46 protein-coding genes and 1 pseudogene (1 of these 47 running past the window's edge) are annotated in these 57,671 nt (G+C 48.9%); 30 read left to right on the top strand and 17 right to left on the bottom strand.

The annotated features are described in order from the left end of the window. The 8 genes from ACYVHX_RS26680 to ACYVHX_RS26645 form a co-directional block, all read right to left on the bottom strand. Nucleotides 1-870: the 5' portion of a DUF6807 domain-containing protein gene (locus tag ACYVHX_RS26680; protein ID WP_460674763.1), read on the bottom strand. It extends 147 nt beyond the left edge of the window; only the first 870 of its 1,017 coding nucleotides appear in the window; it begins with the start codon at nucleotides 868-870; the stop codon falls past the left edge of the window. 118 nt (nucleotides 871-988) lie between these two features. Beyond that, on the bottom strand, nucleotides 989-2,335 hold the full coding sequence (locus ACYVHX_RS26675; RefSeq protein ID WP_460674762.1) for a Gfo/Idh/MocA family protein: 1,347 nt from the start codon (nucleotides 2,333-2,335) through the stop codon (nucleotides 989-991). A 248-nt stretch (nucleotides 2,336-2,583) separates the two neighbouring features. After that, nucleotides 2,584-3,327, bottom strand: a complete 744-nt coding sequence (locus ACYVHX_RS26670; RefSeq protein WP_460674761.1) for a 3-keto-disaccharide hydrolase — start codon at nucleotides 3,325-3,327, stop codon at nucleotides 2,584-2,586. 103 nt (nucleotides 3,328-3,430) lie between these two features. Continuing rightward, nucleotides 3,431-4,354: a sugar phosphate isomerase/epimerase family protein gene (locus ACYVHX_RS26665; protein ID WP_460674760.1), complete on the bottom strand. Its 924-nt coding sequence runs from the start codon at nucleotides 4,352-4,354 to the stop codon at nucleotides 3,431-3,433. A gap of 166 nt (nucleotides 4,355-4,520) precedes the next feature. After that, nucleotides 4,521-6,296 (bottom strand): RagB/SusD family nutrient uptake outer membrane protein, encoded by a 1,776-nt coding sequence (locus ACYVHX_RS26660; protein ID WP_460674759.1) that lies wholly within the window; start codon nucleotides 6,294-6,296, stop codon nucleotides 4,521-4,523. Nucleotides 6,297-6,329: 33 nt separating this feature from the next. After that, nucleotides 6,330-9,422: a SusC/RagA family TonB-linked outer membrane protein gene (locus tag ACYVHX_RS26655; protein ID WP_460674758.1), complete on the bottom strand. Its 3,093-nt coding sequence runs from the start codon at nucleotides 9,420-9,422 to the stop codon at nucleotides 6,330-6,332. 63 nt (nucleotides 9,423-9,485) lie between these two features. Further along, the gene (locus ACYVHX_RS26650) at nucleotides 9,486-10,313 is read right to left on the bottom strand and encodes a FecR family protein (protein ID WP_460674757.1); all 828 of its coding nucleotides are present in this window, start codon (nucleotides 10,311-10,313) and stop codon (nucleotides 9,486-9,488) included. Between the two features lie 233 nt (nucleotides 10,314-10,546). After that, nucleotides 10,547-11,404, bottom strand: a complete 858-nt coding sequence (locus ACYVHX_RS26645; RefSeq protein WP_460674756.1) for a CAP domain-containing protein — start codon at nucleotides 11,402-11,404, stop codon at nucleotides 10,547-10,549. 264 nt (nucleotides 11,405-11,668) lie between these two features. Between ACYVHX_RS26645 and ACYVHX_RS26640 the strand changes: the two genes are divergently transcribed. Next, on the top strand, nucleotides 11,669-13,366 hold the full coding sequence (locus tag ACYVHX_RS26640) for an AMP-binding protein (RefSeq protein ID WP_460674755.1): 1,698 nt from the start codon (nucleotides 11,669-11,671) through the stop codon (nucleotides 13,364-13,366). 192 nt (nucleotides 13,367-13,558) lie between these two features. Here ACYVHX_RS26640 and ACYVHX_RS26635 read toward each other — a convergent pair whose 3' ends face one another. Both ACYVHX_RS26635 and ACYVHX_RS26630 read right to left on the bottom strand, forming a co-directional pair. Next, the gene (locus ACYVHX_RS26635; RefSeq protein WP_460674754.1) at nucleotides 13,559-13,966 is read right to left on the bottom strand and encodes a hypothetical protein; all 408 of its coding nucleotides are present in this window, start codon (nucleotides 13,964-13,966) and stop codon (nucleotides 13,559-13,561) included. Nucleotides 13,967-14,405: 439 nt separating this feature from the next. After that, on the bottom strand, nucleotides 14,406-15,317 hold the full coding sequence (locus ACYVHX_RS26630) for a nucleotidyltransferase family protein (RefSeq protein WP_460674753.1): 912 nt from the start codon (nucleotides 15,315-15,317) through the stop codon (nucleotides 14,406-14,408). 235 nt (nucleotides 15,318-15,552) lie between these two features. On the opposite strand from ACYVHX_RS26630, the gene ACYVHX_RS26625 reads away from it, so the two are divergent. The 5 genes from ACYVHX_RS26625 to fahA all read left to right on the top strand — a co-directional run bounded on the left by ACYVHX_RS26625 (nucleotide 15,553) and on the right by fahA (nucleotide 20,532). Further along, nucleotides 15,553-16,743 carry a homogentisate 1,2-dioxygenase gene (locus ACYVHX_RS26625; protein ID WP_460674752.1) on the top strand — a complete coding sequence of 397 codons (1,191 nt, stop codon included), beginning with the start codon at nucleotides 15,553-15,555 and terminating at the stop codon, nucleotides 16,741-16,743. Nucleotides 16,744-16,799: 56 nt separating this feature from the next. Continuing rightward, a complete protein-coding gene (hppD, locus tag ACYVHX_RS26620) occupies nucleotides 16,800-17,933 on the top strand; it encodes a 4-hydroxyphenylpyruvate dioxygenase (protein WP_460674751.1) in 1,134 nt (377 codons plus the stop codon). Nucleotides 17,934-18,025: 92 nt separating this feature from the next. Further along, nucleotides 18,026-18,751 carry a phenylalanine 4-monooxygenase gene (gene phhA, locus ACYVHX_RS26615; protein ID WP_460674750.1) on the top strand — a complete coding sequence of 242 codons (726 nt, stop codon included), beginning with the start codon at nucleotides 18,026-18,028 and terminating at the stop codon, nucleotides 18,749-18,751. Between the two features lie 82 nt (nucleotides 18,752-18,833). Continuing rightward, on the top strand, nucleotides 18,834-19,271 hold the full coding sequence (locus tag ACYVHX_RS26610; RefSeq protein ID WP_460674749.1) for a MarR family winged helix-turn-helix transcriptional regulator: 438 nt from the start codon (nucleotides 18,834-18,836) through the stop codon (nucleotides 19,269-19,271). A gap of 79 nt (nucleotides 19,272-19,350) precedes the next feature. Next, nucleotides 19,351-20,532, top strand: coding sequence for a fumarylacetoacetase (gene fahA / locus ACYVHX_RS26605; protein ID WP_460674748.1), 1,182 nt, complete (start codon nucleotides 19,351-19,353; stop codon nucleotides 20,530-20,532). Between the two features lie 53 nt (nucleotides 20,533-20,585). Here the strand turns inward: fahA and ACYVHX_RS26600 are convergent, their stop codons facing one another. Continuing rightward, complete coding sequence (locus tag ACYVHX_RS26600; RefSeq protein WP_460674747.1) at nucleotides 20,586-21,137, bottom strand: outer membrane protein; 552 nt, start codon at nucleotides 21,135-21,137, stop codon at nucleotides 20,586-20,588. A gap of 303 nt (nucleotides 21,138-21,440) precedes the next feature. Between ACYVHX_RS26600 and ACYVHX_RS26595 the strand changes: the two genes are divergently transcribed. Next, nucleotides 21,441-21,803 (top strand): DUF1801 domain-containing protein, encoded by a 363-nt coding sequence (locus ACYVHX_RS26595; protein WP_460674746.1) that lies wholly within the window; start codon nucleotides 21,441-21,443, stop codon nucleotides 21,801-21,803. Between the two features lie 92 nt (nucleotides 21,804-21,895). Here the strand turns inward: ACYVHX_RS26595 and ACYVHX_RS26590 are convergent, their stop codons facing one another. Both ACYVHX_RS26590 and ggt read right to left on the bottom strand, forming a co-directional pair. Further along, the gene (locus ACYVHX_RS26590; RefSeq protein WP_460674745.1) at nucleotides 21,896-22,507 is read right to left on the bottom strand and encodes a DUF6624 domain-containing protein; all 612 of its coding nucleotides are present in this window, start codon (nucleotides 22,505-22,507) and stop codon (nucleotides 21,896-21,898) included. Nucleotides 22,508-22,675: 168 nt separating this feature from the next. Continuing rightward, nucleotides 22,676-24,475, bottom strand: a complete 1,800-nt coding sequence (gene ggt, locus ACYVHX_RS26585) for a gamma-glutamyltransferase (protein WP_460674744.1) — start codon at nucleotides 24,473-24,475, stop codon at nucleotides 22,676-22,678. Between the two features lie 131 nt (nucleotides 24,476-24,606). Here ggt and ACYVHX_RS26580 point away from each other — a divergent pair, with 131 nt between their 5' ends. The 14 genes from ACYVHX_RS26580 to ACYVHX_RS26515 all read left to right on the top strand — a co-directional run bounded on the left by ACYVHX_RS26580 (nucleotide 24,607) and on the right by ACYVHX_RS26515 (nucleotide 38,073). Next, nucleotides 24,607-25,851, top strand: coding sequence for an ABC transporter permease (locus ACYVHX_RS26580; protein WP_460674743.1), 1,245 nt, complete (start codon nucleotides 24,607-24,609; stop codon nucleotides 25,849-25,851). A 68-nt stretch (nucleotides 25,852-25,919) separates the two neighbouring features. Further along, the gene (locus ACYVHX_RS26575; protein WP_460674742.1) at nucleotides 25,920-26,402 is read left to right on the top strand and encodes a hypothetical protein; all 483 of its coding nucleotides are present in this window, start codon (nucleotides 25,920-25,922) and stop codon (nucleotides 26,400-26,402) included. Nucleotides 26,403-26,417: 15 nt separating this feature from the next. Then, nucleotides 26,418-27,419 carry an oxygenase MpaB family protein gene (locus ACYVHX_RS26570; protein WP_460674741.1) on the top strand — a complete coding sequence of 334 codons (1,002 nt, stop codon included), beginning with the start codon at nucleotides 26,418-26,420 and terminating at the stop codon, nucleotides 27,417-27,419. An 86-nt stretch (nucleotides 27,420-27,505) separates the two neighbouring features. Beyond that, nucleotides 27,506-28,882: a tRNA uridine-5-carboxymethylaminomethyl(34) synthesis GTPase MnmE gene (mnmE, locus tag ACYVHX_RS26565; RefSeq protein WP_460674740.1), complete on the top strand. Its 1,377-nt coding sequence runs from the start codon at nucleotides 27,506-27,508 to the stop codon at nucleotides 28,880-28,882. A 240-nt stretch (nucleotides 28,883-29,122) separates the two neighbouring features. Next, nucleotides 29,123-29,683 carry a helix-turn-helix domain-containing protein gene (locus ACYVHX_RS26560; RefSeq protein ID WP_460674739.1) on the top strand — a complete coding sequence of 187 codons (561 nt, stop codon included), beginning with the start codon at nucleotides 29,123-29,125 and terminating at the stop codon, nucleotides 29,681-29,683. Then, nucleotides 29,680-30,795: a tyrosine-type recombinase/integrase gene (locus ACYVHX_RS26555; RefSeq protein WP_460674738.1), complete on the top strand. Its 1,116-nt coding sequence runs from the start codon at nucleotides 29,680-29,682 to the stop codon at nucleotides 30,793-30,795. Before ACYVHX_RS26560 ends, ACYVHX_RS26555 begins: the two co-directional genes overlap by 4 nt. A gap of 12 nt (nucleotides 30,796-30,807) precedes the next feature. After that, the gene (locus ACYVHX_RS26550; RefSeq protein ID WP_460674737.1) at nucleotides 30,808-31,782 is read left to right on the top strand and encodes a hypothetical protein; all 975 of its coding nucleotides are present in this window, start codon (nucleotides 30,808-30,810) and stop codon (nucleotides 31,780-31,782) included. Nucleotides 31,783-31,893: 111 nt separating this feature from the next. Further along, the gene (locus ACYVHX_RS26545) at nucleotides 31,894-32,247 is read left to right on the top strand and encodes a helix-turn-helix domain-containing protein (RefSeq protein WP_460674736.1); all 354 of its coding nucleotides are present in this window, start codon (nucleotides 31,894-31,896) and stop codon (nucleotides 32,245-32,247) included. 87 nt (nucleotides 32,248-32,334) lie between these two features. After that, nucleotides 32,335-32,952 carry a nucleotide-binding protein gene (locus ACYVHX_RS26540; protein ID WP_460674735.1) on the top strand — a complete coding sequence of 206 codons (618 nt, stop codon included), beginning with the start codon at nucleotides 32,335-32,337 and terminating at the stop codon, nucleotides 32,950-32,952. Beyond that, a complete protein-coding gene (locus ACYVHX_RS26535; protein WP_460674734.1) occupies nucleotides 32,949-33,278 on the top strand; it encodes a hypothetical protein in 330 nt (109 codons plus the stop codon). Before ACYVHX_RS26540 ends, ACYVHX_RS26535 begins: the two co-directional genes overlap by 4 nt. Before the next feature lie 88 nt (nucleotides 33,279-33,366). Further along, a complete protein-coding gene (locus tag ACYVHX_RS26530) occupies nucleotides 33,367-33,657 on the top strand; it encodes a hypothetical protein (RefSeq protein ID WP_460674733.1) in 291 nt (96 codons plus the stop codon). A gap of 25 nt (nucleotides 33,658-33,682) precedes the next feature. Next, nucleotides 33,683-33,949: a hypothetical protein gene (locus ACYVHX_RS26525; RefSeq protein WP_460674732.1), complete on the top strand. Its 267-nt coding sequence runs from the start codon at nucleotides 33,683-33,685 to the stop codon at nucleotides 33,947-33,949. A gap of 15 nt (nucleotides 33,950-33,964) precedes the next feature. Further along, nucleotides 33,965-36,460 carry a DnaB-like helicase C-terminal domain-containing protein gene (locus tag ACYVHX_RS26520; protein WP_460674731.1) on the top strand — a complete coding sequence of 832 codons (2,496 nt, stop codon included), beginning with the start codon at nucleotides 33,965-33,967 and terminating at the stop codon, nucleotides 36,458-36,460. A 14-nt stretch (nucleotides 36,461-36,474) separates the two neighbouring features. After that, entirely contained in the window at nucleotides 36,475-38,073 is a 1,599-nt protein-coding gene (locus ACYVHX_RS26515) for a hypothetical protein (RefSeq protein ID WP_460674730.1), read from the top strand. Between the two features lie 256 nt (nucleotides 38,074-38,329). Here ACYVHX_RS26515 and ACYVHX_RS26510 read toward each other — a convergent pair. Beyond that, nucleotides 38,330-39,566 (bottom strand): annotated as a pseudogene (locus tag ACYVHX_RS26510) (IS256 family transposase). 131 nt (nucleotides 39,567-39,697) lie between these two features. On the opposite strand from ACYVHX_RS26510, the gene ACYVHX_RS26505 reads away from it, so the two are divergent. The 9 genes from ACYVHX_RS26505 (at nucleotide 39,698) to ACYVHX_RS26465 (ending at nucleotide 51,374) form a co-directional block, all read left to right on the top strand. Further along, nucleotides 39,698-40,015 carry a hypothetical protein gene (locus tag ACYVHX_RS26505; RefSeq protein ID WP_460674729.1) on the top strand — a complete coding sequence of 106 codons (318 nt, stop codon included), beginning with the start codon at nucleotides 39,698-39,700 and terminating at the stop codon, nucleotides 40,013-40,015. A gap of 846 nt (nucleotides 40,016-40,861) precedes the next feature. Then, a complete protein-coding gene (locus ACYVHX_RS26500) occupies nucleotides 40,862-40,987 on the top strand; it encodes a hypothetical protein (protein ID WP_460674728.1) in 126 nt (41 codons plus the stop codon). 77 nt (nucleotides 40,988-41,064) lie between these two features. Beyond that, nucleotides 41,065-41,325, top strand: a complete 261-nt coding sequence (locus tag ACYVHX_RS26495; protein WP_460674727.1) for a YpsA SLOG family protein — start codon at nucleotides 41,065-41,067, stop codon at nucleotides 41,323-41,325. Between the two features lie 431 nt (nucleotides 41,326-41,756). Further along, on the top strand, nucleotides 41,757-42,224 hold the full coding sequence (locus ACYVHX_RS26490; RefSeq protein ID WP_460674726.1) for a hypothetical protein: 468 nt from the start codon (nucleotides 41,757-41,759) through the stop codon (nucleotides 42,222-42,224). 134 nt (nucleotides 42,225-42,358) lie between these two features. Next, the gene (locus ACYVHX_RS26485) at nucleotides 42,359-42,826 is read left to right on the top strand and encodes a hypothetical protein (RefSeq protein WP_460674725.1); all 468 of its coding nucleotides are present in this window, start codon (nucleotides 42,359-42,361) and stop codon (nucleotides 42,824-42,826) included. Nucleotides 42,827-43,899: 1,073 nt separating this feature from the next. Then, on the top strand, nucleotides 43,900-44,217 hold the full coding sequence (locus ACYVHX_RS26480) for a hypothetical protein (protein ID WP_460674724.1): 318 nt from the start codon (nucleotides 43,900-43,902) through the stop codon (nucleotides 44,215-44,217). A gap of 1,087 nt (nucleotides 44,218-45,304) precedes the next feature. Continuing rightward, complete coding sequence (locus ACYVHX_RS26475) at nucleotides 45,305-46,402, top strand: DNA methyltransferase (protein WP_460674723.1); 1,098 nt, start codon at nucleotides 45,305-45,307, stop codon at nucleotides 46,400-46,402. Nucleotides 46,403-46,420: 18 nt separating this feature from the next. Beyond that, nucleotides 46,421-50,659, top strand: a complete 4,239-nt coding sequence (locus ACYVHX_RS26470) for a DEAD/DEAH box helicase (RefSeq protein ID WP_460674722.1) — start codon at nucleotides 46,421-46,423, stop codon at nucleotides 50,657-50,659. A gap of 76 nt (nucleotides 50,660-50,735) precedes the next feature. Then, nucleotides 50,736-51,374, top strand: a complete 639-nt coding sequence (locus ACYVHX_RS26465; protein WP_460674721.1) for a uracil-DNA glycosylase family protein — start codon at nucleotides 50,736-50,738, stop codon at nucleotides 51,372-51,374. Nucleotides 51,375-51,465: 91 nt separating this feature from the next. Here ACYVHX_RS26465 and ACYVHX_RS26460 read toward each other — a convergent pair whose 3' ends face one another. The 3 genes from ACYVHX_RS26460 to ACYVHX_RS26450 are packed head-to-tail and all read right to left on the bottom strand — an operon-like array spanning nucleotide 51,466 to nucleotide 57,356. Then, the gene (locus ACYVHX_RS26460; RefSeq protein WP_460674720.1) at nucleotides 51,466-53,169 is read right to left on the bottom strand and encodes a GmrSD restriction endonuclease domain-containing protein; all 1,704 of its coding nucleotides are present in this window, start codon (nucleotides 53,167-53,169) and stop codon (nucleotides 51,466-51,468) included. Between the two features lie 36 nt (nucleotides 53,170-53,205). After that, nucleotides 53,206-55,512: a DEAD/DEAH box helicase gene (locus tag ACYVHX_RS26455; protein ID WP_460674719.1), complete on the bottom strand. Its 2,307-nt coding sequence runs from the start codon at nucleotides 55,510-55,512 to the stop codon at nucleotides 53,206-53,208. Then, the gene (locus ACYVHX_RS26450; RefSeq protein WP_460674718.1) at nucleotides 55,509-57,356 is read right to left on the bottom strand and encodes a site-specific DNA-methyltransferase; all 1,848 of its coding nucleotides are present in this window, start codon (nucleotides 57,354-57,356) and stop codon (nucleotides 55,509-55,511) included. The genes ACYVHX_RS26455 and ACYVHX_RS26450 overlap by 4 nt, the downstream gene beginning before the upstream one ends. Between the last annotated feature and the right edge of the window lie 315 nt (nucleotides 57,357-57,671).

Below are 57,671 nucleotides of genomic sequence, written 5' to 3'. Positions count from 1 at the left end.
ATTAGCCGCGTACAAACCGTACCCGCGCGAGTGCCAGTAGGTCGGATAACCCACATTTTTGGGGTTGTCCAGAATGGCCACCGAAACGTTTTCGCCGTTGATAACACCGGTCAGGTTCATCCATTTGGCGCGGGTTCCCCAGACTTTCTCGCCTTCCACCCCTTCGCTGCTCTTGTACTTCCCGGTTACGCCGGAATTGTCCATCTGGGCTACTTTAGTCGCTACTCCGCTGGCGTCCGTGAACATTTCCGGTTTGTTGGACGGGTGTTCCAGTTGGCGTGCCAGCCGAATTGCCACCATGCCTTCCTTATTGTCTTTAAACGTAACGTCTTTGCCTACTGCTTTCAGGGTTGTCGTCCGGTCGATGGTGCGTTCTTTGGGCGTTCCGCTGAACACGAAGGTGGTGGTTTCCTGCAACATCGGTTTTCCGTCTTTGTCGAGCCAGTCGGCCGTCACCACCAGTTCGCCCTTGTCTCCTCCGCTCTTCAATGATTTGACGGCGGTGTGAACAATGGTGCCAAACGGACCGCCGTGTCCTTTCACATCGTTGGAATTATTCCAGAAATCATGGCCGTTCACATCCCCGTAATTGAGCCACATCCCCACGTGGTGCGGGTGATCGACACGCTCACCGGGCCGCGGATCCATCGGCCAGCCCCGGGTGATGAAATTGCCGCCCGCCGTCCGGATCGGATACAGCACCGGTTTTTTCAACACATCCGGACCCGGATAAATATAGGCCGTAAACGGTTTGCCATCGATGGTCACCTCCACGCGCTTCTGCGCTTCGTTGTTCGTCAATTGAACGCGTTGCTTCTGCGCCATCACCGAAGAAGCCAGCAGGCACAAGCAGAGAGTTAGTTTTTTCATATGTCAGGTAGGTATATAGGGAACGCGGATTAAACGCATGAACCCGATTAAAACTGGTAACTCTGTTTAAAATCGGTTCAATCCGCTAATCCGCGTTCCTGTCAACATGCAATCAACATTAGACTTTCACCATTTTACCGCCGGCCAGGATTTCCTGTTTGCCGTTATCGTAGGTAACCCGCTCACCGGTCTGGTAGGCAATGGTTGACATGATGCTGGCCACCGAGTGGTTGTAACCCGCTCTGGCGGGTGCGTTGGGCTCTTTCCGGCTGCGAACGCACTCCATCCAGTTGCGCATGTGCCGCGATGTCATCGGGTCCGCACCGGTATTGGCCGACGTTATCTGCTTCTCGCCGGTAGTTGCCAGCGACTGCTCGGCCAGCAGATTGGGTTTCATGCCCATTTCAGCCGCAGCTCTGGCTTCCAAACCGCCTTCATGCGAGATCTTGTTGGTATCCAGGTTAATCATACCCCCGTTCGAGTAGTACAACTCCTTGGTTCCGCCCGCTTCGTTGGTCATCCGCGAGCTATACAGCACCTGGAATCCTTTGCTCTTGTCGTCGTCCGGGCCGTAATCAAAAACCGCCGTGAATGTATCCGGGTTAACCCGGCCGTCTTTCCAAACGTAAATGCCGCCGTTAGCCACGACACTGCGTGGGTGTTCGTAGCCGCTGAACCAGTGCACGGTATCAATCTGGTGGGACATCCACTGACCCGGGATTCCGGAAGAATAGGGATAGAACAGACGGAATTCCAGATACTTACGCGGATCCCATTCCACCATCGGGCGGTTCATCAAATACCGTTTCCAGTCGGTTTCCTCTTTCTTGATTTCGGAAACCAGTTTAGCCCGGCGCCAGCGTCCCGGCTGGTTGACGTTCCAGGTCATTTCAACCATGGCAATGTCCCCGAATTTTCCGGATTTGATGTATTCATTGGCGGCCCAGTAGTTCGGAGTGCTCCGGCGCTGGGACCCGACCTGTACGATTTTTTTCGTTTTCTCAACGGCTTTCAGGGCCTTACGGGCATCTTCCAGCGATTCAGCAAACGGTTTTTCCACGTACACATCCCGACCTGCCTCCACCGCTTCGGCACAATGCAGCGCGTGCTGGAAATCGGCCGTACTGATGATGACGGCGTCGACGTCCTTGCGGTCGTACAGTTCGTCGTTGTTGCGGCATTTAACAAAGTTGTCGCTGATCCAGCCATTTTTTTTCAGGTGCGCTTCGGCTTCATCGCGCCGACGGCTCCAGATGTCGGAGACGGCCACAAACTCAAAATTGAGTTCTTTCGAGTGGGTAGCAAAACTGGGGGCCAGGGCTCCCCGGAAACGATCCGAAAAACCGACAATACCGACCCGAACGCGGTCGGCAGAACCCAGGATGCGGGCGTAGCTGGCGGCCGAAAAGCTCATTCCCAGCCCGGCCAGGGCAGATTTCTTTATAAAGTCGCGACGATTTTCCATGCGGTATGTCGTTTAGTGGTTATATTAAAATGTCAGATTGTTGCCAAGAGACTATTAATGAAAGACTTATTTGGGGAAAGTCTACTGATTTACGGTTTACGATTGTCGGTTTACGGTTTTCAGTGTTTATCATTCGCTAGTCATTAGTCAATATTCGGTATTTATAAATTCAATATATCGAATAATGACTGTCGAATAACGAATCGCGAAGGCAAAAACCGTAAACCGAATACCAAAAACCGTATCCCTTACAAAGGCCGGATTTTCATATTCCGGAAGGAAACCTTATCGCCGTGGTCCTGCAACAGAACGTGGCCTTTGGGCGCTTCACCAAACCGACCGTGGGCGTTATACGAAGCCGATTTGTATTTGCTTTGGGCCACCAGATTCCGGAATGCCTCACTGCCGCGTTCGTACTCAACCACTTTTTTGCCGTTCAGCCAATGCTCGACGTGGCTGCCTTTGGACACGATCCGGGCCTGATTCCATTCGCCGATTGGGTTGACTTTTTTGTCTTTCGCCGGAATCAGGTCGTAGAGCGAGCCCGCCGTCCGGTTTCCATCCCGGCCCATTTTGGCATCCGGGTGCTTGTCATCGTCCAGCACCTGATACTCCAGGCCGTAAGCCGATCCCGACGGCTTGGGCTGGTGCTCGACCACAAAATATTTCAGCCCGCTATTGGCGCCCTCGGTCAGCCGGAACTCGAACATCAGGTCAAAATCGCCGTACTCGCCATCGGTGACAATATCGCCGTAATTCGTTGATTCCGAGCCATCCGATTTTGTGATGCTCAGCGTTCCGTCTTCGATCAGCCAGCCTTTCTCGGGAAACTTGTCTTTGTAGGCACCCCGCCAGCCCTTGGACGTTTTGCCGTCGAACAGCAGTTGCCAGCCTTCCTTTTTTTCTTTGGCCGTCAGCGTATTCGGTGCCTGCGGTTTTTCGGCCGCCATCAAGCCAATCAATGCGACGGCTGCTATCAATACTGTTTTCATAATCGTTGCTCCGCTCAGCTCTGTTTTCTCTGCTTAACTCCGCAAAACAATTTTAAAGCTATTTCGCAGCGCTAAGCGGAGAAAACAGAGTTAGAGCGGAGGGTTAAAGTGGAAAATTGAGCGTTTTGGTGATGTAGTCTTTGTTGATCTGGGCGCATTGCAGGGGCGTTTTGTTTGGATCGGGAACACCATCCAGTTCCACCACGCCCCAGCCTTTGAAATTGATCTTATCCAAAGCCGCAAAAACCGCCGGAACATCCACGTTGCCCTGGCCCAGTTCCACAAATTTGTAGGCTTTCGGGTTATCCGGTTTTTCGGGCAGCGGACTTTTGGTGTCCTTCAGGTGCAGCGCGTGCAGCACGTCTTTGTATTGCAAAACCGCCTTGGCCGGGTCGCCCCCGCCCTGCTTGTAGTGCGCAATATCCAGCAGCAATTTGACGTATTTGGGGTTCATTTCCTGCACCAGCACGTCCACCTCTTCCGGCGTTTCCCCCCATTGGTTCATGTGGTTGTGGTAGGTCGCCTGAACGCCCATGTCGGCGGTCTGCTTGCCAATTTCGTTCATGACCTGCGCCAGTTTTTTCAGCTCGTCCGTCGTCGGAGCCTGACCGCCTTTCCGCAGACTGTTGGTCATCTGGAAGGCCGAACCGCCCAGCGCCTTCACAAAGCTGGCGTGCGCTACGTGCATATCCACCGTGCTCTGGAATTTCGCCGGATCGACGTCCACGTTCCCGCTCGAAAACATCGCCAGCTTGATGCGGTGCTGGTCAAGCATGGCTTTCAGTTCCGACGGTTTCGCTTTGTAGGGAGCGAATGTATTGGCCCGCAGCTGAATGCCTTTATAACCCAGCGAGGAAAGGTCTTTAATGGCCTGCTCGTCTTTGCCGCCCCAGGTAATGCCGGAATAGCCGATTTTCAGCCCTGATTTTTTAGCGGTTTTGGCCAGCAGATCGGCCTGGGTGCCCAGAACAAGGGCCGACAAACCGGCGGTGGCGAGGAACTGGCGTCTGTTAACGGTATTCTGCATAAGAAAAAAGATTCTGGTACCGGAAAAGTGAAAGTGATTGGAAGGGGTAACAGAATCTGAAACAGGAAGCAAAAACCGCTTTGAATCTACTCAGCCCGCCTTAAACAAGCAGTCCCCAAACGCCATTCTGCGTTTGGGGACTGGGATTGATTTGAAAAGCGGTTTTTTAGTAACCGGGATTTTGGGGGTACTTGGTGTTTCCGCCCGCCGTACGGTCGATCTGATCCTGCGGAATCGGGCGCAGGTTATGGAACTCCTTCACGTTCGGAGCCCCATCGGCGTTGTACGCTTTGACGCGCTCCACCAGATTTCCCCAGCGTTTCAGGTCAAACCAGCGGTGCATTTCGCCCGCCAGCTCCCGCTCCCGTTCCTCCATGATAAAGTCCATCGTGGCCTGAGCCGCCGTAATTTCCATCTCAGCCTGTTTGCCCGCCCAGGCGGCCCGGCGACGAACGGCATTGATAAACGGTACGGCATCCGCAGCTTTTCCCTGCTTAATCAGCGCTTCAGCCGCAATCAGGTGGGTTTCGGCCAGTCGGAACATGATAAAATCACGGCTTCCGGCTTCATACGTCCGGTCGGGGCGCAGGGCATCCATGAACTTTTGCAGGTTCGGAAACAAATTGGGCTTGTATAAACTCGGCACCAAAACCTGATAACGCCGTTTCGCCCGTTCGGCCAGCGGCATTTCGTACCCCGGAATGAAGATGGCCGTGTCGCCCGCAACAAACTTCAGCGACGATTTCGAGGTATCGAAAATAGGCGTGGTTTTGCCCGGGTTGTTCGAATACCAGGTGTCCTTGAAGGTCTTTTTGTAGCGGGAATCAATGGAACGGTTTTTCTCGGCAAATACCGTATTCAGCAAATAAGGCGTCGGCATAAACCGCCGGAAAGGGCGTCCATTCACGACATCGCGCTGCATACCGGCCTGATTGTCGTATTCCATGACGAAGTACAGGTGCGTCTGGTTTCCGTTGATGGTCACCGTGTTGGTGGTGGTGCTGTTGAAACCGGAACCGATGTTCGTGATGGGCTCGGACGTATACTGCGTCGAGAAAATCACTTCGCTGTTGACTTCACCGCCACCCTGCACAAACACACTGGCAAAGTCGGGCAACAGGCTGTAGCTGTAGTTTTTAATGACATTCTGGGCGTAGGTAGCCGCTTTGGCAAAGTCATCAGCCGCCATGGCGTCCTTGTCGGTTCCTTTGGTCAGATAAACTTTGGCCAGCAAGTGTTCGGCGGCCCCCTTGGTCACCCGGCCATAATCCGTCGTCGGGGGCGTCAGATCGGTCAGTGAACTTTCCAGATCCGTCAGAATCTGCGCATACACGTCTTTAACCGGTGCCCGGGTAAACTCCTTGGTCGGAACCAGGTTGCCGGTGGTCAGTAGCGAAACCGGGCCGAACATCTGCACCAGAATAAAATAATGGTGCGCCCGCAGGAATTTCAGCTCCGAAATCCGGCGTTTTTTGATGGTCTCGTCCAGGCCGGTGATGGTTGGAGCCGCATCCAGCGCCACGTTGATGGTGTTGATGGCTTTGTAAAACGCGTTCCAGATGTTGTTGGTAACGCCCAACCGCCCGTCGATCTGGGAGGTATACTGGTTGACAAATTTAAAACTGCCATCCGATCCCATCGTGTACGTATCGGTACCAAAAACCGTGAGGGTCATGGCATCTTCGCGGCCGTAATATTCCCGCAGGGATGAATAGGCGGCTTTTACCACCGCTTCAAAACCGTTCGCCGAATTGACATACTGGCTTCCTACCTGCGAAATCGGAACTTCTTCCAGCAGGTCTTTACAGCCCGTTGTGCTGAGCAGCAGCGCACCCACCACCAACACGGAATGCGTGAACGAGCGAATCAGGGAATGGGTCAGGGAGCGTGTCGCAGTTGGACGAGTAGCCGCTCTGTTGCCCGACAAAAAATATGTTTTCATTGGATATTTCATGTTTTATCAGATAAATCCCGCTTAGAATTTCAGGTTGAGACCAAAAGTGGTTTGGCGGACCGCCGGTGACTGATCAGCATTCACATCGCCGTCCGTTTCGCTGTCGACCCCTTTGTATTTGGTCCGGTACTCCGAGAAAATAAACGGTTGCTGAATGCTGGCAAACACCCGCAACGAGCCAATGCCCAGTTTATCGGTCAGTTTGGCCGGGACGTTGTACCCGAAGTTGATGTTCCGGATTTTCACGAAGGTTCCGTCAAAATACAGCAGGGTTGAGCGGTAAGGCGGAAACTCCTGGTTCTGGTTCGGCTGCGGAAACTCATTGGTCGGGTTGTTGGCAGACCAGTAATCCACATCGAGGCTGTTATACCGGCCCGCCAGCGTCAGGAAATCCTGGTGGAAAATACTGCGGAACATATAACCGACCCGGGCAAACACGAAGAACGACAAATCAAACCCTTTGTATTCAAACCGGTTGGTCAGACCCAGACTGAATTTAGGCACCTGCGATCCGAGAATAACGCGGTCGGCCGGGTCGATTTTCCCGTCGTTGTTTGTATCCTGAATTTTGATCTGTCCGACGGCGCTTTGGTACTTTTTAGCCTGCTCGGCTTCGTTCGACTGCCAGATACCAATTTTCTTGTAATCGAAATAGGCGGTCAGCGGCTGGCCGATAAACCGGGAGTTCCCCACGTCATCCACTTTCCCGTTAAACAATTCCAGAATCGATTCGCGGTTGCGGGTTACCTGGAAGTCGGTCGTCCAGCGGAAGCCACCGGGGGCATCGACGTTGACCGTCGACAGCGTTAGCTCCACGCCCTGGTTGCGGGTTTTCCCGACGTTCCGGAGTACGCGCTCAAAACCGCTCGTCAACGGCAACTGGTCGAACAGCAACAGGTCGCGCGTGTCGGCCCGGTAATATTCCAGCGAACCGGAGACCCGGCCGCTAAACAGGCTGAAATCCAACCCAACGTTGCTGTTGGTGGTCGATTCCCACTTCAAATCGGGGTTCCCGATCGTGAAAGGCCAGTACCCAAACGCGCCCACCGAACCAAAAGCGTAGGCCGACCGGTTCAGCTGCGCCTGCGTCTGATACGGGTCAATAGCCGTACTACCGATGGAACCGTAGCTGGCCCGCAGTTTCAGCTGATCGATCCAGCGAACCGATTTCAGGAACGTCTCATTGCTGAGGTTCCAGCCAACAGCCGCTGACGGGAAAAAACCGTATTTGGTGTTTTCGCCAAACCGCGACGAACCATCGTAGCGGGCCGTCAGCGTCAGCAGGTATTTTTCCTTGTAATCGTAGTTAACCCGACCCATGTAGGAGTTCAGGACCCACCGGCGCACGTTCGAGCCAACCGAGTTGATCAGCGATGCCTGACCCAGGTTGTAAAACTCCTGCGTTTCGGCGGGCACCCCCGTTACGCTGATGGTGTTGGTTTCGTAGTCGTCTTTCTGGACCGAGTGCAGCGCCGTCACGTTCAGGTTATGAATCTGATTGAACTGCTTGTTGTACGTCAGGATGTTTTCCAGCGTCCAGTTAAACTGGTATTCGTTGAAGGAAAACGCCGTCGGATCGGCACCCCGGCGGGAGTTGGTCTGGCTGCCCACAAACCGCCCGATGCGCCGGTTGGTCAGGTCCGGCCCGAAATTGACCCGGTATTTCAAGCCCTCGATGATGTTCCATTCCCCGTAGACGCTGTTGAAAATCCGCATCCGTTTGGTCAAATCAATTTGCGCCCCCGGGATGACCTCGGCAATCGGGTTTGTGCGCAGGCCGTCGGAAGTTGGCAGAAAGATGAGGTTGCCGTTGTCGTCATACGGTTTTCCCAGCGGATTTTCGGCATACGCGCCCCCCAGCGGGTTGAAGTTTTCCCCGTTCCGGGTGCTGTAGACTCCCAGTGTCGAAATCCCCACTTTAACCTTCGGACTGATCTGATGGTCCAGATTGATCCGGAACGTGTAGCGGCTAAAATCCTGGTTTTTGACAACGCCGACGTCCTTGAAGAAGTTACCGGAAATCGCAAACTGCGTTTTTTCATTGCCACCCTGCACGCCAATCTGGTGGCTCTGGATTTTTCCCTGTTGCATCAGGTAGGACTGGTAATCCGTCGAGCGGTTATTTTTAATTCCGTCTAATTCAATCGGTTCAAAGAGTTTTTCATCCGTGGTGTAGGCATTGACCGCCCGGCGTGACTCCCGCTTGTATTCGGCAAATTCGGCCCCGGTGAACACATCGATATTGCCCAGCCGGTCTGAAAAACCGTAGTAACCATCATAACTAACGACCGTTTTACCGGGTTTACCGCGCTTGGTGGTGATCAGCACGACCCCGTTGGAACCCCGTGATCCGTAGATGGCCGTTGCGGAGGCATCTTTCAGGACTTCCATCGAAGCAATGTCGTAGGGGTTGATGTCGTCGATACCACCGGCCAACGGAATGCCGTCAACCACATACAGGGGATCATTCGACGCGTTGATCGACCGGCGGCCCCGAATCCGGACAACCGGGCCAGCACCCGGTTTGCTGCTGTTCTGTACCACGTCAACCCCGGCCGCGCGTCCTTGCAGTGCCTGACGGGCGTTGGTAATGGGCAATTCGGCAATTTCTTTAGAACCAATCGACGAGATAGCCCCCGTTAACTGGCTCTTCTTCTGCGTACCGTACCCCACAACCACCACTTCGTTCAGCGTCCGCTGGTCAACGGCCAGCTTGATATTGAAGCTTGATTGGGCGCCGGCCGTCACTTCCTGGGTTATAAATCCGACCGATGAAAAAACCAGCACCGCGTTGTTGTCCGGAATCGCCAGCCGAAACTTGCCTTCCGCATCGGAAGTTGTCCCCCGGGTTGATCCTTTGACGGCTACGTTTACCCCCGGCAATGGGGTGTTATCTTCCGAGGTCAGCACCTGACCCGAAATGGTCCGTTCCTGAAGGGCAGGGTCGGTTGTTGCGTTGGTTTTCAGGCTGTTCAGCGCAATTCCGCCGTCGTTGGCAGCCTGAGCGAATGGGCTGCCGGCCAGGAGACCCGCCAGGCCACAAGCCCCCAGACGAATCGCCAGCTTAGATCGGTTGAAGCGGGGAAGATGAGAGATGGTAATTTTGCATTTCATACATGTAGAGATTGGTTGGTTAAATTTTAAATGATTAGAGATTAATTGTGAAAAATTGAAAAATTAACTGGCTATGGAGGGCAGCAACGTTGCCGGAGCGGGGAGGCACGAGGTGCGGTGATGAACGGTGACCGGAGCCGGAATTTCGACCGATTCCCCGGGTTTCATTTCGATCACCTGCGGGCCATCGTTCAGCATCAGCTTTATTTTGCCGGCCGACAGTTCGACCCGCGTTCCCTTTTTCCGCTGCGATACATTGAAGCGGGTCCCTTGTACTTCAACGGTCAGTGTGTTGGTATGAACCCGGAATTTACTGCCTTCGCCGGAGCCGGGCCGTTCCGCCACCGTAAAAAAGGCTTCTCCTTCCAGCCAAACCGCCCGGGGTATTTCTTCCGACCAGACCCGGGCAAACCGGATCTGGCTGTTGCCGATCAGTTTTACCAGCGTTCCATCCGGCAGCTTCACGGTTTTATCCACCCCGCTGGGCGTACGCACGGTTTCCATGGCGTGTGAGCCCTGCATCCAGAGCACCCAGCCGATAAACAAAACGATTCCGGCGGCTGCGCTCACCCAACGAAAAATATACCAATTGGTGACCCAAGTCTGGATTTCGGGCTGCAACGGTTGCAATTCGGGCATTTCCTGAATCGACGAACGAATGCGGCCCCACAACGACAGTGCCTCCTCTCCTTCCAGGGGGCGCGACGCCGGTTCGGAAGCCAGTTGGACCAGATCCCGAGCCAGTTCGACTCGTTCCCTATTCTCAGGATGGTGAGTCAGCCAACCCTCCCAGAACGCCGACACTTCAGCATCATCGGGATGTTGGACCCACCGAATGAACAATTCATCAGCGGCTAACTCCTCGGCAGTATAGGCGGAGAAGTGTCTCATTTAGTATTTTTTGTAGATAAAGTTTACTAAACCATAAAAGAAGGGCAGCCAAATGTTCTACTTGCCGTTCGTTGAAATTCAACGACAAGACGTTTTCCTCTTTCGCCGACTTCAGCAGCGGGAGATTTTGGCGAAAAACAAAATAAAAAAGATGATTTTCAGGGGAATACCCCCGCAAAAACCGCACCTGCGGACGGGATAAAAGGGCCAGAAAACCGGACCGGGGCAGAAAATTATGGCAGGGAATAGGGGCAATCGGGAGCCGGATCAACCAGATTCATGACAACTACGTGCCCCACCCGCTGGTAGCCCGGAAATTTGGCGCAGGGGCCGTAATCGGCTTTCGTAGCCAGCCCGACCCCCAGCAAGCCTTCACTAGCGGCCGCTCCCCGGTTGTTGTGAAAGCCCTGTCCGCCGGATGCATCCTTGTCCTGAATTAACAGCGTTTCCCGGTGCCCCCAGGCCACCGAAGCGTCCTGATACAGCCAGGAAAACACGGCCTGCTCGACGATGAACGGGGGCATTTCCAAAACCGGCTGATCGCTGGTGTAATAGCAGAACATGTAGATATTTTCGGCCCGCGCCATAAATTCGTAACATTTTTCGCCAAAAACCGCCTGGGCGTTGATGCGTTGCAGAGCGGTACGACCGTCCTGACTGGTATGCCCGAAAAAATGATGGGCCGTCATGTCGGCGGCATGCGCCTGTGCGACGGCGTTCAGGTTGGTTTCCAGGGCTTCCAGCGGCAACCCCAGTCCTTTTCCCGCTCCGTAGTTGGCCCCCGCGCGGGCGGTTCGCTCGGCATTGGTCAGCCACAACGCCCGACCGGCGGGGGTCAGGGTCGAATAATTGTCCGGCAACGACAGATTGCCCAGGCTGTTGACAGGCAGCTTCATCTGTTTTTCCTCCTGCCGCCGGGCAAAATTGAAGGCCGTCACGACCTGGGTGGCTTTATCAAAAACCGGAAAACCGTTCGGCGCGCTCGTATACGCCGGATCTTTCGGCAGTTTAATATCGGTCTTCAGGTTTTTCGGCGACTGGCCAAACGTGAAGCAATGGGTCAACAGCAGGAGACTAAGAATAGATCGCATTGCCAGAAAGGGATGGAAAAACCGGGTCAAACGGACCATCGCTAAAAATAAGCAAAGCGCAGCAGGATGCCAACATTCCGGCGGTTGCTCCCCGTGGGTGGGCCGTCAGAGTTCAAAACCGTCAATAATCGCTATCGGGCCCTTCAGCCGGAATCCGACGGCGGTCCTCCGCAAGTTTTTTACGAAGTATTTCAAATTTATTTACAATTATTTCAAAAAGAAATACTATTTTACATTTTCAATATCCAGCCAAACTTTTCGGACATGAATACGCTACGTTCTGATTTTCAGAAGGGGCAAACGCTGCTTGACTATTTTTACTACTGGGAAAAACAACAGCCCAGAAAAGTCTACCTGCGTCAGCCCCGGGGGGACCGCTATTTCGATTTTACCTGGCGCGAAGTTGGAAAACAGGCTCGTACACTGGCTACTTATCTCAACTCGCTGGGTTTACCGCCCAAAAGCAACATTGGTCTCCTTTCCAAAAACTGCGCCCACTGGATCATTGCCGATCTGGCCATTCTGCTCAGCGGCCACGTTTCGGTTCCTTTCTACCCGACCCTCACCGCCCGCCAACTGCGCCAGATTCTGGACCACAGCGGTTGTCAGGTGCTGTTTGTGGGAAAACTGGACAAATGGGAGGAGATGAAAACCGGGGTGCCCGAAACCGTTCGCTGCATTGCCTTTCCGACACAATCCACATCAACCGAGTTGACCGATCCGGCCTATACACAATGGGATGAAATTCTGCGGACCTACACCCCGATGACGGATAATCCACAACCGCATTCGGAAGACTTGTTCACGATTATTTACACCTCCGGCACCACGGGCCATCCGAAAGGCGTAATGATGGAGTACAAAGCAATGATCAGCGCCATCGATGCTACGAAACCGCTGATGGGCGTCGATGTGCCCAACCCGCGCTTTTTTTCGTACCTGCCGCTGTGCCACGTCGCCGAACGCAACCTGGTGGAAGCCCTCAGCCTGATAACGGGCGGGACGGTTTATTTTGTGGAATCCATGGCGACGTTTGCCCGAAACCTGGCGGCCGCCCGCCCGACGCATTTTCTGGGCGTTCCGCGAATCTGGCTGAAATTTCAGCAAAACATTCTCGCCCGCCTACCGCAGCAACAGCTCGACCGGCTGCTCAACATCCCGCTGGTTTCGGATCTGGTCAAACGCAGCCTGCGAGTGGCGCTGGGCCTGAACGACGCCCGGCTGATCCTGACCGGAGCGGCCCCCACACCCGTAGCGCTGATTCGCTGGTTTCGGCAACTGGGCATCCGGATTCAGGAAGCTTACGGCATGACCGAGAATCTGGGCGTGGTGTCGCTCATGCCCGTCCGGCAGAGTATCGACGGCAGCGTCGGAAAACCGTATCCCGGCATTCGGCTAAAATTTGATGCTGTTACCGGCGAATTGATGACGCAGTCCGACTGGACCATGCGGGGTTATTTTCGGGAACCGGAAATGACCGCAGCGGCTCTGGACGCCGACGGCTGGCTGCACACCGGTGATGTTGGTTCGCTGGACGAAGACGGTTTTCTGACCATTACGAGTCGCGTGAAAGAAATTTACAAAACCACCAAAGGCGAATTTGTGGCGCCGGCCCTGATCGAAACCGGGTTTGCCGAAAACAGTTTTGTAGACCAGATCTGCGTGGCCGTGCAGCAGCTTCCGCAGCCGATTGCGCTCATCGTGTTGTCAGAAACCGGCCAGAAGGCCGACAAAGGCGAAGTTTCCCAAAGCCTGGAGGAGACGCTCAATCTGCTGAATCCGAACCTGCATACCTATCAGCGGGTCAAGAAAGCCGTGATCGTCAAAGATTCGTGGACGGTTGACAACGACATGATGACGCCGTCTTTGAAAATCAAGCGAAAAATCATCGAATCGCGCTACCAACCCCACCTCCAGCCCTGGCTCGAGCGGGAGGAGACCGTGATTTGGGAGAAGGAATGAATAATGAATAATGAATAATGAATAATGAAATATATTACTTAAAATATTGACATATAGACTGTTACGCAACTAACGAGTTATTCGCTAATCATTTAAAACCAGCAAGCCGTCGGAATTACATTCCGACGGCTTGCTGGTTTTATCGACAAAGTGGACGAGAATTAGCGGGTCAAATCGGCCAAACCCGAAGGCTTAGTTCCGCGCCAGAACCACACGACTTACCTGCGTTTTGATGGCAAATGATTGAGAAATGCGCTCTTTTCCGTAGGCCACTTCGATGGTATAGTGACCATCGGCCAGTTGTGACAAGTCAAACACGCGACCTACCTGTTCTTTTTTCGACAGGACGCCGTTGTACAGTTTGTTGTTGGAATCATCAGCGATCGAAACGTTGATTTTATCATCGATAGCCTGATTCACCGTTACTTTAAATTTCAGGTTACCAACTTCCCGGATCGAAACCGCATTGGCTTTCGTTTCGGCTTTCGGGCCGTCCAGTACACGGGCATCAGCCGTTGAAGGAGTTACTGCCAGGACCGTAGTTGCGGCCAGCATCGCTAAGCCTAATTTTACGTTATTGTTAACAAAATTTGTTTTCATGATCTTTCTTAAGGTTGTATTCAGACTCGTTATAGTACAATAAACAATTTGCTTACCCTACCAAACTCTTGTCGACTGCTTTGTTGACACAAATTTATACATCACTGAATACAAGTCAATTACCTAATTATTAATTCTGAAAAAGTTGTTTATAATTTCAAGGTTAACCTTAGAAAAGTTCAACACTTTACGGTTGTTTACTACTAATACTTTAAAAAGTGAAATGCCTCTTTTGCCAACTATTTTTTGGCACTTATTGAATAATGCAAACTATTCCTGATGGAATGAAAAAAGTCCCGGCGGGCTGCGTCGGGACTTTTTTTTCAATCTTGTACTTAACGAAGAAATAATCTTATTTTACCACAATAACCGGAAGTTTAGCGAATACTGATGATAAAATAAAGTTAGTAAGATCCGCTAAAACCGGCTTCCCGGAAAACTACCAGAGATGTTGCGGATACTGCCCCTCGTCGTGCAGGCGTTTCAGCGAAGCCTGCACCAGCGGCTTGTCTTCCGGATACGTTACCCCGAACCATTCCGAGCTGCTCCGGAACACCTGGCATTTTCCCTGGTTCCGCTGAATCAGGTTGGTCATGATCGTGGGAATATAAAACTCAGCTTTGGGCGAATGGTAATTGGCGCGGGCATAGTCGGCAAACTGCTCTTTCGCGTACGGAAAAACCGACGGTTTAAAACCCCAGAAATTCATCGAAACCGGTGTTTCGGGCGTCAGGGGGGTTAGGCCGTCGGCTTCTTCAAACACAATCTGCCCCGCCGGTTCGCCCTCGCCCAGCCGGTAAATCTTGGTCCGCTCGATGACCGACGCCAGCGTCTCGTCCGCGTTGAGTTCGCAAACCCCCCGCGACACCGAACCGTACTCGGATAAAGTATTCTGAATTTCGTAGCCAACCAGCGCGTGAAGGTCCTCATCGGAATCGTTCACGAGAAAATCCGCCAGAATTTTAAACGCTTCCTGACCGTAAAAATCATCGGCATTGATGATCGCAAACGGCGTGTCGGTTTGCTCCCAGGCACACAGCATGGCGTGACCCGTGCCCCAGGGTTTGGCCCGCTGGACCGTGCCCAGCTCCTCCGGAACGTAGGAATCCAGCGCCTGAATGGCAAAATCAACCTCCAGCTTTCCGTCCAGCTTCGGCAGAAAAATCTCCTCAAAATCCTTCCGCAACTCCTCGCGGATAATGAAGACCACTTTTCCAAAACCGGCCCGGATGGCATCATATAACGAATAATCGATGATGGTTTCGCCGTTCGGACCAAATTGATCCAGTTGTTTGATTCCACCGTAGCGGCTGCCAATCCCGGCGGCCAAAATCAGAAGTGTGGGTTGCATCAGGTTCGTTCAGTTGAGATATCTTGAATAGAAGGTCTAAGCGCGGGCAAAAATAAGGAAATGCTGCTTGGTCTGTCGCCGGATTCCCATTAAATGACGAAGACGGCTTGGAATTCCACAAAATCAAATTATAAGAAAATTTATTCCTCAAATTGTTCAATATATCCATTCGTTTCGTTAATATTGTAAGCAAGACAATAGTTAGTAAAACAAGTAGTTGTCATCCTTCATCACCATGCCATTCTATCATACACTCGGAAAAATCCCGCCCAAGCGGCACACCCAGTTCGAAAAACTGCCGGGCCCGGCAGGTGCGGGCGGTTTTTATTACGAGCAGCTCTTTGGCACGATCGGTTTTGAAGGCATGTCATCGCTGCTGTACCACCTTTACCGGCCCACGATGGTAAAAACCGTGTTGGAAAGCGTGGATGTGTCGCCCGTTGTGGCCGTTGAAAAAAACATGCTTTCGCGCAAGCTGCTCGGCTTTCAACTGGAACCGACGGAAGCTGATTTTCTGAAAAGCCGGGTTCCGTTGCTCGTCAACAAGGACCTCATTGTGGGTCTGGCGGCTCCAACCGGCTCCATGACCGATTATTTTTATAAAAATGCCGATGCCGACGAACTCCTGTTTATTCACCGGGGTTCGGGCAAACTGCGGACCCTGCTCGGTACCATTCCGTTCGAATACGGCGATTACCTGCTGATTCCGCGCGGCATGATCTACCAGATCGAGTTTGACCTGGCTACGCAGCCGCGTTTATTGTACGTAGAATCACATTCACCGATCTACACGCCCAAGCGGTACCGCAATCAGTTCGGGCAATTGCTCGAGCATTCGCCTTTCTGCGAACGCGACATCAAACGCCCGCAGGATCTCCAAACCCACGACGAAACCGGCGACTTTCTGCTTAAAATCAAAAAACAGGGCGCCCTGCACTCGCTGGTCTATGCCACACATCCGTTCGATGTGGTGGGCTGGGACGGTTATAATTTTCCGTACGGTTTTTCGATTTTCAATTTTGAACCGATTACGGGCCGCGTTCACCAGCCCCCGCCGGTCCACCAGACCTTCCAGACCGACGCCTTTGTGGTGTGTTCGTTTTGCCCCCGGCTGTACGACTACCACCCGAAAGCCATTCCGGCGCCGTATAACCACTCCAACATCGACTCCGATGAAGTGATTTATTACGTGGACGGCGATTTCATGAGCCGGAACGACATTGCGCCGGGCCACATTACGCTGCATCCGGGCGGCATTCCGCACGGGCCGCACCCCGGGGCGATGGAGCGCAGCATCGGCAAAAAGGAAACGCACGAATACGCCGTCATGGTCGATACGTTCCGGCCCCTGATGCTAACCGAAGCGGCCCTGCAACTGGACGATGGAACCTATTTTCAATCGTGGCTCGAACAACCCTCCGCTTAACTCAGTAGAACGCTGCTTAACCGCCGAGCGGTCAGGCGGAAATAAATCAACAGACGATGGAAACACTGGAATTCAATCAAACAAAACCGCACCGGGACAAAACCGACTTTCTGCCCCTGAACGGCACGGACTATATTGAACTGTACGTAGCCAATGCGTTGCAATCGGCGCATTATTTTCAGACCGCTTTTGGTTTTCAGCCGCTGGCACATGCCGGGCTCGAAACCGGCTGGCGCGACCGCGAATCGTACGTGGTGGTTCAGGGAAAAATCCGGCTGGTGCTGACCTCCCCTTTGCACGGCGGCACCGACATCGGGCAACACATCGACCAGCACGGCGACGGCGTTCGGGTGGTGGCCCTGTGGGTCGATGAGGCCACCAAAGCCTTTGAAGAAACCACGCGACGGGGTGCCAAACCGTATCTGAAGCCCACCCGCGAAGAAGATGAAGCCGGTTTTGTCGTTCGCTCGGGCATCCACACCTACGGCGATACCGTGCATGTTTTTGTGGAGCGAAGTCAGTACAACGGCGTTTTCCTGCCCGGTTATAAAAGCTGGGAACCGGAGCACCGCCCGGACGAAGTGGGTCTTCACTACGTCGATCACATGGTGGGCAACGTCGGCTGGAACGAAATGAACACCTGGGTAAATTTCTACGCCAACGTGATGGGTTTTCGGCAGCTGGTGTCTTTCGACGATAAAGACATTTCAACCGACTACACGGCCCTGATGAGCAAGGTCATGAGCAACGGCAATGGGCGCATCAAATTCCCGATCAACGAACCGGCCGAAGGCAAAAAGAAGTCGCAGGTGGAAGAATACCTGGATTTTTACGGTGGACCCGGTATTCAGCACATTGCCGTAGCCACCGACGACATTGTTAAAACCGTCACGGATTTGCGCAACCGCAACGTGGAGTTTCTGAAAGTTCCGGATGCGTATTACGACGACCTGCTCGAGCGCGTGGGCCAGATCGACGAAGAAATGAACGCCCTGCGTGCGCTCGGCATTCTGGTCGACCGCGACGACGAAGGCTACCTGCTCCAGATTTTCACCAAACCGGTCGGCCCGCGCCCCACCCTGTTTTTTGAGATCATTCAGCGCAAAGGGGCCCAATCCTTCGGAAAAGGCAACTTCAAAGCCCTTTTCGAAGCCATTGAACACGAGCAGGAATTGAGAGGAACGCTTTAGTTCGTTTCACGTTTGAGGGTAAAGGTTTAACGTCTTCCCGTTGACGCCACGCATTAACACCTTAAACGTGAAACTCTACCCCTTAAACGATCATGTTTCAGACCTACCACACCTACACCCCCGACGATCAGGCGGTTTGGCAGTTGCTGTTCGAACGGCAGGTGACGCAGTTGCCGGGAAAAGCCAGCCAGGATTACCTGGACGGCATCGATAAAGTCGGTTTTGTGGCCGATCACATCCCGGACTTTGAACGCGAGTTGAATCCCCGCTTGCAGCGACTCACCCAGTGGCGGGTTTCGGCGGTGCCGGGCCTGATTTCCAACCGGGATTTCTTCGAGCTGATGGCCAGTCGCAACTTCCCGGCAACCACCTGGCTGCGGAAGCGCGGGCAACTCGATTATTTGCAGGAACCGGATATGTTTCACGACACGTTCGGGCACGTGCCGCTGCTGGCGAATCAGCCGTTTTGCGATTTTCTGGCCGCGCTGAGCCGGATCGCACTGGCGCACGTCGATCACCCGGAAGCGATCGAAATGATTTCCCGGCTCTACTGGTACACGGTTGAATTCGGCTTGATTCAGGAACCGCCCGGGTTGCGCATCTACGGCGGTGGGATTTTGTCGTCGCCGGGCGAAACGACCTACAGTTTGTCGAGTCAGCGCCCCGACCGCATCCCGTACGAGGTCGGCAAGCTGCTGCAAACGCCGTATATCATCGACCATTATCAAAACCAGTACTTCGTGATTGAATCGTACGAACAGTTGTATCACTCGATTCCGGAAATTGAAGAAAAGCTGGAAGAATTGCTAGTCAGTTAGTTTGGACTATTTTTGTGGTTGGTTTTTGTCATGTTGCTTCGTAGTGTGATAAAACTAAACAACGTTAACAGCCAACCGACGCATGACGCACCCTTCCGATCACCGGGCTTACTTTTTCAAGATCGACACCACCATCAAGAAAATCCGGAATGTGCTCCAGAAGCAGTTCAACGAAGCTGGTTTTGACCTGACGGTCGATCAGTGGGTGCTCATCGACCACCTGTTCCGGAATCCCGGCATTAGCCAGAACATTCTGTCGGACCTGACCACCAAGGATGCGCCAACCGTTACCCGGATGATCGATCTGCTCTGCAAAAAGGGCCTGACCGAGCGCCGGATGGCCGAAGACGACCGCCGAAAATTTCTGGTTTTTCTAACGCCGGAAGGCCAGCGCAAATACGACGAGGTGCTGCCAACGGTGGTCGACATCCGGCGAAAGGGCTGGGGCGACCTGAACGAAGAAGATTACCAGCATTTCGTCCGCATCATGGATTCGATTTACCATAATTTTAATGAATAAAAGGAGGAAAGAATGAAGGAAGAAGCGCTACTGCGACTTTCATTCCCTTCTTCCTCTCCTCCTTTCCCTCCTCCTTCCCATGACCCTTCCCTACGGCATATTCAGCACTTCCGAGACGGGGCCGCGCGTGGGCGTCCGGCTTGACAATCAGATTCTTGACCTCGAAAAAAGCGGCCAACTCGGTTTTTTTGATGATCTGTCGTTTGATCAGGCGGTTTTTAAAAAACCGGTGCTGAATGATTTTATGGAATTGGGACGCCCGGTTTGGCAAACCGTTCGTCAGCGCCTGCTTGATTTGGTGAATGATCCCGAAAAACCGCTCGACGCGTTCGCGAATTTGGTGCTGATTCCGCTGGAGCAGGCGACCCTTCATCTGCCCGTTCGCGTCGGCGATTACACCGATTTTTACGCCAGCGAAGAACACGCCAGCAACGTGGGCCGGATGTTCCGACCGCAAGGCGATCCGCTGCTGCCCAACTGGAAACACCTGCCGGTTGCCTACCACGGAAGAGCGTCGTCCATTGTGGTGTCCGGAACGCCGATCCGACGACCCAACGGGCAGTTTTTAGGCCCGGATCAGCAGCCGGTTTTTGGTCCTTCGCAGGCGCTGGACTTTGAGCTGGAATTGGGAATTATCATCGGAAAACCGTCCAGCCTGGGCGAAGCGGTGCCGGTATCCGAAGCCGAAGCTCACGTGTTTGGTTTTGTGTTGTTCAACGACTGGTCGGCGCGCGACCTTCAACGTTGGGAATACCAGCCGCTGGGGCCGTTTCTGGGTAAAAACTTTGCTTCTTCCATTTCGCCCTGGGTGGTTCCCCTCGAAGCGCTCGATTCGTTCCGGACCGATGGTCCCAAACAGGTTCCGACGCCCCTTCCCTATCTTCAATCAGCCGCGCAGTCCCATTTTGACATTGAATTGGAAGCGGTTTTGCAACCCGCCGACGGCCCGGGCGAAACCGTGTTGAGCCGCACCAACGCCCGGCATCTTTACTGGAGCGTTGCCCAACTCATTGCGCACCACACCGTCAACGGTTGCAACCTGAACGTCGGCGATGTGCTGGCCACCGGCACCATTTCCGGTCCCACCGCCGATAGCTGCGGGTCGTTGCTCGAATTGAGCTGGAACGGCACCCGGCCCATTTCGCTGTCCGGCGGTTTTTCGCGGACTTTTTTACGCAATGGCGATGCGGTTATTCTGCGCGGCTGGGCGGGCGAAAAACAGGTTGATTTTGGCGAGGTACGTGGTGTTATTGCGGGCTGAGAACCGGGGGTTGAAGCGGCAACTTCTCAATTGCCACTTCCGGAAAAACCGCCTTATTTAATCCGAAAACCAAGTCCCAGCGTTGCGCTGTGGCCATCGGTCGAAAACCGGTTGATCTTTGACCCCAAATTTTTCTCAATCAGGGCGTTAACCGACCAGCGCCGACCCAGGTGATACCGGGCACCAACGCCAACGTGGGCCATTCCGTACGAAAACCGGTCACGATAGTGCGCCAGAACCCATTCATTCAGCTGGAAGTACCGATAATGGGCTTGCCCGTAAAAGTACCCCGCCTGCCCAAAAACCGATAGCCGATCCGTGCGCAGGAAATGATACTGGGTAAGCAATCCGGCCCCCAGATACTGGTTGCCATTCGGGCCGTTGTAATTGTAACGCCCTTCCAGGCGCAGGGCCCAGTTGTTTTTAAGGAAATACTGTGCATACGGCGTAGCGCGCAGAAAACCGCCAACGGCATTGCCCCAACCGGCTCCAACGCTCACGCCCACCTGGAACTGGCCTTGCGCTAAAGCCGGTTTTTCCGCTTTTGTCTGCGCCCAGCTCCCAAGCGGCAACAGCAGCATGATCCCTAATAATTGTTTTTTCATGGCAATCGATGGGATGATTTTGAGGTAAGGTAGCAGAACGGCAGGAAGATTATCCGTCCTTAACCTATTTTAAAATGGATAAAGGATTGCCTATCATTTCATTAAAACCAGTACGCACATCAGGGCAGAACTATTTTTCCGACAGGGAGGATGCAGCGCAGTTAACAGACAACCCGGAATGCAATCACGCGGGGTTTGATTGCCGGACGCCGAATACTCTTTTTTGCATTAATGGATTAGTATCGGCCCGATTGTTGCACTTTTTGGAGATAAACTTTGGTTTAATTCAAACTAAGCCCTCATATGACAAAACCAGTAGACGCCTTTCTTGCCGACTACAAACCTGAGATCCGTGATATTGCTCTGAAGGTCAGGGAGTTGGTTCAGCGTATTTTACCCGAAGCTTACGAATCGGTGCATACCGGCTATAAAACCATTGCCTACGGAACCGGGCCCCGGATGTCGGACGAAATCTGTTACATTGCCCCGCTCTCGTCGAGCGTTAATCTGGGCTTCAATTATGGAACCCAGTTGCCCGATCCCAATGGTTTACTCAAAGGAACCGGCAAGCTCCTGCGCCACATCAAGTTTGAATCGCCGGACGAAATTGCCGCACCCGGCATTACCGAATTGCTGGAAATTGCCAAAAACCACGGGAAATTTTAGTAGAATGATGAATGATAAGTGATGAATGATGAGTTGCTGTGCAGTATGAATGCGTTAGCCAATTCATCATTCATCACTACTACCTCATCATTTCATTTCTTCACTCCCATCCGGTTCAGGTAAGCCGCCATTGGCTCGAGGTCCATCTGCTTCCGGCGCTGATCCAGGTTGGCCTCATCTTCAATGGGATACACGTCTTTCTGTCCCTGATTATTGATGTGAATCTGGGTACCGTAAATCTGTTTTTCCTTTTTCTGAACCTTCACCTGATCGGTCAGGAAAGCCACGCCGGCTTTGTCCAGTTCGCCTTTCTGGGCCGCTTCCGTCACCATCGGCAGGTATTTTTCGTGAACCGCGCGGTCGGTGCTGTGCTGAATGATCAAAAACGCGACCTGATCCAGCGGTTGCCCCACGGCGGTTTTGCCCGGATACCCACCCACCTGACTAATGATCTTCTCGACTTCCACCAGGTGTTCCTTGTCCATGTCCTTGATTTTCTGGCGGGCGTCCTGCGCTTCTTTCGCGCCCCAGCCGTATTGTCGTTCTACGGCATCATAGGCCGCCCGCTCTTTCTGGTCTTTTTCGTAGAGCTGGGTCAGCCGCTTGCGCACATCCGCCAGATTGGCCGTACTTTTCGTGGTCTGTGCCCATAAAGCCGTACTAATCAGACACAGGGTAAGAAGAGAAAGGAATTTCGTTTTCATGATTGTAAATCAGTAGCTTACTCAATGGTGATGTGATAAAAACCGCATTTCGTCCGCAAAGTTTAAAAATTAAACGTCCCCACAACTTTAGTCTGTGAAAAATTGGGAATGACAATCGGATCGGAAATGGCCCGGTTTTAGACCGGATGCGGCCCGACCGTGGCAACGTTAATAGCCGACCGAGGTATTGTCCGCCCGCGGGTCCGAAGCGCCTTCGAGCGTGCCGTCCGGCCGAAGCAGAATGCAGTCCATGCGCCCCAGCGAGTTGGTGAGCTGTTCGAGCTGGTAGCCGCGCGCCTGAAGTTTTTGCACGGTTTCGTCCGAGAAAGCCCCGTTTTCGAACGTCGTTTTATCGGGCAGCCACTGGTGGTGAAATTTCAGGGCGTTGACCGATTGCTGCATGCTCATGCCGTGCTCCAGCACGTTCAGGATGGTCTGGTAGACCGACGTAATGATGGTCGAACCGCCCGGCGTGCCCACCACCATGTACAGTTTCCCGTCCTGCTCCACAATTGTCGGCGTCATCGACGACAGCATCCGTTTGCCCGGCGCAACGGCATTGGCCTGATTGCCAATCAAACCGTACATGTTGGGCGCGCCCGGTTTGACGCTGAAATCGTCCATCTCGTTGTTCAGCAGAAAACCGGCTCCGCCCACCACCACCCGGCTGCCGTAGCCGCCGTTCAGCGTCGTCGTGATCGAAACCGCATTGCCTTCGTGGTCCACCACCGAAAAATGCGTCGTTTCCAGGCTTTCATACCCCGGCAAAACGCCCCCTTTCACCTTTCGGCTGTCGGTAGCCTGCGCCCAACTAAAATCCGACCAGCGGGTTTGCAGGTAGTTTTTTTCAATCAACTGGTCAACCGGCACTTGCACAAAATCCGGGTCGCCCAGAAACTTGGCGCGGTCGGCATACACCCGGCGCTCGGCCTCGATCATCACCTGCACCGTCGAATCGCTGTTCCAGCCCCATTTCCGCAACGGATACGGTTCGACCAGCTTCAGCAGTTGCAGCAGCGCCACCCCCCCGCTCGACGTAGGCGGCATTGTGATGATGTTGTAGTTCCGATACTGCCCCACCAGCGGCTCGCGCCAGACGGCGTGGTAGTTTTTCAGATCACTTTCCGTCATAATCCCGCCCCCGTTCTGCATTTCCGCCGTTAGGAAGCGGGCGGTTTCGCCTTCGTAAAAACCGGCCCGGCCCTGCGCCTGAATCCGGCGCAGGGTTTGCCCCAAATCCGTCTGAATCAGCACCTCACCGGTTTTCCAGTCGGTGGTGTCGGTTTTCATGAAATAGCGTTTGGTGGGATTCACCGCCAGGAACGACTTTTTGGTGCGGTTCAGGCCCAGGGCTTCGCGCTCGGTCAGGGCCACGCCTTTTTCGGCCAGCTCGACGGCGGGTTGCAGCACCTGCGCCCAGGTCAGTTTGCCAAATCGCCGGTGCGCTTCCACCATCCCATCAACCGAACCCGGTACACCACTGGCCAGATGACCGGTAATGCTCAACTGCGGAATGACGTTCCGGGCCGAATCGAGGTACATATCTTTGTGGGCTTTTTCGGGCGCTTTCTCCCGGAAATCAAGGGTGTAGGCCCGTCCGGTTTTGTCGCGATAGACCATAAAACCGCCCCCGCCCACATTCCCGGCACCCGGATACACCACCGCCAGCGCAAATTGCACCGCCACGGCCGCATCAACGGCATTGCCCCCCGCTTTCAGGATCTTGGCCCCCACCTGCGACGCTTCCGGATGGGCCGAAGCGACCATCCCGTTCTTTCCGGTAACCGGCTGCCGATCCGAATAATACGGTCCGGTTTTGCGGGCAACGGTCGTTTTTTTTTCGTTATCGTACTGGTAAACCCCGGAACTCTGGCGAACCCCCGGCGTTTGCGAACCCGTTCGGCAGGCTCCCAGCAGCGCCAGCAACAGAATTATGGTATTTTGAAGAGAAAGCGTTTTCTTTTTCATCAGTTGGGCGGTCGTAAACCACTAATCTACAAAAACTAACCAAACATCCTCCGAAACTACCTTCGCTTGTAAATCGTTTGGAATCTACCAAGCGGCCTGATACCTTTAATTGACCATAAAACCGCAATCCCTTGAAATTCCTCCGTCAGACGTACGAAAGCTTCCGGTTCGCGTGGCAGGCCCTGCGCTCGAACCTCCTCCGGACCACGCTCTCGCTGCTGGGTGTGACCGTCGGTATTTTTGCCATTATTGCGGTTTTCACCATTGTCGATTCGCTGGAACGCAACATCAAAGACAGCCTGTCGGGCATTGGTGATAAAGTCATGTACATCCAGAAATGGCCCTGGGGATTTGGCGGAGGAGAGTACCAGTGGTGGAAATATTTTCAGCGGCCCGAACCCTCCCTCGAAGAATTCAAATTTTTATCCGAAAAACTGGAAACCGCCCAGGCGGTGGTTGCGATGGATTTTCGCGGGCAGGTAACGGTTAAAAACGGCAACAACAGCATCCAGGCGCTCGTTCAGGGTACGTCGATGGAGTACAACCTGATTTCGGACGTCCCCGTTGAACAGGGGCGGTATTTTTCGCAGCAGGAAATCGACGCGGCTCGGAATGTGACCATCATCGGCGCCGACATTGCCGAATCCCTGTTTCCGGGGCAGAATCCGATCGGGCAGGAATTTAAACTGAACGGCCTTAAATACGTGGTCATTGGCGTACAGGAACGCAAGGGCGAAAGCCTGCTCGATTTTGGCGGCAATCCCGACACCAAATGCCTGATTCCGATTGGCGCCTTTGCCAAAATGTACCATTCCGTTTATCCCAGCATCGACATTGCCGTAAAGGGGTTCGACACGGATGAGGGCCTGCTCGAACTCGAAAGCGAGGTTCGGGGGCTGATGCGCGCGCGCCGGGGACTAAAACCGCTCCAGGATGACAATTTTGCGCTCAACCGCCCCGAAGCAGCCGCGCAGGCCATTTCCGGGCTTTTCGCCGTGCTGACGGTAGCGGGCTGGGTCATTGGCAGCTTCTCGATTCTGGTGGGCGGTTTTGGCATTGCCAACATCATGTTTGTCTCGGTCAAAGAACGCACCAACATCATCGGCATTCAGAAGTCGCTGGGGGCTAAAAACTACGTGATCCTGTTCCAGTTTCTGTTTGAAGCGGTTTTTTTAAGTTTAATTGGCGGTGGCGTCGGCATTTTGCTGGTTTATTTGTTATCCTTTATAAAGTTGGGCACGCTGGAAATTATTCTGTCCCCGGCCAACATCATGCTGGGGCTGGGTGTTTCGAGCATTATCGGTACGGTTTCCGGAATTTTACCGGCGCTCGTAGCCGCCCGACTCGATCCCGTTATCGCCATTCGTTCGAAATAAGGCGGGATTGCAAATCCATCCGATAACGTGTTCATTTGTAAGCCGAACACACCAAACCGACGTTGTCCATGAGACCGATTCTGTATCTGCTTTTGTTTCTGTTTGTAGTCTTTGGTATCTTTTATTACCTAACGGCCTGGAGTTACAGCGATGGCGAACGCGCCGGAACCATCTCCAAATACAGCCGCCGGGGGTTTGTTTTTAAAACCTGGGAAGGCGTTTTGAACGTAGGCGGTTTTTCGGGTGAAACCGGTTCGCTGACCCCCCAGTATTTTGATTTTTCGGTGAAGGACGATTCCGTGGCCCAGCAAATCAACCAGGCGGTTAAAACCGGTCAGCGCGTGACCCTTCATTACGAAGAAAAACTGGTCAAGCTTCCCTGGAACGGCGAAACCAAATACTTTGTAACCGGCGTCGAAATCGTGGAACCGCAGTACCAATACGGCGCTCCCGGCCAGCGCTATCAGCCCAGCCAGCCGGCTCCGCAACCCCAGCCCACCCAACCAGCACTGCCCGTACCGGCTGATTCTATGCAGCGGGATACGTTGTAACGCACGCATGGACTTATGCTAAAAACCGTCTTTCCCAGCCGCATTTTTCCGGACGAACTGCTGGATCAGTACCGTCAGCAGGGCGATCCGCCGGCCGATGCCGTTGTTGCGTCGGTGGCCACCCGCAGTGGTCACGCCGGTGTTGGGTTGCTCATGCGGTGGTTGGGAAAACCGGGTGAGCTGACCGGCGTGGACCAGCCAGCGGTTGTGCTGGAATTTATGCACACCCACGCCCACCTCCCCGACTGGGCCGACAGCCGCCAAATGGAAACCGCCATGCGGTTTTTCAAACGAAACGAAACGGCCGTCGGCATGACGCTGGGGTGTTATTCGCTGCCGTACTGTTACGCCGGAGCCGACGGCGCGCGGGTCCTCTGGCTGTCGCAACGTATTCATCAGGACACCCACAAACGGCTCGAAGAAACCGGCGAATGGGTGTTCGGCATGATGAGAAAACGGAACTGGGAAACCGGGAACGCCCTGCATCACACGCTGAAAATCCGGCTGATGCATGCCGCCATTCGCTGGTTTACGCTCCAGGGTGGACAGTGGGACATGCGCTGGGGTTACCCCATCAATCAGGAAGATATGGCCGCGACCAACCTGGCGTTCTCGTACATTGTTATCCGGGGACTGCGCAAAACCGGCGTTACGATGACGCCCGAAGAGGAAGAAGCCTACCTGCACAAAATCAACATTGCAGGCTATTTGCTGGGGGTTACCGAAGACTTGATTACCCGCAATCTGCGCGAAGCGTTTCACCTCGAACGGGCCATTGCCCGGCGGCAATTCCGGGCGTCGGAACAGGGGGTTGGCCTGACCCGCGCGTTGCTCCGGGAGATGGAAAAGCTTCCGCCACCGGCGCTGCGGAACCTCCCGGCGGCCCAAATGCGTTTCTTCCTTGGCGATGAGCTGGCCGATTTGCTGGCCGTTCCGGCGGTTGTGGTGGAAAAACAACTCGTGGGCCTGGCCAATTCATTCCCCATTTTCCCGAAATTTTTAAGTTATAACCAGTGATACGCTCCAATCTTCTCTGATTACCTCTGGGTAACCTACTATTAATCAGAGTTCATCAGAGGACATCAGGGCCGATCAGTATAGGAATGGACATTCTACAACAGGAGCCGATTGCGGCTCTGGCGACGGCGCCCGGCCTAGGAGCGATTGCGGTTATTCGGGTTTCCGGCGAAAAAGCCATCGAAATTACCAATCGGCTCTTCCGGGGGAAAGATCTGACCCGACAGGCTTCCCACACGATTCATTTTGGCACCCTCCGGGACGCAGCAAACACGATCATCGACGAGGTGCTGGTGTCCCTTTTCCGGAGTCCGGCTTCGTTTACGAAAGAGGATGTGGTCGAGCTTTCCTGCCACGGCTCGGATTATGTGATTCGTCAGATTCTGCGGCTGCTGCTGAACGAAGGCGTCCGGATGGCGCAGCCGGGAGAGTTTACCCAACGGGCGTTTCTGAACGGGCAGTTCGATTTGGTGCAGGCCGAAGCCGTGGCCGACCTGATTGCTGCCGATTCGGAAGCTACGCACCGGGCCGCGCTGACGCAACTCCGGGGCGGTTTTTCCCGGCAATTGAAAGCCCTGCGGCAGCAGTTGATCGAGTTTGCCGCCCTGATCGAACTGGAACTGGATTTTGGCGAAGAAGACGTTGAATTTGCCCAACGCGATGATCTTCGAAAGCTGGTTTTCGCGATTCAACGGGTGTTGCGGCCGCTGATCGATTCGTTCTCCGTTGGAAATGCCATTAAAAACGGGGTAGCCACGGTGATCGCCGGGAAACCGAACGCGGGAAAATCGACGCTCCTGAATGCCTTATTGAACGAAGAAAAAGCGATTGTTTCGGACATTCCCGGCACAACCCGCGATGTAATCGAGGACGAACTGTTTATCGACGGAATTCGCTTCCGACTGATCGATACGGCCGGACTGCGCGAAGCCACCGACGCCATTGAAGCCATTGGTGTCGAGCGAACTCGTCAGCAGTTGGAAAAAGCCGCCATCATCGTGTACCTGTTCGATGCAGCGGAAACCAGCCAACAGGAGATCATTGAGGTGGAAACGGAACTGGAAAAACGACAGGTGCCTTATCTGCTGGTGGCTAACAAGATCGACCGCTTATCCAACCACGACATGGCGCGTTGGCAGCTTCAGTTCGGGAAGAATCTGGTGCCGATTCAGGCCAATACCGGGAAGAATCTGGATGGTCTGGTTCAACGGCTGACCGGTTTTGTCAAGACCAACGCCATTCCGGGCAGCACCGTAGTGACGAATTTGCGCCATTACGAACACCTGACGCAGACGGATGCGGCTCTGGTCCGGGTGCTCGATGGGCTTGATGCGGGCAGCACGCAGGACTGGCTGGCCATCGACCTCCGCGATGCGCTCCGGCACCTGGGTGAGCTGACCGGCGAAATCACCACGGACGATTTGCTGGCGACGATTTTCAGCAAATTCTGTATCGGAAAGTAATCTTGCTCAACATACTTTTTGTATCTCTTCATTATTTCACTGTAAAACCCTATTTGATGGCCTTTTAATCAGTCACTAGTGCTATTTTCTGAGTAATACCTCTAGGTTATTCATTGAATATTTGTACCTTAGTTGTACCTATTTGACGGGCTGTATACAATGGCCCGTTTTTTAGGAGAAGTTATGGCACATACTGACACACAATATCCTTTACTGGCACAACCTGGCAATTGCTGACTCATGAGCTCTAATTTACGAATTAACCGAATTTGTGAGCAGTGCGGCAAACAGTTTGAAGCTCGCAAAACTACTTCCAAAACGTGCAGCGACGATTGCGCCAAGAAAGCCTATAAAGCCCGTAAGCGGGCAGAAAAGGTGGAAAGCAGCAATAAGCGGGTAGAGCGAATTAAAACCAAGCCCATCGAAGACCTGAAAGCGCAGGAGTATCTGACCATTAACGAAACAGCCCATCTAATACGCATCAGTCGCCGGACCTTATATCGGATGAACGAGCGGAATGAATTACGCTTTGTTAAGCTGGGTCGCCGTACCGTCATTCGCCGGTTCGATATCGACCGCTTATTCGACCAGCCAAAAACCGCGGCCGGTCCCATAACGGTCGTCATCCCCCTCTCCGACTGCTACACCATGAAAGAAATTATCCAGAAATATGGCATTTCGGATAAAGCCCTGTTCGACCTAATCCGGAGAAACGAAATTCCGAAGCAGTACCACGGAATTTATGCCTACGTGCCCAAATTCCGGATCGATGAATTATTATCAAACACCACTCAGCCATGATTAAAGTCAAACTGAGACGAAAACCCATCACGGATGGACGCTCCAGCCTTTACCTGGACTTTTATCCGGCCATACCGCATCCGGAAACCGGTAAACCAACCCGGCGGGAGTTTCTGGGGCTTTACATTTTCAATAAGCCTAAAACAATTGGCGACAAAGATCAGAACCGGGAAACGTTCTCCCTGGCCGAGAGCATTCGGGCAAGGCGACAACTCGACGTTCAGCAGGGTGCCTACGGTTTTCTGTCCGACCGGCAGCGTAAGACCTGCTTTGTAGATTATTTCAGACAACTGGCTGCCAAACGTAAGGGGAGCAACCACGATAACTGGACTAGTGCCCTGGCGTATCTGGAAGAGTTTACCGGTGGCACAATTAAAATGTTCGATCTGACGCCAAAAAAGTGCGCCGAGTTTCGAGAATATCTATTGTCCGTTCCCAATCGGCGAAACGGTGAACCTCTAGCTATCAATTCAGCCCTCTCCTATTTTAACAAATTTAAGGCTGCTTTAAAACAAGCGTACGCAGATGGCTTACTGGTTGTCGATCTGGATTCAAAAGTTGCATCGATCAAGCCTGAAGAAACAAGCCGGGAATTTCTGACTATAGAGGAGTTGCAGGCTGTAGCCAATACCGAGTGTGCAATTCCGGTTATGAAAACAGCCGCTCTTTTTTCGGCTCTAACTGGGCTAAGATTTTCAGATATTGCAAATTTGAACTGGGGTGAAGTCCGGCACACGGCCAGTGGTGGTTACAGTATCCAGTTCCGCCAACAGAAGACTCAAGGGGTAGAAGTCCTGCCGATCCCGGAGCAGGCTTTTGAGCTGCTGGGCCAGCGGGGTGAACCAGGCAACCGGGTGTTTGCCGATCTTATCTATTCAGCTTATAACAACCAGCTGTTGAAAAAATGGATTAAAGACGCTGGAATTACGAAAGAAATAACCTTTCACTGCTTCCGGCATACGTATGCGACACTCCAGTTAACAATGGGGACTGATATCTATACCGTCTCCAAAATGCTGGGGCACCGGGAGTTAAAGACCACTCAGATTTACGCTAAGATCGTAGACCAGAAGAAGCGGGAGGCTACGGATAAGATTAAGTTAAGTTTTTAATATTTTTTATCCATGGAAAAGGAGGAATATCTTACAACTCAGATTGTGCAAACTTTCCCGCATGGGAACGTCATATTAATTGAAAAAGGTGAGTTACAATTATTAGATATAGAAAAAAAAACAATCGAATTAAAGATTGCCTATACGAAGGCATATAAAGACAATAAAACAAAATCAAGGAACCGTGAAAGTCTTAAACGAAGTAAACCTGGGAATATAGAAATAACTTCATTTACTGAGATACCAATTAGGGAATGGAAAAAGGTCGAATCCGAAGCTATTGAAATCATGTTACGTCAGGCTCAGTTGCTCAGATATGAACAAATGGCTAAAGTCATTTTTGAGAATGAAAAAGAGTTTTATTTTATCAAGTGGAGGCTTCGGGTTGAATTTGATGAATTTCGGCATTGGATAAGTGTTCAATACTGCAATCAACCTATTCATGTGATTTTTGAAAATATGAACAACGATTCAATTGTTAGAGAGTTTAATATGTTTTATGCAGAAAGCAGATACAAAAGAGAACAGGCTCAACAAATATATTATGACACATTACGTAATACTAACTTTTCATCTCTGATTAAAATATCAGCCGAAATAGGGAATTCAGTAAAATCAAATTTATTCAATTCTATGCCTTTGGATCAAGTTGAAGCTTGGTTTATGAAATTAGCAACGAACACAAGTAAAAATGGCCGACCACATTTATCTGAAGCAGAAGTAAATCAATTTATTAATCAAGCATTTTGCAAAAAATCACAAGTTCAAAAATTGACGATAAATATTGCGAATGGCGAATTGATGTCTGTGACAAAGCTATTCTATTTGTATTATGATTCTTGCTCGAACAACTACGGATATGAACCAACAAGAAAATGTCGAAAAAAATATATTGACCTAATTGTGGACAACTTTACAAACTTTGACCGGTTCACCTTGTTACAAAACTTTAACAACTCAAAAAGAGCTTCTAAAACATGGAGTTAATACTGATTTAGTACTGCCAGTACTGATTTGATACTGGCAGTACTGTTTTTCGCCACCTTCCCAATAATGCTGTACTATTGCTGACAAGTTTCACACCTAGAACTGTCAGCTATGGAACAACCATCCATCACATTCGACCAACTGCCTAATTATGTATACCAATTAGGTCGTAAGGTCGATGATCTCATGAATTTTCTGAGATCGCAGGCTCCGCCGACTCCGGAGCGTTTTTTTACAATTGAAGAGCTCAGTAATTACCTCCCCGGTAAACCCGCAGTTACTACCCTTTACGGTAAAGTTCAACGGCGCGAAATTCCATTCTCCCGAAAAGGCAAACGATTAGTATTCCGCCAGGCGGACATCGACCAATGGTTAATTGGTAGCCAGGCAAGACCCACAGCCGAATTAGCCAATAACTACATGAAATCTGGAAAGCGCGCCCTGCAGCGTGGCAATGCATCATGATTTCGTCATTTAACATTTTCACTTTCTCGTCCTTTCGTTTAATCGTCTTTTCAAGGAATAACGAAAGAACTATTTCGTCAAATCTTTATGAAGATAATTTGTGTAGCATCCCAGAAGGGTGGTTGTGGAAAAACGACCTTGTCACTTAATCTGGCTTATTTCTTCTCCGGAACCCTTCGTGTAGCCTTGGCAGACACTGATCCACAGGGTTCAGCATCTGGCCTTTCCGGATTACTGGAAAACATCACAATTATAAAGCTGGACGATTTGTTGAAAGCCGAGATTTTGGATGAGTTTGATTTACTGATTTGCGATACACCGCCCTATCTCTCCACCCGTTTGCCGGAGTTGTTCGCGATATCAGATTATGTGTTGGTGCCTACCAAACCGGGATATCTGGATGCCATGGCCATAAAAGGAACTGTTGAACTTCTGGAAAGAAGTATGAAAACATACAAACGCTTAAGAGCGGGCATTCTGTTAACCATGGTTCAATACCGCACGTCTATAACGGAGGAGGTTCGAGCCCTGATAAAGGAGACCTACTCAATTCCCCTGCTGAATACAACAATCACGCAAAGAGTCAGCTACATGAGGTCACCCATCAGTAACGGGATTTTTAACCTGGAGGATCTAAAAGCTCAGGCTGAAATAGTTGACCTAGCGACAGAAATCATGGATCAATTAGACTTAATCCCACGATGAAATTAACAGAGAAAAAAAATCAGTTAAGTCAGCAACGATCTAAACTGTCTGCCTTATTGAAAGCGCCAAGTGGCGTGCCTATTCAGGAAATACGACCTGTTCAAGAAAAGGAACCTTTAGCTGGAAAAATACCACCAATGGCTCCAGTCGGGCAAATACCGCCTAAGAAGGAATTTGTTTCTAAAGAAGTGCATGTCAATTTCAAGGCAGAGGAAAAGTTTATGGAGCGAGTTTGGATACATGCCGCCCGGACACGTATGACACTTAAACAAATAGCAATTACTGCTTTCTCTGAATATCTCGACCGAAATCAGCCATCTGACTAACTTCAGACAGTTGCTTATTACATATAATGAAACGGTACTGGAGTATGTGTTCGTATAACACTACACGTTCATAAAAATCCCTCTGGCAATGGCGCAAAATACTATTTCAGGCCGATCACCGAAAGGATCGACTCCGGTCCTTCTTTTTGCCGTTACGAAAGAAATAAGCGCCGTTGGTGGTTCGGTCTGGCTGATTCAACCAGATGCGTACAGTACCATTATCCGGGCAGCGATTGTTAAGGTTAATTGTCGAATTATTGTGCCGCGCCCCGGTGAAGATATTAACGAATTGCCACCAGAGAAAAATAGCCATGTCGTGCAGACTATCGAGGATTTACGATCCTGGTTGAGTGATTTAGCCACTGGACAAAACTGGTAACTCCTATTTAATCCACCCCAAATTTATGAATGTTGATAACCCAACACCGGCCGAATTGAAGCTAATTAAGGCCGCCCAGCAACAGGCCTGGGCCAAAGTAAATGCGAAAACAAAGTGGTCCGATGCAGATTTTCAAGATGCACTTTTCTCCCACAACGAGTACCGGTCAGATGCGAAAGACTGGTATTATTCGCTGGCAACGTTGGAAAAACTAGCCTTTGATCCCCGAACTCCCGAACCGCAGGCCAGGCAACTTCATCAGCTGCTCATCGCTTTCCACCAGCAAAAGTAAAACGAAATAAGCACCATGAGCAATCGATCCACACCGCAAATACTGGAGACTGACATTATACCTGCTCTGTTTGAAAAGCTTGATCAGGCTCTACCTGAATTCGGCTTTGTTCGGTTCGATAAAGGCTGGAGGTCCACATCGGGCTTAAAAGTCGACGGTTCAACCGGCAAAGAAGGGAAAGTCGTTGTTCTTGATCATATTCCCAACCGGATTTTTGATTATACCCGCGGTAACATTTCTCTTTGGGACTACGTCAAACAGCGGGATGGGCTTGATCAGCAAGGTACTTTGCAACGCCTGGCCGAGTTAGCCGGGGTTCCATTACTGAATTCGGAATTGACTCCGGCACAGGCTGAGCGCATCCAGTCTTTTAATCGGTCGGTTCAACTCTGGGAAGACTTGAATGATCTGTTCATCGATAGTCTGCATAACCCCGACAACCCAGCTAGTAAATCAATTCAGGCGCAGCTCGTCACGCGGTATCTGGTGGAAACCCGGCAATTTAAGCCGACGTACTTCCGGGGTTCCGGAACCGGTTTTGATAAAGAATATCCCAAAATGGAAGCGGGGCTTGTTGCACCGCTACAGCAGATTGAAAACTACCTGCGCATTAAAGGTTACAGCGAAAGTGAGATTCTGCGATTTACGGCATCTAATCCCACGGCCGGCCGTTCCCATCTCTTATCGTTTCCCTACCGGGATGCCATCGGACGCGTCCGCGGAATGGTTTTCCGTTCCGTGACTAATGAAGAACCCAAGTACCTGTATTCGGCCGGTCTGGAAAAAGATCAGCTCTTGTTCAATCAAAAGCCGCTGCGGAAGAATAAAGATTTAGTTGTCGTCGAGGGCATTTTGGATGCCCTGCATTGTTCGGCCGTCGAAATTGAAAATGTAGTTGCCCTTGGCGGTACCTCCCTCTCCCCGCGCCAGATTGAAAAAGCCATTCAGGCGGGTACCCGTCGTATCACCCTAATGCTTGACAATGATCAGGCTGGCCGAAACGGTACTTTAAAGGCCCTCGATTTATTGTTGAAATTTCCTCAAATCAAACCTTTTGTGGCTGTCCTACCGATCGATACTGATCCGGACGAAGTAATACGGGATCAGGGCCCTCAGGCCATTCAGGACCTGATAAAATTAGCTCTTCCAGGTTATCTGTACCGTCTTTGGGTAACGATTGCCAAATACGGGGATTTGGAAGAAGCCCAGAAACGGAGCCTGACCGAAAAGGAAAAAAATGACTTACTGGAAGACATTCAGGCTGTATCTGTATTGGTCACCGATCCGGTTGAGAAAGACCTTTTTATCAAGGCATTCGTCGATGACCCTGGGCTGCAGGAATTGGGCATAACCCACGAGTCGTTAAAAGCAAAAGTCGACCAACTGCAGTTCAACGCTGCCCGGGACGCTACCCATCAGGCCGTTGCCAAACTGCTGACGGAAACCCAGGAACTACAGAAACAGGGCAAACCTCTCGAAGCGCTGGAAGTTCTGAGCAGCAAAGTAGCCGAAATTCAAATCCGGCAGCGGGAGCCCGATTTTACCCGGTTTTTAGCCATCCCCACTGAGCAGGAGATCGGTAAAATCATCCAAGGGGAGCCCGACGGTGTTGCCTCCGGTTACTGGCTGAAAGATGCTTTCGGAACGATTCAGGAATTGGAACTGCCAGCTGGAGCACTCAGCATTATAGCCGCCCGCACGAGTCACCGTAAGACTGGCCTGATGATGAATCTGGCGTTGAATATTGGTCAAGAGACAGCGGATAAAGCGGGCAAAGAGGTTCACTTCTTTAGCTACGAAGAAAGCCGGGAAGCTATTTTGTGTAAACTATTGAATATTTATATCAACGAAGAGTTTCGAGCAGGTATTCCCAACCTGAAATACATCAAAAACTACTACAAAAAGGGCGGCCATGACTTTCAAAATCCCCGATTTCTTGCAGGCAAAGCCCAGTTTTTTAGCGAGTTGATCAACACGGGTCGCTTGCGGGTTCACTATTCCAATTTAAAGGGCCCCGTGTTAGCCGATGCCATCCGGGCTCTACGCAAGCATTCCAATGTAGGTGTGGTCTTCATCGATTACATCCAGTTGCTGGGCATCGAAGGGAAGTTTCAAAGCCGTCAGTTGCAGTTGCAGGCAATTTGTGAGCTACTTCGGGAAGCGGCCATTGATACGGGTTTGCCCATTATTCTGGGGGCTCAATTCAACCGGGAGGTAAATATGGAAGAAGTAATTGATAGCAGTAAGCTACGAGAATGTGGCGACATCGAACAAACGGCTGATTTAGTGCTGGGGCTCTGGGACCGGAAATTTTCCAAACTTGGTCAAAAAGATCGCAGCGGTGGAAAAGCAATGCCATGTCCGGGTGAATTATATGTTGAAGCGCTCAAAGGTCGGACCAATGGGGCAGGCAGTTCGGCGGTGTTGAATTATGTGAGTCATACCGGCAGAATATCGAGCAACTACCCACCAGAGGCCCACTGGGCAAAAGGCACTTCAGGCTTTAAATAAAATCAGCAGATCCAATGGAGCAGCCAATGATCGACACCTATTTTGAGATGCAGTTCGAAAGCCCCCTGGCCGGGCAGATTCATCTGATGCGATCCGAACTTCTTGAAATAGAACCTACACTGGATGTCATTTCAAAAATGGCGACTAAAGAAGTTATTCTCTTATACTTACAACGATTGGCGATAAACCCAGTCAGGCCGATTGTTAGCGCTGAAATAATGATTGAGGCTCGGCAGGCTCACGTATTGATTCACAATTTTGTAGAAAATCTAACACTAACTATCAACGAGAAAAAAGAGTGGGTAGTCAATTTTACCTTCAAAGAATTTATTGATGGTTTTGAAAATGTAGAAGAAGGCCGTGATTTCATTCCACCCTCGTTAGAGGAGGGTCACAGGGTGTTCAGGTTCTATAAAACGTTAATCAAAAGCCATTTTTACAACCGCGAAGCTGTTGGCAAAGCCGTAGAGTTCTTCTTTCTTATTCATAGCCCGCAGATTCAGAAAATTCTCGAAGATCAAAAGAAAGGAGTAGAAACTAAACAGAGGAAAGCCCCAAAAAAAAAATACAAAAGCACTGACGTTGTTAAATTAACCCCTCCAGCAAAATTTAGGCGTCCAAGTATATTTATAGAAAATAGCCAGCGAAAAGCCCAGAAGAAGCAGGTTGTGTTAAAGCACAAGGTTAATCCTCTACAGCTTCCAATTTTTTTATCAATAAAGCAGGATGAATTAGAGGGTATTGATGAAAATTGGTTCAACGATCGGCTCAATCAACGGATAACCCTCTCCGCTACGGAGCATAAATTAGTTATCTCTATTTCCCAAGTGCTTCAAGAGGTAAGTCGAAACACAGAAAATCCCGACAAGGAAGATTATTACACGGGCAACGCGGACCCCAACAAAGAATTTGAAAACAAAACGGAAAATGTTGACCAACGATTTGTAACCAGAATCCAAGAAGATGGCCGGCTTGTTGATCAGCGGACGGCTACCATCTCATTTCCACTCTACAAACTCACCCAGGTATATATTGGGCGAGCCAGAAAAGCGAATACGGCAGAAAAAGACTTTGTTCTTAAACTTGCCATGAGCTTTCAGACGGATTTTCGAAAAATGATTTTGGTGCCTACCAACGCTAGCGGTGGAGGTATTGATTATGAATTTGAACCCATCATGAAAGTGGTCCTCAGAACATCTATTGGGCAAAAACCATATCTAGTCCTGAAGCTACATCCCGTTTTTATTGATCAAATAGACAGAAAGTTTGCTGAATACCCATATGGTTATCTCGATAAAATATATGAAGCAAACGGAGGAAACCAGCGGCTATCTGACGTTGTTTTGCCGTTTCTGGATTACCTAGCCCATCTGAGGGCAAACCGTAATAATTCAAATTACAACCCGACAATTTACATCCCAAACCTGTATTATTTATTAGCAAAACATTGGGTAGAAGATCCACAAAGAGGCTTGAAATTTGTAAAAAAGAAAGTTGATGAGGCAATTCGAATTGCAGTTGATGTTGGGCTTCTGAACCATCTACCTACGGAGATAGAAGGGAAAACCGGTGAACTGATGTATAGATGGGATATCAATTCTAACTGGTGTTGAAAGTAAGAATAGCGTGCGCAAAATGGCTGAAAAGTAAGAATAGCGTGCGCGAAAAGTAAGAATGGCGTGCGCGATAGTAAGAAATACGTGCGGAGACTATTCATATAAATATCTAATATTCAGCCATATACACGTATAATAATTTCTTTAGAAACATTTAGAATCTTCCTTAGAAGATTTTAGAATGAGCAAGAGTCCGTCAAAACTCCCTCTTGCTCTAAAAACGGGAATGCTCGCTGAACTGTGTCAGTAGGTTTTATTCGAAGCGATGAAATTTGATGCGTTCCTCAAATATAATACTGAATTGATTAATGACCTCTTTCCAATTATAGGTCGTTGTTTCCCATTTAATCTGCAAATTCTGGATTGTCAGATAGACGAGTTTTTGTAACGCTACATCTGAAGAAAAGGCCCCCTTGGTTTTCGTGACTTTTCGTAACTGACGGTGATAGCCTTCGACCGTATTAGTCGTGTACATGACTTTGCGAATAGCGGCTGGATAGTCAAAAAAGGGAGACAGTACGTCCCATTTCTCCAGCCAAGGTTGTATGGCTTTAGGATAAGCGTTGCTCCACTTTTCTTGCACCAACAACAGGTTTTCCAGGCCTTGTTCCCGGTTGGGAGCTTGGTAAACCGTCTTGAGATCCCGAGCAAACTCCTTCAGTAACTTATCGGGTATAAAACGAAAGCTATTCCGAAGTTGATGGACGATACAAAGCTGGATAGTAGCCGTTGGAAAAACGCTGGCGATGGCGGTATCAAAGCCTTTGAGGCCGTCCACACAGCCGGGCGGCCGGTGCCGTAATCAGCAGGTCGTCTACGCCCCGTTGTTTCAAGTCAGTCAATACCCAGAGCCAGAACTTAGCTGACTCACTTTCAGCCGTATAAATCCCCAGTACTTGCTTTTTGCCAGTCAAACTCAGACCAATAATGCTGTAAAGTACGCGAGTGACGACCTTGCCCTCATAGCGTACTTTATAGTAGATGCCATCCAGCCATACTAGCGTATACAAGCTTTCCAAAGGTCGATTCTGCCATTCTCGCAGGGCCGGAATGACTTTATCGGTAATAGCCGTTAATTCGCTGTCAGACAACGAATAACCGTACATTTCCAACAGATGCTGGCTAATATCGGCATAGCTATTGCCCATACTGTATAAGGAAAGCACCTTGTGTTCAAGTTGGGGTGTAAGGACGACCTGTCGCTTAGGGACGATTTGGGGGTGGTAGCTGCCGGTTCGGTCACGCGGAGTTTGCAAGTCTAAGGGGCCAGCGCTGCTTTTAACCTGCTTGGTGGTTTTGCCGTTTCGACGATTCTGCTCGCTGAGCCGGGTCTGGGTCAAATGCCCATCCATTTCCCCTTCCAAAGCGGACTCTAAAAAGTGTTTGAGTAAAGGGGCAAACAGGCCGTTTTCGCCTGTGAGTGGTTTACCTTCGTAAAGGCCTTTGATAGCGGCCTGTTTGAAGGCCTCGAAATCGAACTCGTTGGTCATGATGGTGAAAGTTAGAGTTTTTCTTCCCTTTATTCACCTGTGACACAGTTTAGCGAGCAGTCTCAAAAACAAACTAAAATCTGCCTGATAGCTACAAATTAACACAATCTCATAACTAAACAACCAACCCCATGTATCATCTCAATTTAAATCACATCAAGCTGTGGCAAAAACACACGACCTCCGAGTTTGACACGCTCCGCTATTACTCCTTCAACTGGAAAGACGCTGAGTATTCTGAACTGGATCATCCATCTGCTGCCGAGTTCGAAAAGATTATCAAAGCCTACAACCAGGGCAATTACCTGTATGAACAGCTGACCCAACTCCGGCAATTGTGTCTGGACATTTTGGGCGGCAAGCTTCCTGACATGAGAAAGGAGTGGAATAATGCCATGGACCCTAACCCCTTTGATCCATTTTGTCAGTTTGAATGGCTGTTTGACTAGGAAGACCAGCCCGAAGCGCTGCCGCCGAAAATTAGTCAGTATGCCGAACTGCTGGAAAGCATGCAAGCCTACCGGGAACCCGATGCCAAAAAAACCAAGCAGGTTCTGGCTGCACTGAGACGCTACGACTGGTTCTACGCCAGTACGAACAACTTAATTCTGTCGGAACGGCTCGTCATAGATAAAACGCAGGGGGTCAAAACCTTCGCCCGCAAGATTCTTAGGATGTTCAAAGGTAGGAATTCCGTAGTGAATTTTGACAGCAGGCAACCTTTGAGCTGAAGGCCATGCCCAGCCCTACCACTAGGTCACCCCACTTGCTACAATCAGCTGCCGGGTGCGTGGAGGTTTTCAAATCTTAAATAGTACAGCGCCTTACGGATTTCATTTGGTAAGGAATCCCTTTTTCCAGCCAATATGCCAGCACCCCGGGGGTGTGCACAAAACACGCCGAGGACCCGGGCATGGCCAGACTACTGTGTACGGGCGCTCGCGTGAAAGGATTTTGTAAAAAGTCTTTGTTCTAAATTTTTAGAAAAAAGGAAGGGGGGTGACGGATCAGCACCCCCCTCTTCTCTCGCTCGAAGATTCGCAAAAAGGTGTCTAAACTTTCAGAAGCTTCTGGTTAATTGCCTGATTTTTAGTATAATGACATTGAAAAATATGAATTGTAGTTGGTGTTAATTTTACACAATCAATTGATTATCAATTTTTTACGGGTTTGGTCAAAAAATCAATTGTCGAACCCAATTTGCTAAATCCGCTTTCACGTATGGAACCCCACCGCCAGGCATATCAGGCATATATACTCTTATTCCATTGGCAGTTTTCTCCATCCTTACCCTGTTGCACCTGATCCTGCTTTTTGTCGCCATGCTGTTTTTTGAAGTGCGTGCTTATGCTGAAAGCAAAAAAAAGACCGCGCTTCAGGATGAGACCAGCCTTACAATCAGTACTCCAACTAAAACGTAACTCCGGGGTTACACCTTGGTTCTATAAGGTGGAAAAATCCTACGTTTTGAATCCCGATCAAACCAAAACCAAAAACAATGACCGGCTACCGAGTCGAAAAAGGCATCTCCGGCGGCCAGACGGGTGTCGACCAGATTGCTTTGGAAGTGGCACGCAGTACAAGAATTCCCACCGGTGGTGTGGTTCCAAAGGGCTACCTCACTGAAACGGGTCCTGCCTGGTGGCTAGCCGATTATGGATTGACAGAAGATGCCAGCAATAAGTATCCACCCAGCACCCGGCGCAATGTTTTCGAATCCGACGATAAGGTAATTTCGACACTGCTTCTTCTGGAGTGAATTTCACCACCAGCTGTTGCAAACAAGCAGGTGTGCCTTATATTCATAATCCAACCGCACCCGCGCTCGAAGTATTTATTCTTAACCAGGGCATCCGGCTTCATTTGAACCCGGTAACCGGGCCAGTAAGATTACGCCAGAACAGATTCAGAAAGTACGAGCTCTTCTGACGCAGGTCTTCAAGCTGTTATATTTCTTCCCATTAAACTGACCCTCCATGGCTTAACCAAATTAAAACTGCAACGTGCGGCTGGGTATGGCTGGCAAAACCGCTGCTGAACTTTGATACTGGCAAGGTAGGGAATCAAAAGGATGGAAAGGAAGACGTATCAAGGTACTTTTTCTATGTATTAAAAAGTGAAATAAATATGCTTTATATTGCCTTAAAAATGCTTGACTGTCAAAATATTATCCTTAAACCTCACTCAAAAATGGAGAAATTAATTGAGTCCTTGTTTCAAAATGGAATTTGGTTGATACTCACCTTTGTAATTGGCCTTCTATGGAGGTCTTATGTACATCCTTCCATAATGGAATTATTTGATAGCGTTAAGTTACGCAAGGTATGGACGGCTCAATTAAAGTTTAGTTCAGACAAAGTTCATGATATACGAATGGAAATTGATAAGAAGGGACATTACATTTCTGGCAAACTTGAATTCACGAGTGGGGATCATATCGGAGAGAAATATACAATCTCAGGAAGATATCATGACGCTCTTTTAACTTTTTACTACTACGCTGATGATAAGGAGAATACAAGCCAAGGTACTGCCACACTAGAGCGAAAAGGAGATCAATCATTTGTATCATTAGATGGCTACTTTGCCTATTACAGTCAAAACAAGGGTTCAATTGATACAACAGTCTGTTTATTTAAACCTACATCTGCCAGATAGCAAATAAAACAAAGAATTCTCTATCGTTAATGAGTGTTAGTGTCTACGGTGCAACGGGATATTTATTATCGTGTAAAGGCGTACCTTACTGAAAAAATAAGAAAAATAGTGATAATTTTAATTTTACTTATATTATGACAAATGCACAGATTCCATTTTGGTATAAACTTATTTTAGGTTTAAAAAGCAGGGGTAAGATTGCAACAGGATTGACACTTCCATACATCATCGGAGCATACAAGTTGATAGGCAATTACGAAGAGCTAGAAGATTTGAGTATTGAAGCTTTATTAAAGGATATTGCAAAAAATAATACTCTTAGGATTCCTTTCATACAAATGTGTCCTGTTATAAACCAGTACGTAGTAGGTATTGAATCAAGAAGTTATGAGAAATACTTTATACATATCAACGATTTAGGAATTTTATTTCTAGGTAACAATGCTGAAACTTTAGGAGCTACTTTTAATGAAATATGTACTAATTTAAAATTAAAACACGATACTCATATAAATAATGAAAACTTTTCTTGGGATAAAGACAAAGAGACTTGGAGAAATTTTGATCACAAAGATATTGACAATATAGCGAGTATAAATTAATTAATGAAATCCGTAAAAGATAAGCTCCCAGCTATTACCGAGGCCATTTACAGAATCATGAATAAATAAAGTCGTAGAACTTTTCGCCGGGTGGAGTTGAAAAGTATCGAGCCAATAGAAGGACAATTATCATGCAACCAGCAAGGAACCGCAAGTCCTTCAGTATTGAAAGTGAATGTTCCCGTTCTTCTATGGTTCTACCCGGCAGAAGCAATCCAAAAATGCTGAAGCCTCCTGTCGGAGCTCAATAATAAATAGGTTCAGCATTTCAGTTTGATATGATTATCATCGTAAACCTGGTTGGTTGGAAGGGTAGTTGTAACAAAATTCGGACAGTTCCTAAGTCGTAACTTCTTGTCTTTCTCGGCGTCAAGCATAGGCACGTACCAACTGTACATTACGTTGTGTTTGAGGCACAGCAACCAATTTAGCAACTCTCGAATTTGCCGGATGGTCGTGGGTGATATACAAATGATGTATTTGCAATTTTCCTTTTCTCAAGTTTGTCTAATGCGGCTTGCGTATGTCATATTGGAATTCATTATTCTGTTTATAGATTACTACCGATTGCGGTTTGAAATTAGGTACATGCGTGATGTACCTGTCAACCAGTTTAACGTCCTGATTTTAAGTAAATACACCGCCCACAACCCGAGAAGCTTAATTTTATAGAATTGGTACGTAGATAAGCTAATATTCATATAGGTACTTGAGTAACCTAATCTAAATTTCTCTTTATCAATCTAAAAATACATGTTGTAAATATTCATAAAGAAACCATTCAATAGGCTCCCTTTTCGGCAGTTCACCTTACCGAAGTTTACGGTTATCCATTTTTGTTAACTGTTAACGTATATAGGTATGAGTAAGTTTTTTATCCTCCTTCTTGAAAAAAAGTATACGGTTACCGTGTGAAGCTTGCTCTGAAGGAGTTAGACCGCCAGCGGTCGACTGTCCCACCTGGGCAAATTTCTGCAACAAATGTTTGGAAGTTGGCGATATTGATTTTAACTTGCTGATACCCTACGATTTAGTGGATTTGCCTGATTCTTTCAGCCTTCTGTCGAAACTGTATGTATCCGAGGAACTGGAAAACAACCGTAAACAGCCACCAACTGGCCATTATTGCCCCCGATGACTACACCGAAAGCGTGCTTTACACCATGCAAGGTGTTTCGCTGCGGTTGTTAATCTATTTGGGAAAGCGGTTAGGGCCGGACGGCACGGTTGAAGCCTCCACTGCGGATATTGCAGCCTGTATAGGCTGCTCTTGTGTGATGGTTCGTAGGGGTTTGGCCGAGTTGAGAAAAAATGAAGTGATTGCTCCTATGAAACGGGGTCATTGGGCGGTCAATCCGCGGGTTTTACGGCCTGTTTTTTTCAGTTGTTAACCTCGGCACTTCCGTACCGGGGTGGTATTTTATCCATTTAATGAAATGACCACACCCAGAAAAAATACTTCGACTGCGCGGGCCAGATTGACCGGAAGATGCATATAATTGCTGGCCAGCTCAACTGGCCGCATTAGCGCGGACGGCACTGTGTTTCATTACTACTCCTAATCCAACTGGCTCGTTTACCTTAACAAATCTTTATCCATATCAAGAAGTCCGACAAAGAAGAAGCTATATCCCTAGAAGAGACATATTTGAAGCGACCCTCGACGCTGCGGTTTTGTCAATTTATTGAAAGTTTCCGGATGCGACTCAAGCGGCAGCACCGCAGGCCGGACCCCTAGGCAACTTTGCCACTATTTATTCAACGAAGAATTGTCTTAAATTCTGAACAAGCTGTCGGATTTGCCCCTGCGCATGTATTCGATTATGGGTGTCAGGTTGGAACCAGAACTTTGAAAAACAATCACAAAAACTAGTCGTAATGCCTCCCCACGTAAAGACTTAAATTCTTTGCTGCTGAAATCTTTAAACTGTTCAAAAAGGGAAAATACTAGTCAGAAATGAAGCTGTTATCCAAACGCCTTCAGACCGAGAAGCGAATATCCAATGATAGGATAAAATCCAATACTGATATTCACTTCATTACAATGGTAAAGATAACTTTTTCTGTGCAGCTAGGTAAAGTCTGACCTTGCTAGCTACTTTATTCAAGATATAAAGAAATGGATGGTACCAAAGATCCCTATATATTACTGGATCAGCTGTTCAAATGAAAGAATATAGGTTAATAAGAAATAAAAGAACCCGTTTTTACTTTAAACCCATGTATACCAGTCGGTTTTAAAGTTGTAGATAATCTTAATTTTGCTGACAGGTTAGTCGGGATCGATTTCGAAGTTAACCAATTTTTAATTACAGCTTAAGACTAAAATAGTGTTGTTACCGCATGGCCATATACTAGGATATTTCGATCGGTATTTATATAATTTTTTAATATTAAATCATTCTTTACTTTGAATAATTGAGGGATATGACTTAATTATGGTTAATCTATCGTTTATACACTAGTAAAAACACATAAATGGCAATAAAAACTATTGCAAGTGCTGTCTTGAACGCCATCTGTCCTTATTATACTATGTTTCCCCTTGACTTTCCTCTTAGTCACCTTTCACGAATAAGGAGAAACGCATGGGTACTCGATCCATTTTGTGGACGGGGCACTACGGCCTTTGCGGCTCGTCTCTTAAAGCTGAATTCCTTAAACATTGATGCGAATCCTGTTGCTATAGCCATCGCCAAAGCTAAACTAGCTTCCCCTAGACCAGTTTCAGTTGCACAACTTGCTCAGGAAATTTTATCCCAGTCCTTGAGAGCTGACATACCCCAAGGGTTATTCTGGGAGTTGGCGTACGATCGAAACGTCCTCATTGATTTAGTCAAACTCAGAACTGCCTTATTAGAAATCGACACTGACGAAGCGGCCGCTCTGCGGGGAATTATCCTTGGCGCGTTACATGGGCCTCAACCCAAAACAAAAGATAGCTACTTTTCGAATCAGATGCCTAGGACGTTTTCTTCGAAACCGGACTATTCCGTCCAATACTGGCAAAAACATGGCCTTTTACCACGGCCAATCAATACTTTGGCAATTATTAAAGAGCGTATTACTCGATATTACAATCCTAAAATACCCAAAACTATAGGGCTAGCCCAGCTTGGAGATGCCCGAACCTTTACCTCTTTTCACTATCAATTCGACGCCCTAGTAACCTCACCTCCTTATTTTGGAATGGGTACCTATGTTGAAGATCAATGGCTTCGTAACTGGTTTGTGGGTGGTCCTCCGCAGGTTTCCTACTACCATGGTGAGCAATTAGGTACTAGTGCTGGTGATCGATTCATCTACAATTTAGGGAAAGTATGGAGCAATGTAACCCCAATGATGCGACCTGGCAGTAAGGTGGTAATTCGAATGGGCACGATCGCCAGTAAAAAAGCGGACCCCGAAGAAATAATCAAAAAGTCGGTCCGACAATTCGATGTGAATTGGCGTCTGAAAAGTATATCTAGTGCAGGAGCTTCATCAGGGCGCCGTCGACAGGCCAACCATATGGGTAAAATAGCCTCCACAAATTCCGCTGAACAGGAATTAGATTTCGTATTCAAAGTTGAATAAATTCAGCATCGCTATTCTATGATTCCATCTATACAAGAGTTGAAAGTAGCCAAAAAGCAATTATCCATGTACTCGCGTACACGATGCGATAAGATGCTTTACCTGACCCTTCATAGTGATACTATACTCAAAAAGTATAACCTTCCCGTACCTCTAAAAGCCAGACCGGGTGTAGGTATTCTACAGCAAGCCGGCGTAGACTTTGAACAAGTAAAATATAATTTGTTGGCCGAATCCTTCCCAAATGCTTTACTGGGCAAAAAACAAGACAACGAATGGAGAAGTGAGAATTTAGGGCGTCTGTTTTCACAAGTTTCGATAACACCCTGTTTCCTGATTCAGGGGCAGTTTGCTCCACAAGAGTTTCGGCAACAAGCACTTTCCAACCTTGGGCTGGATGCAGCAACCATTGACGTTATCCCGCCAATGGCCGACTTGATCCCGGATATTTTAATAATCAGGGATAACCTTCCCAACGAGGAAGAGGTCCTGCCCAACGGTAGTAGACAGAAAATCTCCTCTGAGGACCCTAGGAAAGCTATTGTGGTTCTTGATGTCAAACATACCGCCGAGGCCAATCCCAGCTACTCAGCTGAAGTGACACTCTACGCGTTCATGCTGGTTAATTACTTACATCGTCTCGGCTTAGAAAAACAATATCTAGTTTCTGCTCAACCCGGACTGTGGACTCGGTCGACTGAGGGGGTCTCAAAGCTTATGGCCGAGGTTAAAAAAAGAACCGCTGACCCAAATCAACTTGTACAGGCGTTGACAGATGACTGTGACTCCGTACAGTTTAATTTTTTTATTCAGACTGTCCGCCGATTTTTCAAAGATGATCTTCCCCGTGTCCTAGCGCAAGGCCGTACCGATTGGACACATTTAGACTGGCATGTCGACGCTCGCTGTTCTGCCTGTGACTGGCTGGGCTACAGGCAATGGCTCGATCCGGAGGATGCCGAGAAAATCACCACCCATCCTGACCATTACTGTATACCACATGCCATCCGCACCGAACACCTCAGCCGACTCGTTGGCCTAACGCGTGGCGCACGAAAAACACTCGCTAACGTAGGGTACTCAACTGTCCAGGATGTGGCTAGTACCTCCGGCCATGAGCCTGTCTACCGCGACCACTCTTTGCTGCGTCGCGAACGTCGACATTTGCCTATCCGAGCAAGAAATCTAAACAGCAGTACTACCTCAGTTGACCCTGTCTCCCAATTAGCCACCCTAGCAAATAATACTCGGCTGCGTGTAAGTGCTACCGTTAATTTTGACGCCAGTGCTGGATTATTGACAGGACTGGGATTAGTAGCTAGTCTTTCATTTCCCTATCGCTCCGAAAACCAACCGTCGCCGCTTCGTCTAGCCACGAACGCTTTTATCGTGGATACCAAGACTAGCTCAAGCGAATGGGCTGCACTTGCGGCTTTTTTGTCTCAGTTAGCTGATTATATTGATCGGGCGGAACAGGTTTTCCACCGGGAGGGATTCGAGCCAAAGATCCAAGCACAAATAGCCTTCTGGGAACGACGGCAATATAAAGAGCTTTGCGGAGCCATCGGCCGTCACCTTCCGTCAGTTTTCAGTCTACTTGAACGCCGTGAACGTGCGTTAGCCTGGCTGTTTCCTCCTGACGAGCTTATGGCGCGTCCAGAAGATGTTAATAGTCCTATTATCGTCTTTATTGACGAAATCATTAGGCAGTATGTCTTTACACCAGTAACTCATACGCTGACACTGGCTAACACCGTCGAACACTATTATTTTGGTGATGCACCACCTAGGAAACTGGATTCATATTATTTAGAGACACTCACCAACGGTATTCCTAAGGAGCGTATCTATGAAATCTGGAGCGGGGCACCCACTATAAAGCGTGGTAGAACCAGTATTACCCGTACCAATGTTATCGTTGATTATGACAACGCTATAAAATGGCAATGTCGGGCGCTAGAGAGTGTTATCATTCGGTTGCACATCGACTTTAGAGGCCGATTAATTACCAATGCAAAAGAGGTAAACATGTCGCTACCGCAAGGAACCCGCTCAGTGGCTTTTGACAGCAAATTATGGTATTGGTGGGATCAACTCGAATACGCCATTGTTCACAACGAAGACATGGTCCGAATGGCTGAACCACCTGAGTCCCTCGAATCCAGTTTTGAAGCTATCCGTTTAACCACTTTAGTGCAAGTTTTGCCTAATGGGAATCGGGTTTATACCGTAAGTCCTGACTCCGCTGAAGTAAAGTTGCAGGATGGCGACAGTTATTTATCTGTGGGTCTCGAAACGGTACCCGCTTTTCCTTTGCTTCGTGCTATTCGATTTGGGAGACCTGAAGATTATAAAGGATTTTCTCCGCAAAGACTTTACTTACCGCTTTATTCGATATTGAAAGGTCGTATAGTGCATTTTGACCGCCACATGATGCAGGCCGAAATAGCCCTTACTTCAACTGACCCCGATTTGATTCCATTTTTAGAAGGACCCTGCGGCTTAAGTTTTGATCAAGGTATTTATTTAATGGACGGCGTATCTAACTTTAAACGGTACGAGACTACTCTGAAAATAATACAGCAGATTAGAAACCCATCAATAGCCCAGCCGGCGCCCGGATCACAAAGTGCCATGGGAGTCGTATCCCCCTCCAAGCCTGGAAGAGATCCTATTAGTCCGGCTGCTTGTGTACTTTGGGACGCAACTTCCTTACAGAATAATACATATCCACTCCATGATAAGCAACGTGCCGAAGTTATCAAATTAGTTGTCGATTCAGGATTAAATGATTCTCAACAGGAAGCCGTTCTACACGCCTTGCAGAATCGACTAACTGTTATCTGGGGGCCGCCGGGAACTGGCAAAACTAGTACGCTTTCTGTATTGGCGCATGCAGTTACTCAACAAGCTACTCAGACTGGTCAGGGGCTGAATATGCTAATCTGTGGCCCTACCTATAAAGCAATAGAAGAGGTGATTGGTCGTCTGCTGGTGTTACTTCAATTGGATGCTACCGTTAGTTGTGAAGTTTTTATCGCCTATTCTCGTTCAACAGACCCGAAGGCTTTTTCGTCAATAGTTCCCAATATAAAAGTCACCAGTTTTCAATTAATTAATTCCTCGCTCGACTGGGAAAATTGCTCTCAGAGTTTATCCAATGATCGAGCCATAACTATAGTTGCCACTACATGTCACCAATCCCACAAGTTTAATGAGTTAGCGGGTAATATCTTAGTATGCCCCCTGTTCGACTTTGTTATTCTCGACGAAAGTTCACAAGTTCCCGTAACCTTGGCTCTTGGTCCATTGGCAACCCTAAAGGAAGAGTTTCGATTAGTCATTGCTGGCGATCATTTGCAAATGCCACCCATTAGTGCCCTTGAACCGCCCGTTGGTGCTGAATACCTGGTTGGCAGCATTCAGTCCTATTTGATTGGCCGATTTAAAGGTTATGTAACTCAGAATAAATTATTAGTGAACTATCGATCGGCTGACGCCATCGTTCAGTTTGCTCGTCAAATTGGTTATCCTACCAACCTACGGGCTGACTTCCCTAATACTCGAATTCATCTGCTAAAGGAAGTACAGTCCTTGCAGAACCAGCTACCAGTCGACCTACCATGGTTCGATAGCCTTCCAGACCTCCTCGACCCACACAAAGTCGGCCTAACCATGCTACACAACGATGAGTTGGCTTCCCAGAGTAACCAATTCGAAGCCAAGATTGTAGCCACAATCGTTTACTGTCTACGGAATACAGCCAGCGATAAACTCAATGGGAGGGGAGTGTTAACTCATGTACCGCCGACAGTTGAATCATTCTGGAAAGAGTGTATTGGCATTGTTACTCCGCATCGCGCACAGAGGGCGCTTATCATCCGGGAGTTAAGCAAGTATTTTCCCGAGGAACTGAATGAGATCAATAGTGCTGTTGATACTGTGGAGAAATTCCAGGGTGGTCAGCGTCATACGATTCTCGTATCATTTGGAGTTGGAGATACCGATATCATTGTCGGTGAAGAGGAGTTCCTCATGCAGTTGGAGCGAACCAACGTTGCCATTTCTAGGGCCATGGCTAAATGCATCGTCATCATGCCTACCAATCTGGCAGCGCATGTGCCGGAACAGAAAAAAGCATTGGAAACGGCCCATGCCCTTAAAGGATTCCTCGATGAGTTTTGTAACCAATCAACTCCGATTACTTTTTCTGATGGGCAACAGTCTCGAACTGGGCAGCTAAAGTGGGCAGGGTAAAAGTCAATAACACTGCTTTAAAAATAATTTACAACTCTCAACACATATTAAGTCAAGATAAACAAAGCAAATAAATATGAATAGGGGAAGAAAGCCAACTGCAAAGCCCTATATTGATGTGCTAGAGGAGCACCCATGGAAGAGATTTCCACTTCAAACAAACAATGCTCGCTATTTAATTCTTGGAAGTTTCCCCCCAAACAAGTTTACTCATAAAAAACAGCTTCAGACGAGGGGTGACGTTCCCATTTTTTATGGGAGTAAGAGCAATAAATTTTGGAATCTATTTATTACAGCAAAAGGAATCGATTTTAAATGGCCAGATCAGTCTGAAGAAGTGCTAATCTGGTTTGAAAATAATCAATGGGCTGTTGCAGATATAGTATATAGAACTTACCGAAAAGAGGACAGTGCTATTGACACAGATTTAATTGTAAAAAGTTGGAATACTGAGATTATCGACGGAATTTTAAAGCATAACAAGATAAGTCGTATCTTTTTTACGAGTCGTTGGGTTGAAGAAAAATTTAATAAGTATGTAAAATCCTCTCTAAATTATTTTGATTCCAAAATACATCTAACTACGCTAATATCCCCCTCAGATAATGGACTCAGAAGAACAGAATGGTGTAAAGGATTACTTGAAAAAAATAAGGATGAACCATTGTCATTATATAGGCAGCGATATTATAGTCATTTTCTCAAAGATTTGTAGCTTGGACACCTATACGTAATCAAGTGAAAACGGAGCGGTTACAGTAGGCTCTAAAAGTGCAATCAATACCCTTTTTAATTTCATATATTATTTATTCTTCCAGTGTGTCTACAAGATCAACCGATTCTCCGTCTTCTGTTAACTCTATCTGTATTTGATGGTCAGTAGCCTGATTGATCAATAACTGATTTAGTAAATTAGAAATGCGTAAAATACGGGCGTTGAAGAATCGTTCATAGTCGTTGTCTGTGATACCATATTCATTTAAATCGCCAATTAAATGGGTAGCTAATGTCAAATCCATGGATGGGTTTTCATGCGAAAATTCGTTTATGTATTGCGAAGGGGATTTGGCTCGAATATCGTTTTTATTTAAATAATCATCCACAATGGTGATATTAGCAATGTGGTTTACTCGCCAATAATCAAAAGTGGGAAAATGCTTCTTCAAAAAGGCCTTCGGGAAAAAGTGGTGGTAATTTTTCGAAGATGACACGCTAAGCCAAGCGTTATCAACTCTAACGTTAAGATTAGTCTTAAAGGAACGAGGGTGTTGTCTTGCCAGCAGGCACAAAATAGCTTTGATATAACTGCGACTGGCGTTAAACCAGCCTTCTCGTGCTATAGATTCTGGCGATACGTCAACTGACCACTCGTAACGGGGTTGCTCACCGGCTAAAATCCTGTCAATTTTTTCAACGTCGCTGGCTAGTTTCGCTTCTACAGATGAAGAGTAACGGGTACCTAGCGAACAACGCCAGAAATAATCCTCTAATCGGTGAAGCATTTCACCCGATGGCCGGGTCGGATGCCTATCAAAGAAGTAGCTTAGTGGAACAAGCAAAGCATTATATGGTAGTAGTTGGGATACAAGTACCCCGTAGTCTCGTAGAAAATCAACAGCCAGTTTTATGCTCTGAACTGTACGAGTCCACGCTTCAGTAAATATATGTTTGTTAATATCTAAAATTTGTCTGCGAGTACAACCTTTCACTGTTAGCATCGCTACGGCTTGCAATACGGTTGCCGGAGCCAATGTGTCGTACTGTACCGAGCGCAGTTCATTAAGTAATTGTTCATATCGAACAGCCAAATCGAAACCAGAAGATTCTGAGTTTACTGGGTCAGGAGCTAGATATGTTTTGGCTACCATAATCTCAAACAGAGATAAAGCTCTTCCACCCACGTTAAGCCGTGTAAATACTTCGGTTGCAACCGAAATCGATGCCCCTCTAAGCGAGATAATATTAAATTGGTAACCTTGCAGCAATAATCGGTACTCATCAACTTTATCGTGGTATTTCTCAGGGATATCGTTCAAACGTCGCCTATAATTACTCGTCATCAAATCGGTAACCGTAATACAAGCTTCTAAATTACGGTTTGTCAGATCAGTTGTGACAATATCATCGTCAGAACTAGCTGCTAAGTCTACATAAATGTCTGCGAAATAGTCAATACGATTGCGGTCACGCTTGATTGAAACCCCCTTTATGGCCGCGAAAAAGGATGTGATCCGTTGCTGCCCATCCAAGACATAATTAACAAATTCATTTTGTTTCTGTGTTGGTAACTGAATATTGCCAATGTCCCGCACAGCTCGCAATTCTTCATCAGTGCGCCAAAAAATAAATGTACCGATGGGATAACCTTTTAGCATACTATCTAACAATTGCGCTGATTTAGCTATCTCCCAAACAAAGTTGCGCTGAAATTGAGGAATCTTTATTTGACCAGATTCAATTTCCTGAATCAGGGTTGCATAGTTTTTAGAAAGGTTGTCCAGGATAGCCATATGGCATTAGGTGGGGTTGGGAATGAATAAATAGGGTTATGCGTACTCTTTCGGAAAAAACGCGCTCCAGCCCGTTGTGTCCGTTGCCGATGAAATACGGAAGGGCGAATATTTCCATCGCCGGTTATCACCCACACCGACTGGCACAATGACACCCCCTACATAGGCTTTGCTGCGCTCCTGCCCTAAGGTTTCCAAATAGCCAATCAACGCATTATGCTTGGCGCAGAAATCTGGATCAGAACCGGGGGTTTTGGTATCGAAAAGGGCAATTGTGCCATTTTTAAGCTGGATTACAAAGTCAACGTAAAACAAGGATGCCGTACCGTCGGCTTTTTGATAAGGAACCGCAAAATCGGCTTTAGTCTTCTCTCCATTCTTATACCACCACTCCAAGTTCGGTTCCTGCTCCGCTAAAAAATCAGCAAAATCTATTTCAGGATTTGAAGCGGACTTGTACTGATAAAAGGGGTGCAGGACGTGGGACTCGCTGGTTTTAGCTTCATAAAGTTCGTTATACGCGCGCTCGACCGGCACATCCCAGGCATAGCGTTCGACCTGTTTGCTTTTGTTTTTAGCTTCCTGCTGCATCACTTCTTCGTAGCGGGCCAGCACCTGCTCAATTACATCGGCAAAGTGAGGACGGTTTTGCGGATAGAGTATGGTCTTAATCGCCTTGACCTCGCCTGAACCAGCCGAATAACCGACGTATTTTTCAAAGACAAACAGGAGAGCACCTTCCAGAACCGGCGTTGATTCGGCGGGGCCATACCCGCCCACATTCTGGTGGCAAAATTGCCGGAATAATACCCGTAATTCTTCCGACGTTTTGGCAAAACGTTCAGTGTGTTCGGCACGTGCAACCTCGATCTCGCCCGTTAGCACGACATCGGCAGGAACCGGAATCTCGATATTATCGACGTTGATTTCGACTAACACCTGCTGCATCCGGCGGAGGTTGTCGGCTTGCCAGTCATCCCCTTTAATGCTCCATTTCCAGTTATTCTCTACCACATCCTCCAGACAGCGCCTGAACTTAGCTCCCAGCCGGTTTCGGATTAACCGGCTTTCCATGTAGGCAGATGGCAGATTTATGTCGATGTAATCAGCCCGGCGGATGGCCCGGTTCTGGACAATATAGTCTACATCGTCGGCCACAACCTGGATAACATCGCGACTCAGGTCAGTATAGACGTAACCGACATTCAGCAGGTCAATGGGGTAGTGTTTTTGATGGGGCATTCGCAGGATTCGGCCCACGGTCTGAATCGTAAAGGCCTGCGCATTCAGCTTTCGGTAAATCAGGAGCACAGCCGCACGAGGACAATCCCAGCCTAGGGCAATTGCTTGTTTAAATAACAGAACCTCGACCAGATTGTCCGGGGCTTCGATACCTTCCAGGTTGACTTTATCCTTTCCATCAGATAACCAGACCGCTAGTTTCCCGTTGGCGGTTGTAATACCATGCTGAGTACCCAGCCAGTTTGTAACCTCATTCCTGATGATCAGATCGTCGCTGCTCATGGTGGCCGTATCATTCGGAAGCTGAATGAGAAGTAGAGGATTTACCGCAACTCCTAATTTCTGATAGGACGCCTTGAGTTCCTGCCGCCGGGCCAGCGCCTTTGTGAGTAGGTACTCGTCAAGCGAAACGCCAAACGTTACCTGTTCGACAGCATTCAGGTCTGGGTTGAGTAATACCTGCTTTTTGATCATTTCGGCTTTAATCACATCGGCCCGTTTGACAACCGTTCGGTTGTCGGAATCGAAAAAGGCAGTGGCCGAAACATCAATCTCGATTTTAGCCTGCAATACGTTCAATAACTCCTGCGCCCGCTTCCCCTTGTTAGCAAATAAGTGCGCTTCGTCCAGCACCACAATGAGTTCGGTGCCTTCGCCAATGGTGCGGTGTATATACTGCTGCAGGGTGCGGTCGTGTTCGTTGTCGCGGATGTACACATTCTTTTCCTTGTTGACCGACTGCCAGTTAAGGAACAGCACGTCGCCGGGTTGCAGAAACTGCTGAACATCGTCAAACTCAACGGGGCGCAGTGTCTGATCGATCTGAAAACCGGCCCGAAACCGCTCGAAGCTCTGCGTATGCAGCTGGTTGGGTGCCAGCCACACAAACGCGACCTGCGACCGAGGGTAACCCAGCGCCCGTTGCGGAAACTCCAGGGTGAGCCGACGCATGAAGTCGGCCATCATCAGTGTTTTGCCAGAGCCGGTGGGTGCTTTGAAAACCATTTTCTGCCGCCGGGAACCGGGGTTGAGCAGAATATCGAACGCGTTTTCCAACAGGCCCGAAACGGCCTTTTCCTGATAAGGTTTTAAGACAATCATGAGGGTAATGGCAGGGACGCGGTTATAGTTTCAGAATCGTTTTCTACGGGCTGAGGTTCGCCCTGAGGGGGCAACAACCGGCCGAAAGCCTGATAAATGGCTTCTGGCAGGGCGCAGAGTTCGATTCGGTCCAGCACATCCTCAAAATCGTCGGTGTAGGGATACGGGCCGGGGGCAAACACATAAACCTTCACCGGGTTCAAGTGCGGCAAATCCTGAATAATCGTCACCGCGTCCGCAATCGCGTCTTCATCGTAAACAATGACAACGTGCTGCGTGGCCAGGTCGTTGGTGAAAAGCCGTATCGAAGCCAGTTGGGAGGTTTCTACGAAGCAATTTTCCTTGATGCAAAGCAGTTCGGTGGCCAGCCTCATCAGGTCGCGTTTGTTGGTCTGAGTGCGCTCCCGGTCAACGTAAGCTGTCTGATAGTAGTGAAGGTGGTTATTGGTTAAGCCGGAAACGGCTACGCCTTTATTGCTGATATATCCCTCGATCACGCGCCGGTTTCGCTCAAAGCAAACTTCCTCGGCAATGTTGTTTTCGTTGTTGGTGACTAAGATGCACTGCCGGTTTCCGCCATCCTCGGCATTCAGGGCCATTACTGCGTGTAAGGTTGTGCCTGAACCGGCGAAGAAATCGAAAATGAGTGCGTTTTTTGGAGCACCGACCTGTATTATGCGCTGCATCAACTTCGTCGGTTTTGGAGTTACAAACAGATCTTCATTAGCTCCCGCTGACATTAATTGACTAAACTCTTGTTTAGAATTACGAGTACTACCTACTTCATTCCATGTCCATAATGTTTGTGGAATAACCCCATCACGTACTTCTGATAAAAACCGTTTTATTCCAGGCCTATTAGAACCATTGGGTCCAAACCAAATTCTATTGTCTTTATTCAACTCTGTAAATTTGTCAGCACTGATTCGCCAATAACTGCCAGCAGGTGGACCATCTATTATGCGGCCAGAGGGTGTTGTAATAGCATATTTGCCGAGTGAATAAAAATTTCTAGCGGCCATATCACTTAATAACCAAGGCCCCCGAGAATCATTATCAGGATTTTTATACCTAGCAATCATCTCAACATTTCTAGGCAATCTAATAGGTCGCCATTGGACCTTATTTTTAGCAAATATTATTATGTATTCGTGGTCGTCACTAAAATGTGTCGCAGTGTTTTTGGGGCTATCAATTTTCTGCCAAATCACATTCGCTACAAAATTCTCCTCCCCCAAAACCCTGTCACAAAGCAGCTTCAACTGCGCTTGCTCATTATCGTCAATTGAAATAAAGATAACGCCTTCTGGTTTGAGAAGATTACGGGCCAATTCGAGCCGTTTTTGCATAAAGGAGAGCCATTTGGAGTGGCGGTAGGAATCTTCGCGGTCCACGAAGCGGTCATTATACTTGAAATCCTTGTTGCCGGTGTTATAGGGTGGGTCAATGTAAATGACGTCTACTTTTCCGGCATGGGTATAATTCAACACCGTCAGGGCGTGAAGGTTATCGCCCTCAATTAGCAAGTGATGGGGCGGTTGGGGAACCTGATCAAACAATGGGTTGGTTTCCGAACCGATATAGTCGAAATTCAGGGCCGTTTGCCCTGTTAGGTCCTCCTTCTTGAGAGTGCCTTCGTTTTGCCGAGCCACAATGCGCCGACTGGTTACTTCTCGTAGAACGGGAAGTTTATTTCGGAGGTCTTCTTCAACCTGTTCTGGTTTCTCTTCCCAGACCAGTCCATATTTCTTTTTTTCATTGAGCAGAGACAATAGGTCTGAACGTTCGGCGTCGGTCAATCCAGGCAGTGTACGTATTTTCTGAGCCAGTTTTGTATTTGTCATAATAACGTTAAATGAATGGTTGAAAATACGAAATCAATATTAATAGGAAGGTCGTAGGTTGGAAAAAGGATAAATTCTGCTAAAAAAGATAAAATGTATAGTTTAATCATATAGAAAAGTATTATAACGTCCGTAGACTGCACTTATCGTTAGGCTACCATTCACAGATTGACCTAAAAAACCTTTTTCATCAAACTCTCATAAATACAGTATAGCTAAATAGGACCACCCCAGTTTTGACTCCAGTTTAAAAGGTGACCTTGGCCCTGAAAAGTGGACAGTGAAAAATAGAGGATTCGGACAATTGTCGTACCT

This window comes from Larkinella ripae, from assembly GCF_054780775.1.
Note: the sequence above shows the minus strand (reverse complement) of the source record. Positions and strands in the feature narration are given on the sequence as shown.

Coding starts and splice junctions, on each gene's coding strand:
- fahA (WP_460674748.1), top strand. CDS start 19,351: ATGACCCTTCCCTACGGCATATTCAGCACTTCCGAGACGGGGCCGCGC.
- phhA (WP_460674750.1), top strand. CDS start 18,026: ATGTTTCAGACCTACCACACCTACACCCCCGACGATCAGGCGGTTTGG.
- ACYVHX_RS26640 (WP_460674755.1), top strand. CDS start 11,669: ATGAATACGCTACGTTCTGATTTTCAGAAGGGGCAAACGCTGCTTGAC.
- ACYVHX_RS26630 (WP_460674753.1), bottom strand. CDS start 15,317: ATGCAACCCACACTTCTGATTTTGGCCGCCGGGATTGGCAGCCGCTAC.
- ACYVHX_RS26530 (WP_460674733.1), top strand. CDS start 33,367: ATGGCGCAAAATACTATTTCAGGCCGATCACCGAAAGGATCGACTCCG.
- ACYVHX_RS26590 (WP_460674745.1), bottom strand. CDS start 22,507: ATGAAAACGAAATTCCTTTCTCTTCTTACCCTGTGTCTGATTAGTACG.
- ACYVHX_RS26635 (WP_460674754.1), bottom strand. CDS start 13,966: ATGAAAACAAATTTTGTTAACAATAACGTAAAATTAGGCTTAGCGATG.
- ACYVHX_RS26515 (WP_460674730.1), top strand. CDS start 36,475: ATGGAGCAGCCAATGATCGACACCTATTTTGAGATGCAGTTCGAAAGC.
- ACYVHX_RS26520 (WP_460674731.1), top strand. CDS start 33,965: ATGAGCAATCGATCCACACCGCAAATACTGGAGACTGACATTATACCT.
- ACYVHX_RS26485 (WP_460674725.1), top strand. CDS start 42,359: ATGACAAATGCACAGATTCCATTTTGGTATAAACTTATTTTAGGTTTA.
- ACYVHX_RS26540 (WP_460674735.1), top strand. CDS start 32,335: ATGAAGATAATTTGTGTAGCATCCCAGAAGGGTGGTTGTGGAAAAACG.
- ACYVHX_RS26665 (WP_460674760.1), bottom strand. CDS start 4,354: ATGCAGAATACCGTTAACAGACGCCAGTTCCTCGCCACCGCCGGTTTG.
- ACYVHX_RS26470 (WP_460674722.1), top strand. CDS start 46,421: ATGATTCCATCTATACAAGAGTTGAAAGTAGCCAAAAAGCAATTATCC.
- ACYVHX_RS26550 (WP_460674737.1), top strand. CDS start 30,808: ATGGAAAAGGAGGAATATCTTACAACTCAGATTGTGCAAACTTTCCCG.
- ACYVHX_RS26460 (WP_460674720.1), bottom strand. CDS start 53,169: ATGGCTATCCTGGACAACCTTTCTAAAAACTATGCAACCCTGATTCAG.
- ACYVHX_RS26570 (WP_460674741.1), top strand. CDS start 26,418: ATGCTAAAAACCGTCTTTCCCAGCCGCATTTTTCCGGACGAACTGCTG.
- ACYVHX_RS26645 (WP_460674756.1), bottom strand. CDS start 11,404: ATGCGATCTATTCTTAGTCTCCTGCTGTTGACCCATTGCTTCACGTTT.
- ACYVHX_RS26610 (WP_460674749.1), top strand. CDS start 18,834: ATGACGCACCCTTCCGATCACCGGGCTTACTTTTTCAAGATCGACACC.
- ACYVHX_RS26555 (WP_460674738.1), top strand. CDS start 29,680: ATGATTAAAGTCAAACTGAGACGAAAACCCATCACGGATGGACGCTCC.
- ACYVHX_RS26455 (WP_460674719.1), bottom strand. CDS start 55,512: ATGATTGTCTTAAAACCTTATCAGGAAAAGGCCGTTTCGGGCCTGTTG.
- ACYVHX_RS26655 (WP_460674758.1), bottom strand. CDS start 9,422: ATGAAATGCAAAATTACCATCTCTCATCTTCCCCGCTTCAACCGATCT.
- ACYVHX_RS26490 (WP_460674726.1), top strand. CDS start 41,757: ATGGAGAAATTAATTGAGTCCTTGTTTCAAAATGGAATTTGGTTGATA.
- ACYVHX_RS26495 (WP_460674727.1), top strand. CDS start 41,065: ATGACCGGCTACCGAGTCGAAAAAGGCATCTCCGGCGGCCAGACGGGT.
- ggt (WP_460674744.1), bottom strand. CDS start 24,475: ATGAAAAAGAAAACGCTTTCTCTTCAAAATACCATAATTCTGTTGCTG.
- ACYVHX_RS26625 (WP_460674752.1), top strand. CDS start 15,553: ATGCCATTCTATCATACACTCGGAAAAATCCCGCCCAAGCGGCACACC.
- ACYVHX_RS26675 (WP_460674762.1), bottom strand. CDS start 2,335: ATGGAAAATCGTCGCGACTTTATAAAGAAATCTGCCCTGGCCGGGCTG.
- ACYVHX_RS26525 (WP_460674732.1), top strand. CDS start 33,683: ATGAATGTTGATAACCCAACACCGGCCGAATTGAAGCTAATTAAGGCC.
- ACYVHX_RS26465 (WP_460674721.1), top strand. CDS start 50,736: ATGAATAGGGGAAGAAAGCCAACTGCAAAGCCCTATATTGATGTGCTA.
- ACYVHX_RS26505 (WP_460674729.1), top strand. CDS start 39,698: ATGTATCATCTCAATTTAAATCACATCAAGCTGTGGCAAAAACACACG.
- ACYVHX_RS26535 (WP_460674734.1), top strand. CDS start 32,949: ATGAAATTAACAGAGAAAAAAAATCAGTTAAGTCAGCAACGATCTAAA.
- ACYVHX_RS26545 (WP_460674736.1), top strand. CDS start 31,894: ATGGAACAACCATCCATCACATTCGACCAACTGCCTAATTATGTATAC.
- ACYVHX_RS26660 (WP_460674759.1), bottom strand. CDS start 6,296: ATGAAAACATATTTTTTGTCGGGCAACAGAGCGGCTACTCGTCCAACT.
- ACYVHX_RS26600 (WP_460674747.1), bottom strand. CDS start 21,137: ATGAAAAAACAATTATTAGGGATCATGCTGCTGTTGCCGCTTGGGAGC.
- ACYVHX_RS26650 (WP_460674757.1), bottom strand. CDS start 10,313: ATGAGACACTTCTCCGCCTATACTGCCGAGGAGTTAGCCGCTGATGAA.
- hppD (WP_460674751.1), top strand. CDS start 16,800: ATGGAAACACTGGAATTCAATCAAACAAAACCGCACCGGGACAAAACC.
- ACYVHX_RS26560 (WP_460674739.1), top strand. CDS start 29,123: ATGAGCTCTAATTTACGAATTAACCGAATTTGTGAGCAGTGCGGCAAA.
- ACYVHX_RS26575 (WP_460674742.1), top strand. CDS start 25,920: ATGAGACCGATTCTGTATCTGCTTTTGTTTCTGTTTGTAGTCTTTGGT.
- ACYVHX_RS26475 (WP_460674723.1), top strand. CDS start 45,305: ATGGCAATAAAAACTATTGCAAGTGCTGTCTTGAACGCCATCTGTCCT.
- ACYVHX_RS26480 (WP_460674724.1), top strand. CDS start 43,900: ATGTATCCGAGGAACTGGAAAACAACCGTAAACAGCCACCAACTGGCC.
- ACYVHX_RS26670 (WP_460674761.1), bottom strand. CDS start 3,327: ATGAAAACAGTATTGATAGCAGCCGTCGCATTGATTGGCTTGATGGCG.
- ACYVHX_RS26595 (WP_460674746.1), top strand. CDS start 21,441: ATGACAAAACCAGTAGACGCCTTTCTTGCCGACTACAAACCTGAGATC.
- ACYVHX_RS26450 (WP_460674718.1), bottom strand. CDS start 57,356: ATGACAAATACAAAACTGGCTCAGAAAATACGTACACTGCCTGGATTG.
- mnmE (WP_460674740.1), top strand. CDS start 27,506: ATGGACATTCTACAACAGGAGCCGATTGCGGCTCTGGCGACGGCGCCC.